This window comes from Xanthomonas sp. JL1, assembly GCF_038405005.1.
In genome coordinates, this window is sequence record NZ_JBBYGR010000074.1 from 1 (window position 1) to 43,016 (window position 43,016).

Genomic DNA, 43,016 nt, shown 5'->3' on the forward strand with positions numbered 1-43,016 from the left:
CCCCCCCCGATCTGCAGTCGGCTGAACCCTATCCGGTTGGGGTCCGGGCAGAAGCTCGCGGGCAGGACTTGGCGTGCGCGAACGAATGGGATCCATCAGGCATACCTCTTTACATGGTCGCCTCCAGACTAGCGGTCTGTGGTCCCTACATAGCTTCCGAGGCCGCATGGCAGTACACAACTTCGGGTGATCCTGGCAACCCTCGACGACCAGGGTGAGGCGCAGACCTAATGCACGCGCTGTTCAATCGGCATAACGTGGTAGCCATCTCACATTAGGCCCAGCCGCGCAGGAGCCGCCTGTGTCACCGCGCGCCACGCTCGGACTGCCGCGCACTGGACATCGATTCGGCCACCGAGATCTTGTCTGCCACCGCTTTCTGCATTGGCGAGCCGGTCTCCAGCAAGCCATGCAGATGGCGCCAATGTGCGGTGGCCGCGGCGAAGTCTTGCTGCTGAAAATCGCTGATGCCCAGTAACCACAAACCGCGCTGATTGTCCGGCTCGCGGGCGATCACGTGCTGCAATCTTGCGCGCGACGCGGCATCGATGGCGAAGTCGCTGTGCGTGGCCATATCTGCCGCCACCCAGCCGACAATGGCGGCGCTGATGTCGGGTGCGATCCTGAGCGCTTGCGCATAGGCCTCACGCGCGTCGGCGGGGCGATCGTTGTGCTCGTCCCTTTTGGCCTGCTGCATCCAGCGTTCCAGCGCTTGTTCCTGCGTGTCGTCAGCGGTGCTCGCAGCCTGTGCCTGCCCGGCAGCAGCCGCTGGTGGTGCCACTGCTTCGGCTTGCGGTGGCCGCGCTGCATACACGTGCGTGGCCATTGCCTCCGGCGCGCCCACCAGCCGGTATAAACCGGCCGTGGCCAGCGGCAGGCCGAGGAGCAGCAGGATCGGCAAGCTGTAGCGCGCGTTGCCAGTACCGGTGGGCCGGGGCAGCAGCGGCACCAACAACAGCAGCAACGCCAACGCCACCAACGCTGCGCTTGCGACATAAAAACCCATCATCACCACTCTTCCTCAGCCTGAGGCGCCACCGGTGTCCCGATGCGCGCACGTTTGCGCACGGTGTGGATCACCACGCCCGCACCACCAGCCAACATCAGCGCCGGCCCGAACCACAGCAACCAGGTGCCGCGCTTGACCGGTGGGTCGTACAGCACGAAATCCGAATAGCGCTCGACCATGTATTGCTTGATCTGCGCATCGCTCTTGCCGGCCTGCAGCTGCGCGAACACCTGATGCCGCAGGTCGCGCGCGAGGCTGGCGTTGGAATCGGCGAGGTTTTCGTTTTGGCACACCAGGCAGCGCAACTGTGCGGTCAAGCGCTGATAGCGCGCTTCGTCGCTGCGGTTTTTGAACGGTAGTGGGTCCACGGCCTGCGCCGCCAGCGAGGGGGCAAGTAGCACGCCGAGCAGCAACACCAGCAACAGACGCACACGGCGGCCTTGTGTGCGCCAGTGCCAATGCAACAGCAGTGCGTGACGCGCCGACGCCATCATGGCGTGCCCTTGGGCAGCGCGGCGATGGCCGGCAGCAACTCGTCGTCGATGGCATCCGGCGTCAGCACGCCGATGTGCTTGTAGCGGATCACGCCTTGCGCATCGATCAGGAATGTCTCTGGGGCGCCGTACACGCCGAAGTCGATGGCGGTCTGGCCGGCTTCATCGGCAATCACCACTGCATACGGGTTGCCGAGTCGCGCGAGCCAGGCGGTGGCATCGGCGGGCACGTCTTTGTAGTTGTAGCCGATCAATGGCACGCCGAGGCGGCTGGCCTGCGCCATCAACACCGGGTGCTCGTGCACGCATTCGGCGCACCAGCTGCCGAACACGTTGAGCACGTACGGCTTGCCCAGCAATTGATCGCGGCTCACGCGTTGTTCGTGCTGATCCAGCCGCGGCAACGAGAACGCCGGTGCGGGCTTGCCGATTAACGGCGAGGGCACATCGCGCGGATTGTGCTGCATCGTCCACAGGATGCCGAAGCCGAACAGCGCCGCCAGCAACAGGAAGCCCAGCAAGGGCAGCAGACGATTCACCGGAGCGATTCCTGTGCGATGACGACAGCCGGATGCGCCGCAGATGTGGCCGATGTAGTGACAGTCGCCGGTGCACGAAAGCGACGTGCGCAGGCACTGACGAGACCACCCAGCATCATCAGCAGGCCGCCGGCCCAGATCCAGCGAATGAAGGGTTTGTAGTACAGCCGCAGCGTCCAGTCGTTTTCGATGTGCTGGTCGTCCAAGGGCTCGCCGAGCGCGACATACAGGTCGCGGGTGATGCCGGGATCGATCGCCGATTCGGTCTGGATCCGCTCGCTGCTGTACAGACGTTTTTGCGGATGCAATTGCGCGACCACCTGGCCGTCGCGGCTGACCTGCACGCTGCCTTGTTCGGCCTTCCAGTTCGGCCCATCCATCAGCTGCACGCCATCGAAGCGGAAGTTGTAGCCGGCAATCTGCGCGCTCGCGCCGGGCGATAGCCGCACATCGCGTTCTACCGACAGGCTTTCGGACACCAGCACACCGGCTACGAACACCGCCACGCCCGCGTGCGCGATCAGCATGCCGGCCATTTCAGCGGGAAAGCGTCGCCCGTGCGGCATCTCGCGCCAGCGTTTGACCACGTACAACGCGGTGCCCGCGGCCACCCATGCGGCGACGCCCATGCCGGCGATCGCCTTGGCCTGACCATCGGCAAACACGCTGCCGACCAGCGCGCACGCAATCGCGGCGATGCCGGCGCGCGTGCCGAGTGTCTGCAACGGTGCGGCCTCGGCTTTGCCCCAGTGCAGGTACGGACCGAACGGCAGCAACAGCAGCACCGGCAACATCAACAGCGGAAACAGCAGGCCGAAGTAGGGCGGCCCTACCGACACCTTACCCAGGCCAAAGGCATCGGCGATCAGCGGGAACAAGGTGCCCAACAGCACCATGGCCGCGGCCACGGTAAGCAACAGGTTGCCGATGAGAATGCCGGTTTCGCGCGAGGCGGCGGCGAAGGGTTTGCCGCTGGCAATTTTGGGGGCGCGCAGTGCATACAACAGCAACGAACCACCGACCACCGCGACCAGAAAAATGAGGATGTACAAGCCGCGACGCGGATCGGCAGCGAAGGCATGCACCGAGGTCAGCACGCCCGAGCGCACCAGGAAGGTGCCCAGCAACGACAGCGAGAACGCCAGGATCGACAGCAGGATGGTCCATGCGCGCAGGCTGCCGCGTTTTTCGGTCACTGCCTGGGTGTGGATCAATGCGGTACCGACCAGCCATGGCATGAAACTGGCGTTTTCCACCGGGTCCCAGAACCACCAGCCGCCCCAGCCCAGTTCCGCATAGGCCCACCAGCTACCGGCGACGATGCCGGCGGTGAGACAGGCCCAGGCGACATTGGTCCACGGTCGCGCCCAGCGTACCCAGGCCTGTTCCAGTTCGCCGCCGAGCAATGCCGCGACCGCAAATGCGAACGCCACCGAGAAGCCGACATAGCCGGTGTACAGCACCGGCGGGTGGAAGGTCATGCCCGGATCCTGCAGCACCGGATTGAGTTCGTTGCCATCCAGCGGAATCGGCGACAGCCGCGCGAATGGATTGGAGGTCAGCAGGATGAAAGCCAGAAAGCCCACCGAGATCAGTCCCAGCACCGCCAGCACGCGGGCGGCGAAGTGCTGCGGCAGATGTCGGCTGAAGGCGGCCAACAGCACCGTCCAGGTGGCCAGGATGGCGATCCACAACAGCAACGAGCCTTCGTGCGCGCCCCACACCGCGGCGAAGCGGTAGTACCAGGGCAGGGCGATGTTGGCGTTGGCGGCGACGTAGCCCACCGAAAAATCCAGCGACAACAGCGACCAGGCAAGCAAGCCGAACGCGATCCACACGAACACCGCCTGGCCCACCGCCGCAGGCCGCGCGATGTCCATCAACGCGGTGTTGCCACGCCACGCACCGATCAACGGCAACACGCTCTGGGCAAGCGATAACAATAGCGCCAGGATCAAGGCGATCTGGCCGAGTTCAGGCGTCATGGGCGAATCGCAAGGTGAAACGGAACGGAGTCATCGATGGACGTGGCACCAACCACAAGCGCATCAACGCGGCGTGGTCAGCGGTGCGGCGGTGGCGGGGATCGGTTTTCCGAGGTGGCCCTCGGCCATCGCATCCTTCAACTCCTTCGGCATGTAGGTTTCGTCGTGCTTGGCCAGTACTTCGTTGGCGACAAAGCGCCCGCCCTGCATGCGCCCGTTGGCGATGACCGATTGGTTGTCGCGGAACAGGTCCGGAAGAATGCCGGTGTACTCCACCGGGGTGGCGGCGTTCTTATCGATGACGGTGAAGCTGACTTTCAGCGAATCGGCCGCGCGCTGGATCGAGCCGGCCTTGACCATGCCGCCGAGCCGGAACTGCTGATAGCCGGCCGCTGCGCCGGCGCGTACCTGGCTGGGGGTAAACAGATAGCTCATGTTCCGCTGCAGCGCGAACACGATGAGCGTCACGGCCAGCGCGGCGGCGGCAAGGACGCCGATCACCAAGCACAGACGTTGTTTGCGCGTGGCATTCATGGCGCCTCCCGCTCCAGCACTGGGGCGGGTTGATCGCGTGCAGGCCGCGGTGCCTGCCGCTGCAGCTTGCCGCGCAGTGCGCGCGGCAAGCGGCGACGTCGCAGCCAGGGCGCTGCAAGATCGGCCAGCAGCACAAGCACGAATAATGCATAAGCGGTCCACACGTAGTGGCCGTAGCCGCCCATCGCCAGGAAGGTGCTCATGCGGTGCGCTCCGCCAACACGATGCGGCGGACCCACTCCTTGCCACTTTCAAGAGCCAGCAATTCCACACGCACGCGGCCGAACAGGCTGGCGACGTAGTAGCACTTGGTGGCCAGCATCATGGTCAGCAGTGGCCACAGCATGTCTGCGCTCATCTTGGAGGGGCCGAGCAGGCGCACGGTGGACCCTTGGTGCAGTGTGTTCCACCACACCACCGAATAATGCACGATCGGCAGATTGGCCAGGCCCACCAGCGCCAGCAACCCGGCTGCGCGCATCGCCTGACGACGGTCTTCCACGGCGTGATACAGACCCAGCACGCCCAGATACAGAAACAGCAGCAGCAACTCCGAGGTGAGCCGCGCATCCCAGGTCCACCAGGTGCCCCACATCGGCTTGCCCCACAGTGCGCCGGTGCACAGGGTGATGAAGGTAAAGGCCGCGCCGATCGGCGCCGAGGCCATGGTCACCACTTCGGCCAGCTTGATCCGCCACACCAGCGCAATGAATGCCGAAACGCCCATCGCCGCGTAGATGAAAAGACTCATCCAGGCACTGGGCACGTGGATGAAAATGATGCGATAGGCATCGTGTTGCTGATAGTCCGGCGGCGCCAGCACCAGGCCGCCGTACGCGGCCACTGCGCCGAGCAGCAACGCTAGCCCCAGCGCCCACGGGCGCACGTTGCCGGCGAGGCGATAGAACGTGGGCGGCGAACTGAGTTGGTGCAGCCACAAGGGAATCCACTTGGCCATGCCGGTGCCGTCAGTTGGAGTGTCTGGCGTGAGGCGCCAACGCCTGCACTGCGGCGCCGGCGTTGACCTGCAACTGCCCGTCGGAGACCTTGCTGGTGCGCTGCATGAGCGCGCGCAAGGCCTTGGCATCCATCGACGGTTGCAGCGACAACAGCAGCGCGGCCATGCCGCTGACATGCGCGGTGGCCATCGACGAGCCGGAGGTAAAGTCGTAACGGCCGTTCGGCTGCGTGGTCAGGATGTCCGTGCCGGGCGCGCTGAGCACGCCCGGCATGGCCGGCGTTGCGCTGCTGCTGCGCACCACCAGTACGCCGGGTACGTCGTTGGGAAACCCGTCCAGACGCTCGTTCGGCGGCATTGCCGCCACCACGATGCGGCCCTGTTGCACCAGCTGCTCCAGCATCTTGCTCAACAGCGGATCGGCCGGGCCGCCCAGGCTCAGATTGATCACGCGCGCGGAGCTGTTGTTGATCGCCGCCAGCGCCTTGGCCAGGGTGAAGGTATTGCAGCGTGCAGTGGCGCCCACGGTGGGCGCGTACCAGCACGCCTTGTAGACGCTCAACATGGCCTTGGGGGCCATGCCGACGATGCCTTGGTGATTGTTGCTGCCGGCGGCAATGATGCCGGCCACTTCGGTGCCGTGCGAGTCGGTGCTGGTCATGACTGGTTTGTCATCGACCAGATCGTGCACGTCGCGGATGCGCGCTTTCAGATCCGGGTGGTTGGTATCTACGCCGGTATCGACGACCGCGATCACCACCCCGCGCCCCTGTGTCACGGTCTGCGCGCTGGCGGCATCGGTGTCGATGAAGCCGCGTTGCATGTCAACGTACGGGTCGTTGTAGCTGGACAGCGGGGTGGTCTTTTCCGACGCGTCGGCGGAGAACACCGAGAAATCCTGCACCGGTTGCACCAGCTCCACGCCTTCGTCGTCAGCGAGTGCACTGACCAGTTCATCGCGCGACACGCCCGGCGGCGGTTGCAGCACAGCGCAATACAGACCCAGCGAAGTGATTGGCCAGGCCGAGACTTCGCGCAATTTGTAGCGTTGCTTGATGCTGTCCATGTGCGCGGCCGCCTTCTGGCCGGCGCCGTAATAGCTGGACGCATAGCCGATCAGGCTGGAGCCGGCGCGGGCTGGCGGCGCGGCGAGCGGGTTGGCCACCGCCAGCAGGATGTCGCGGCTGCTGTCGGGCATCTGCGCATCGGCCGGCGGCATGGCGGGGCCGGCACCATCGGCGACCGGCTCCTGCAGCGCTGCGGCAGCGTGTGCGTTGGCGTGCGCGCCCAGGCCGGCGAGCGCGGCGATCAGACCGATGGCGAACAGACGATTCATGGGGCCGAGACGATTTCCGCCAGCCGGATGCCCGGGGTGGCGCGTAGTTGCTGCACGGTTTGCTGCGGCTGGGCCGGCGGTTGCAGTGCAGCAGGCACCACGGTGTAGGCGCCCAGGTCGTTCGGGCCGCCGACCACCTGCAACTGCTGCGTATGCAGCAGCCGGTCCCAGTCGGCCACGGTCATCTTCGCGTCGGGTAAGACACGGATGGCGCCTTCCGGCACCGGCAACGTCGTGGCGCTGCTGAGCGTGCGGTAATCGTGCGACGGCGCGGGCGAGGCCAGCTTGAAGCCCATCACGCCCAGCCCGATGGCTTGCACCAGCGCTGCTGCAGCCAGGGCGCGCACCGTCCAGCTGCCGGAGCGGTGCGCTGCCGGCGTGCGCGCAGGTGCGGTGTGGTGCTCCGGTGCATCCAGGCGGCCGAGCAGGCGCTGCAGCCCGGCGTTTGGGTCCAGCTTGACTGCCGATGGCAACGCCAATGCCTGACGCAGGCGGTTCTGCTGGGCGAATTCGGCGCCGCACGAGGCGCATTTGGCCACGTGCGCAATCAGCCAGGTGTTTTCTTCCTCGGTGGCACTGTCCAACAGGACCGCCGGCATCAATTCCCAGGCGTGCGAGCATTCCTTGCCAGGCGCGATGAAAAACGTCTTCATTGCATGGTCTCCGTGTAAGGGGCGCCGCCGGCCAGGCCGGGCAGCACATTGCGTAATTTGACCCGGGCGTGGAACAGCCGGGCTTTGATGGTGCCGACCGGGCACTGCATGATGTCGGCCACCTCTTCGAGCTTGTGGCCGACGCCGTAGACCAGCTCGATCACCAGGCGCTGCTCCGGCGACAATCGTTCCATGCCCTTGTCCAGCCAGTCGCGCAGTTCGCGGTCGTCGTTGTCGTCGGCGCTGGGGGCGTGGTCTTCCACCACAGCGGTGTCGTCGATGGCCTCGCCATCATGCTGGCGCAGGCACTTGAGCCCGCAGCGGTAGGCGATGCCCATGATCCAGGTGGACACCTGCGAATCGCCGCGGAAGTCGCCGGCTTTCTGCCAGGCGATCCAGAAGCAATCGTTGATGGCCTCTTCGATGATGTCCGGGCGGCGGGTCAGCCGCGACAGGAACCGGCACAGGCGGCTGTGGTAGTTTTGGTACATGCTCGCCAATGCGTCGCGATCGCCCGCAGCCATGCGGCGCAACAGCATGCGGTCGGTGGCATCGCCCAGGGTGTCGGTGTCATTCATCAAGGCAGGCATGGCAGGTAACGCACGTCAGTGCGCGTCGGTAGGCAAAAGGTTGCGTATGGATCAGAAGGTTCTGGAGACCGTGCCCAGCCACGGTGTTTCGCCGGGGCCGCCCTGCATGCGCGGGGTATTGCCGCTGGTCAGGATGCGCTCGGCTTTCAGCGTCCATCCGAGGCGGCTCCACTTCAGGCCCAGCTGACCGTACTGATAGCGGCCGGAGTGAGGCGCACCGTAGGCCATCGCCGGAAAGCGCGACGAGCCGGCACCGAGCGACAGGCTGACATCGTCGCTCAGCGGGACGTTGCCGGTGATGTCTAAGGCGACATTCCACGGCGACTGGTCGGCGCGCGGGAAGTTGAAGGTGGATATCGCAAACGTCACGACGTCGCGGTAAGACCAGGCCAGGCTGCCTTCCTGACGGTTGAAGGTGCGGGTGGAGCGGTCGGTCGGGTAGCCGTAGTAGAGCAGGCTCGCCTGCATCTGCCAGCGGTCGCCCAGCATCCAGGCGCGCCCGACCTGGGCGGTGACTGCCACCGGGTCGCTCCAGTCGGTCGACTGCAGCGCGACCGAGGTAGAGGCCGACCAGCCAGGGGAGGGCAGCCAGTAACCGGCCGCCTGTACGGTGACCTTGTTGGGTGCGATGGAGATGCCGCGGTCGATCAGGCTGGAGGTCACCGCCACCGCACCGCCGAAGTCATTGGCCAGGGTGCTGCCGCAGGAGCCAGATGCCAGCGTGAGGAGCAGCCATCCAAGCAGCCGGGGGTGCCTGCGTCGCGGATGCAGGCGCTCGTGCCGCTGAGCGGACGCGACTGGCGGTATCTCGGAATGTTCGTGCCGTACGTCAATACCCATTAGTGCGCCCACGGGAAACACCCACGGGCGCAATGGCGTCGCGGTTGCAGGGGGAGCGGCTTGGAAGCTGGAACGGTCTGCAAGGGCGTGCGAACTGGGCGTGAAACGGGGGGCGCGATGGTGACCTATGACGGTGGGCGAGACCGCCACGGCTGCGGCGATTCCGTGCGTATACGCGAAGGCACAACGTCCGGCAACGCACATCCACCCTGTCCGGCCTGTGCAGGATGTCCCCAGGTCCGGACCGGACAGGCGGCCAACGGACAGGCCACCGCAGCTGGAAAAGCGCACCCGCCACAGCCACGGTGCCAGCGAAGACCGCCTTGCCGGCGCCGTGGACGGAAGACCGAAGACTGCAGCCGCAGGCAGGCCGTGTGCGCAGCGGTTCCGTCCACCATCGTCCGCCCGGCGGATGCCGACGCGCCCCGCGCGCTGATCGCCCCTACTTCAAGGTGTTGAGGTAGGTGATCAACGCGTCGAGCTCCTTCGGATCGTCCAGGCCGTCGTACTTCATCTTGGTACCTGGCAGGGCCTTGGTCGAGGAGTGCGACAAGTAGGTCTTGAGCTGGGCCGGGGTCCAGGTCCACTTGCTGTTCTTGAGCGCGTCGGAGTAACCGCTGAAATCAGCCACGGTGCCGGCAGGGCGGCCGGCCACGCCGAACAGGGACGGGCCTTTCTTGTTTTTGCCCTGTTTGGCGCTATGGCATTCGCCGCATTCGGTGAGGAAGGTGCCGGCACCGTCGGCAGCGCGTGCCGATGGCACGGGCAGTGCGCCTGCCAGCAACAGACCAGCCAGCGGGACGCACAACACGGGGAGCTTGCGTGGTGAGTTCATGTAGATCCGTACAGGTGCGGGGGAATTAGAAGGCCAGGTTGACCGACAGGGTGAAGCTGTCGAGGTCGCGCGGATTGGTGATCGGTGGGCCGCGGAATACGTTGGACGTGCTGCCGTTGAACTTGTCGAAACGGAACCAGCCAGCCGATACGCGCAGGTTGGCGATCGAGGTGTAGGTGCCTTCCTTGCCGAACGGGGTCCAGTACAGCAGGATCAAATTGCTGGTGGTGTCGGGGATGCCCACCGGCGAATAGCGCGCCGCATCGAACGAGCCGGTGTTGATCATGTGCGCGGCCAGCACGCCGTAGCTCTGCTTGAAGGCGTAGTTCATGCTGATGGTCTGATCGCGCACGCTGCCGCGGTCCAGCGCCGGCATGGTCGGGTCGGTGGGCATCAGCGGGCTGCCGTATTTGCGGCGCTCGTAGATATTGACGTAGGCCAGCGACAGCACGTGCTCACGAGTGCCGAGGAATTGGTAGGTCAGGTCGTAGCCGAAATCGGTGAGGTCGTCGCTGGGCCCGACACGCAGCGGCTGGCGGCGCGTATTGAGCGCGGTCAGGCCGACCGAGAAGAACTGGCGCTTCATGTCCTTCATATACGCAAGACGCGCATAGCCGGTGTCGCTGAGCTTGCCCGGGTCGCCGTTGACCGGCCAGCCGAGACGATCCTGCGCAGACGGCGACAGCGCGCTGTAGCTGCCCACTTCGCCATACCAATTGCGCTCGTACAAACCGTACACGCTGGCGCCGATGACGCGGTTGGACAGTGCCGAGGAGCTGAGCATGGTGGACGCCCCGCCATTGGAGGCCGGCGTCAGCGTGGAGGCGTTCGGCAACACGTGCACTGGGTCGGAAATGCCCGGGTTGTTGTTGACGCTGACGCCGATCATGGTGTCCTTGCCGGCCATCTGGAACGGCTTGCTGACGAAGCGCAGATCGACATCGTCCAGGCGCGTATCGAAGGTCGCATTGCCGCTGTTGTTGGAGCGGATCTTCGAATAGCCGCCGATGTTGTCGCTGAGGCGGCCGCCCAGATACAGATCCGCTTCGCGCAGACGCGAGGTGCTGTCGCCGCGGTTAGGGTTGTTGCGCGACCAGGTGAGCTGACCGGACACCGGAATCTTGGTGCCGTCGCCATCGGTATCGGTAAAACCGCCGAGCTTGAAGCGCATGCCGTAGGGCGTGAGCGAGGGGCCGTAGGAGCCGACGTGGCAATCCGCGCAGGACGAGCCGGTCTGGCGTGCGAACGAGGGAATCGCCTGCGCCTGCGTACTGGCCAGCAGCAATGGGCCGGACACGCACAACAAGGAGGTCAGGGAGGCGGTACGCGCGGCAGTGCGACGCGCAGTGGGCTGGGACATGGGCATGGAAAGTCCTTGTTCGACGGTGCGGGAGGCAGCGGTGCGGGAACGGGCGAGGAAACCAATGACAGACGGCGGGGGGCGGCGGTTCATGCGCGTTTGCCCGGCAACACGCGGCGCAGTAGGCCGTCGCGCAACACCAGGTGATGCCAGAGCGCGGCGCCGATGTGCAGCAGCACCAGCGCCAGCAACGCCCATGCGGCATTCAAGTGCCATGTGCCCAGGGTGTCGCCGAGGTCGCCGTCCGGCGCGACCAGCCCGGGCAAGGGGATGCCGAAGAAATACACCTGCTTGCCGTAGGCGCTGCTCAGCGACCAGCCCAGCAGCGGCAGCGCAAGCATCAATCCGTACATCGCCACATGCGTGGCGCCAGCGGCCAGACGCATCGGCAGCGACGCGGGAGGGCCTGGCGGCAGCGTGCGCAGACGCAGGCGCAACCCGATGCGCAGTGCGAACAGCAGCAGCACCAGCAGGCCGAAGTGGCGGTGGCCTTCCAGCAGCCACTGACGCAATGCGCGGCCATCCAGTTCGGCGCGCAGCAGGATCAGCGTGGCCGCCATGATCAGGCACAGCACGGTGAGCCAGTGCAGCACGCGCATCGCTTTGGGTAAGGGCAGCACACGCGCGGCTGCGGGCGCCTGTTCCACCAGTGGCACCGTGTCTTTGCCGTGGACGGGAGCGCTGGCGGGCGCCTGGGGGGATGAACGCATCTGATCTGTCTTCCGGTGGTGGTCGTTGGTTCCGGCAGCGCGCTGTGCTGCCAGGCCTGGCTCCCCACGCCGGCCGAACGGCGGCCAGGTGAACGTGCACCGATGGGTGCGGCGATGTCGGAAAAAGGTTGCGTCGCCTCTGCACATCGCTCGCACGTTTTGCATCTCGGGGCGATACGACACGTTCGATTGCGCTTGCGCGGACACCGCCTCGCAAGGGCCGCGACCGCGCGCAACCTTTCGCGCAACCCGACGCACTCAGGCATGTCGCACTACGTGCAGTCAGCGGTACGCCTCTCCGATCATGGCCATCGAATGCATCCAGTTGCACACCCACGGTGACGATCGCGGGCTGCTCATTTCGTTGGAGCAGCAGCGCAATATCCCGTTCGAGATCCGCCGCGTGTATTACCTGTTCGGCACGCGCGACGGCGTGCATCGCGGCCAGCACGCGCACCGCCAGCTCAATCAATTTGCAGTAGCCTTGCACGGCTCGGTGACGATTCTGCTCGACGAAGGCAACGGCCCCAGCGAAGTGGTGCTGGACGACCCCTCGCAAGGCCTGCTGCTCGGCCGCATGGTCTGGCGCGATCTGTACCGCTTCAGTGCCGATTGCGTGCTGATGGTGCTGGCCGACCAGTTCTACGATCCGGGCGATTACATCCTGGATTACGACCAATTCGTGAGCGAAGTGCGCAGTGGCACGCAGCCGCAAGCTTGCAGGCTGGAAGCATGAGCGCGCCCAAACAATTGGTGATCATCGGCGCTGGCGAGTTCGCACAGATCGCCTGCGAATACTTCCAGCATGACAGCCACTACACGGTGGTGGCCTTCAGCGTGGAGCGCGACTTTCTGTTGCAGCACACGCTAGCCGAGCTGCCAGTGGTGGCCTACGAAGAACTGGAGCAACGCTACCCGCCGGAGCAATACGAAGTCTTCGTTGCGATTCCGGCGACCCGACTCAATCGCCTGCGCACACGCTTTTTCCAGGATGTGGTGCAACGGGGCTATCGCTGCGCCACTTATGTGAGCTCGCGCGCGTTCGTCTGGCATAACGCGCAGATCGGTGCCAACTGTTTCATCTTCGAAGGCAATGTCATCCAGCCATTTACCCGTATTGGCGACAACTGCGTCTTGTGGAGCGGCAACCATATCGGTCACCGCACGGCGGTGCGGGACCATGTGTTCATCGCCTCGCATGCGGTGATTTCCGGCTATTGCGAGATCGGGCAGGGCAGCTTTATCGGCGTCAACGCCACGCTCAGCGACAAGGTGCACATTGCCGCAAACAATATCATCGGTGCTGGCGCGCTGGTGACCCGACATACCGAAGCCGAGCGCGTCTACGTTGGCTCGCCGGCGCGCGCGGTGGCGGGTAGATCCAGCTTCGACGTGGAGCTCTGACCCGTGTTTGCCTGGAACAAGCGCGGGCTGGTGTTCGACGTCGCACGTGATGGGGTTGGCGGCTGGATGCATCACGCCGCACTGACGCCCACCCCGCACCGGCTCTCTGCGCAGGTGCTGCGGGTGTATGCCGGCTTTCGCGATGCGCAGGGCGTGAGCCGGATTGGTTATGTGGATGTACGCGCCGATGCACCGACGCAGATCGTTGGCGTCAGCAGGCAGCCGGTGCTCGACATCGGCCGCGATGGATGCTTCGACGATAACGGCATGATTCTGGGCGACGTGGTGGCCGGGCCGGACGGGCTGTACATGTTCTATGTGGGTTTCCAGTGCGTGGCCAAGGCCAAGTTTCTCGCCTTCACTGGTCTGGCGGTGTCCAGCGACCGTGGAGAGAGCTTTCAGCGTCGGCAGGAAACGCCATTGCTGGATCGCGCGCCTGGGCGCAGCACGATTGCCGCGGTGCATTCGGCGCGCTACGAAGACGGCCACTGGCGGCTGTGGTACGCGGTGGGCGACGACTGGGAAACGATCGGTGGCCAGCCGTATCCGCGGTACCACATCCGCTACGCACAGACCGACGACCTGCGTTGCATCCCCATCCATGATGCGATGTGTCTGCGTCCGCAGGGCAACGAGTACCGCATTGGGCGTCCGCGTGTGTACCGGCTCGGTAAGTGCTATTTGATGTATTTCACCCGTGGCGACATTCATGGCGGCTACGTCCCCGGCATCGCCTTCAGCGACGATGGCGTGCGTTGGGAGCGCGACGATAGCCAGTTAGGGCTTGCGCTATCCGATGACGGCTGGGATGCGCAGACACTGTGCTACCCGGCCCTGATTCAACACGGCGAGCGCGTATTGATGTTTTACAACGGCAATGCGATGGGGCATGCCGGCTTTGGCTTGGCCGACGCGGCGTTGCCGGTGGAGTTGCAGGGCTGCCATGCTTTCGGTTAGGCCATACGCGCCAGGCGATGCGCCCGCGTGGGACGCGCTGGTGGCGTCCTCGCGCAATGGCAATTTGCTGCATCGGCGCGGCTACATGGACTATCACGCAGCGCGTTTTGTGGATGCGTCCTTGCTCGTCGAACGTGGGGGCGAGGTGGTGGCGGTGTTCCCGGCCAATCTCCAGGGCGATTGCGTCAGCAGCCATGCCGGGCTGACGTATGCCGGGCTGTTGTCGTCGATGGCGCTGCGTGCCGGTGCGACTTTGCAGGTGTTCGAACAGATTGCCACGCACTACCGTGCGCTTGGCGTGCGCGAGCTTGTTTATAAGCCGGTGCCGCATATCTTTCATGCGTATCCGGCCGAAGAAGAGTTATACGCGCTGCATCGGGTGGGCGCGCCGCTTTATCGGCGCGATCTGTCGTCGGCGATTGCGTTACGCGGGCCGCTTGCCTTCAGTGCCGAGCGGCGGCGTTCCATCGCCAGGGCGCGCAAGGCCGGGATACAGATCCAGCGCGGAACCCAGCTCGACGGGTTTCATGCCCTGCTGACCCAGGTGTTGCAGCGGCATGGTGTAGCGCCGACGCATCGGCTGGATGAGCTGCAACTGCTGCAAGGCCGTTTTGCGCAGCAGATTGTGTTGCATGAAGCGCGCGCTGATGGGCAATTGGTGGCAGCGGCGTTGGTGTTCGATTTCGGGCGCAGCGTGCACACCCAATATCTGGCGGTGTCCGAGCAAGGTCGCCAGCTGGATGCGCTGAGTCTGCTGCTGGCCGACCTGATTACCGATGTGTATGCGCAGCGCGACTACTTCAGCTTCGGCATCTCGACCGAGCAGGGCGGACAGGTGCTGAACGAAGGTCTGGTGGAACAAAAGGAACGCTTCGGTGCGCGCGCCGTGGTGCAGGATTTCTATCGATGGATGTTGTAATGGATGTGCCTTTCCTGGATGTGCGCGCCGTCAATGCGCGCTATGCGGATGAACTCAAAGCCGCTGCGGCGCGGGTGATCGATTCCGGCTGGTATGTGCTCGGCCAAGAGCTCGCCGCGTTCGAAGACGAATTCGCCGGTTATTGTGGTACCACGCATGCAGTGGGCGTGGGCAATGGACTGGATGCGTTGGCGTTGATTCTGCGCGGCTACCGCGAGTTGGGCGTCTTGCGCGAAGGCGACGAGATCATCGTGCCGGCCAATACCTTCATCGCGACGTTTCTGGCGATCAGCCAGAACCATCTGGTGCTGGTGCCGGTGGAGCCGGACCCGCTCACCTTCAACCTGGACCCGGTCAGGGTGGAGAAGGCCATCGGGCCACGCACGCGCGCCATCATGGCGGTGCACCTGTATGGGCAGCTGGCCGATATGCAGGCCCTGCAGACACTGGCCCACCGCTACGGCCTGCTGCTGATCGAAGATGCCGCGCAAGCGCACGGCGCCAGTGCGCAGGGGCGACGCGCCGGCGCTTTCGGCGATGCAGCGGCATTTAGTTTTTTCCCGACCAAGAACCTCGGCGCGCTGGGCGATGGTGGCGCGGTCACGACCTCGGATGCCGGCCTGGCCGAGCGGATTCGCGCGCTGCGTAACTATGGCTCGGAAGTGAAGTATCACCACCTCTGCAAGGGCGTGAATTCGCGTCTGGATGAAATGCAGGCTGCATTTCTGCGCGTCAAGCTGGGCTATCTCGAAGAAGAGATCGCGTTGCGGCGAGCGGTGGCGCAGCGCTATCTGCAAGCCATCGACCACCCATTGATCGTGCTGCCCACGTTGGTGGCCGAGCAGCAACACGTCTGGCATCTGTTCGTGGTGCGCAGCCCACAACGTGATGCATTGCAGCAACATCTGTTGCAACAGGGCATCCATACGCAGATTCATTACCCTGTGCCACCGCACCGACAGCCGGCGTACGCCACCTTGGGCCAGGCGTGCCTGCCGCTGAGCGATCGCTTGCATCAGGAGGTACTGAGCCTGCCGATGGGGCCGGCGCTCGATGATGCAGCGGTTGCGCAGGTGATCGCCGCCTGCCAGTCGTTCGGCAGCGGCGCATGAATGTCGTGCGCAGCAGCGCCTACACCGGCGTTGCAACGCTGGCGAAGCTGCTGGCGGCATTGGTCGTGGTCAAGCTGGTCGCCGTCTATGCCGGGCCGCAAGGCGTGGGCCGGCTTGGCCAGTTTCTCAACCTGATGTCGGTGTTGGCGGTACTGGCCGGTGGTGGCATCAGTGCCGGCATCGTCAAGTATGTGGCGCAGTACCGCGACGACGCACCCGCGTTGGCGCGCTTGCTGAGTGCGGCGCTCTGGTATGCGTTCTGCGCAGCCTGCGCGATGGCACTGCTGGCGATGGCGTTCAGTGGAGCCATTGCTGAGCGCCTGCTGGGCGATGCGAGCTACCGCCCGCTGATGTGTGTACTGGCGATCGCGCAGCTGGGTATCGCGTTGCTCAACTACATGCTGGCGGTGATCAACGGCTTCATGGATGTGCGGCGGCTCGCCTTCGTGCAAGTGTCTGGCGCCGTGCTGAGCGTTGCACTGGTGGCGTGGCTCTCCGGCCGGGCGCAGTTGCATGGGGCCTTGCTGGCGCTGGTCCTGAGCCAGGTGCTGTGGCTGCTGGCGGCCGTCCCGGCGCTGCGGCGTAGCTCCTATTTTCAGCCGGCGATGTGGCGGATGCGCTTCGATGCGGAGATGACCCGTCAGCTGGCTGCTTTTTCGGTGATGACGCTCACCTCCACGCTGGTGCCGCAGCTGGTGGCCATCCTGGTGCGTGATCATCTGGCGCTGCAATTCGGCTGGGAGCAAGTCGGTTACTGGCAGGCGGTGAGCCGGGTCTCGGATGCCTATCTGCTGTTCTTCACCACCGCCATCAATGTGTATTACTTACCCAAGTTGGCCTCGCTGCGCGGCGCTGTCGCCTTGGGCCAGGAACTGCGTGGCGCATATCGCTATGTCATGCCGGCGGTGATCGTGATGGCGCTGGGCGTCTATGTCTGCCGCGATTGGGTGACCTTGCTGCTGTTCGATGCGCAATTTGCAGCGGCAGCGCCGCTGTACGGCCCGCAGCTGCTGGGCGACGTGGTCAAAATCGCCGCGTTCGTGCTGTCGTACGTGATGCTGGCCAAGGCGATGACGCGGCTATTGGTGATCTCCGAATGCATCTTCGCGGCGAGCTATCTGGCGCTGGTGTACCTGTTCACTGCGCAGTTCGGCTTGATCGGTGCGATGTACGCCTTCGCAGCCAACTACGTGCTGTATCTGCTGTTCAACATCGTTGTGGTGCGGCGCTATCTGAGGCGCACGGCATGAACGATCAAACGCCCGCATCGGCACGTGCACGCTGGCCGCGGGTGTCGGTGCTGATTCCTGCGTTCAACCATGAGCGTTTCGTGCAGCGTTGCCTGGACAGCGTCCTGGAGGATCCGTATCCATGCAAGGAGATCGTCATCATCGACGACGGCTCCAGCGATGCCACCGGCGAAAGGATCAGCCAGTGGATCAGCGACCATGGGCATCGGCTACCGGTGCACTTCGTGCAACGCGAAAATCGTGGTGTGGCCGCCACGCTCAACGAACTGGCCTTACGTGCGCGGGGAGAGTACCTGCGGCTTGGCGCAAGCGACGATTACCTGCTGCCAGGCGGGCTGGATGCGCAGGTGCGTTACCTAGGTGCGCATCCGCAAAAACTCGCGGTGATTGGCGATGCATGGGTGGTCGATGCGCATGGGCAACTGCTGCATGGCAGCGCCATGCGCGATCTGCACGGGGTGGATACGGATCTGTATGGCGCCGAGTCCGGCATCCGCCGCGCGGTGATAAGGCACTGGGCGGTCAGCGGTGCAGTGGCGCTGCTACGGCGTAGCGCATTCGATGCATGCACCGGCTGGGACGAGTCGCTGCGCATCGAAGACTGGGATTTCTTTCTGCGCCTGGCCGCACGCGATGCGCTGGGCTTTGTCGATCTGCCGGTGTGCGCGTATCGCCTGCATGGCAAGAACCTCAGCAAGACCGTGCATGTGCCGGCACGCATCGCCAACTTGCGCGAGTCGCGGCAGGTGGCGCTGCGTTGCGCGCCATTGTTCGACGAACCTGATCGCACGCTGCTGCGTGCGCAGGCGCACTACATCGCAGCCAAGGTGGCGTTTCTACGGCGCCGGCCGCATCAGGTAGCCGCGCATTTGCTTGCCTATGCGTGGTTATCGCTGCCTGCGCGATGGCGGCCAAGGCGCGCCGCGTGCGCGGCGGAGCCTGCATGAGCGCGCTGTTGCGTCGTCCGGCGACCTATCTGGCATTGCCGATGCTGCTCAGCTGTGCGGTGACGTGGCTGACCTATGCGCTACCCGACGGCTACCTGGAAGGCATCGTGCTGCTGGCGCTTGCGGCAGCGGCCACCTGCGCGCTCGATGCGGTAGTGCGTACATGGGTGCCGTCGGTCGAGCGCTTTCGCCACTACCGTTACGCCGGTACCCGCGATGCATTTCTGGCGATGGCACTGGCCGCGGCGGTGACGATGTTCTGCATCGCCGATGTGGTGCTGTTTCCGATTCCCTTGTTCAGCGATCCAGCGTCGTACGCCACCTTGAGCCCCTTGCGTGCGCATGTGCGGCATATCTCCAATATGTGCTGGATCCTGCCACCGATCGCCCTGCTGTGCGTGCGCCATCGCGGGCTGCGTGCGGCGATGGTGACATTGGGCTTTGTGTTCCCCATCGTGGTGATCGACCGTAACCGCATCTTCGCCGGCCTGTTTTCGTTCGTGCTGGTGACGTTGTTGCGCCGCGACCCGGCGCGCCGCTTGCCGTGGAAGACCCTCGGTCTGTTGGTGTGTGCCGGTGCCGGGGTGTTCTCCATCCTTGGCGCGTTGCGATCCGGTTCCCTGGCGACGGTGGCATTGCCGTTCAGTGCGTTCTATCGCGCCATGCCGCAGGGCGTGCAATGGCTGCTGCTCTACATCAGCGCCGGGCCGTACAACTTCGGCGCGATATTGGCCAAGGGTTACGTCAATGCCAGTTTCCTGGTTAATCAGTTGGTGCCGTTCAGCGGCTCGATTGCGACAGCCGGCACCGGGATTCCGCTGGATGCGCCCAACATCAATGTGGGTACCGAATTCTTTCCGTTTTTGATGGCGTGGGGCGCTCCCGGAGCGTTGCTGGCGTTGCTGGCCTTGTATGCCGGGCTGGTGTGGAGCGTGCGCCGGCTCAATGGCTCGCTGTCGATCTTCCATGTGCTGATCTTTCTGCGTATCGCCTACGCCTGCCTGATGTCGCCATTCGCGCCACAGGCGTTCACCTGGACCAACGTCGGCTTTATCGCGCTGTGCCTGGTGCTGCATGCCTGCACGGTGCTGCTGCCCAACCGCCTGTCCGCACATCCGTCCGCCGCGTAAGCGTGCAGCACTCCATTCACCGCCCCCTTTGCAGAGCCGCACCCTATGAATCAACACGACGAAATCTATCTGATCGACCTGTGGCGGATCCTGCGCCGGGAATGGCGCTGGGCAGTGGCTGCGCTGGTGCTGGTGCTGGGCCTGACGTTCGCATTCACCGAGCTGGCCAAGCCCCAATGGGAAGCGACCGCGTGGATTCAGGTTGGCGAGATCGGCCCCACACCTGCTGGCCGCGACCCCAAGGTTGAGCCGTTCCAGCGCGTGATCGACCGGATGAAAACGCGGCTGTTCCAGGATGCGGTGTTGCGCCAGGCGCGGGTGCCGCTCAATAGCCGGGCTGCGCAGTTGTATCGCGGCAGCCTGAAGCCGGACCCGGACCCATACGCCAACCTGATCGGTGTCACCATCCGCGCCGAGTCGGCACGGCGGGCGCGCGCCTTGGCCATGGCCACGGTCACCCAACTGCGGATGCTGCATGGCGACACAAATACGGTTGCGCTCGATCTCGCGCGTGCCCGCCTGCAAGGTTTGAGCGACGATCTGCGCGCGGCCACCGCCACCCGCGCGCAGTTGCAGAAGCAGTTGCAAGCCGGGCAGGGTCGTTCCGCTGCCACGCCTGCGCAGGTGCTGGCCGGTGTGCTGTTGACCGACAGCAACACCACCATCCGCGCGTTGAAAAGTGAGCGCGATGATCTGGTCGCACGCCTGACCGTGCGTTATACCTACCAGACATCGCTGGCGTGGCCGTTGTACGTGCCGGACCGCCAGGCGTATCCGAATGCGATCACCGCCTGGGCCGCCGGCCTGCTGGCGGGGGCAGGCTTGGGCGTGCTGGCCGCGGTGTTGCGCAATGCGGTGCGTCGTCGTACGCAAGCTGCTGTACGCGCTGGTGCGTGACGGCAGTGGTGGGCAGCGGGGGATTGCAGGGGAATGAGATGCGCAAGCAGCAGGCCCCAGCGATACGAGAGCGAACGCCAGGCCGTACGTTGCATGCTGCACGTTGAGCCAATGTAGGCGTGTCGGGTGTGATCGCCTGAGCCAGCTCGGCCACCATCCAGTGCGCTGCAACCAAACCGGCGACATCGCGCACTCACGGGTCTATCAAACGATGCCGCGTTGGTGGCGTTGCGACCGGAGAGCGTGGTGAAAACAACAGGACAAGTCTGGGAGGCTGCGCATGTCGTCACTCAATGAGCATGCGGCGCGGGGCGGCACGGTGGCGCCCGAGCAACTGTTGGAAACGCAACGCGCGTTCGACAGCGTGGCTCCCGACTACGATGGCCCGCGTGGCAACAACGCGCTGATCCAGCGCATGCGCACCACATTGTGGGACACGGTGGCTGCCGCGCTGCCGGTGGGGTCGCGGCTGATCGATCTGGGCTGCGGTACCGGTCTGGACGCTGGCGAATTCGCACGTCGCGGGTATTCCGTACTGGCCACCGACTGGTCGCCGGCCATGGTCGAGCGCACCCGCCACCGCGCGGCGACTCAGGGTCTGGAAGAGCGCCTCACCGCCGCGCATGTCGGCATCCAGCAGCTCGATCGGCTGGAAGGCAGCTTCGATGGCATGTATTCCAACTTCGGCCCGCTCAATTGCGCGCCGGATCTGCCGGCCGTCGCCGCCGAATGCGCACGACTGCTGCGTGCCGATGGCTGCCTGGTGTTTTCCGTGATCGGGCGGATCTGCCCGTGGGAGATCGGCCATTACGCCTTGCGTGGGCGCTTCAAACGCGCGGCGGTGCGAGCCGCCAAGGGGGCAATTGCGGTGGGCATGAACGGCCACACCATCTGGACCTGGTACCACCTGCCGCGCGAGTTCTACCGCGCGTTCGAAAAGCATTTCGTGCTGGAAGATTACCGCGCATTGAGCCTGTTCCTGCCGCCGCCGTATCTGGTGGATTTCTGCGAGCGCAATCCGCGCCTGTCCGAGCGCCTGGGGCGCTGCGACGATCGGCTGGGTGGGTTGCCGCTGCTACGCGACATGGGCGATCACTTTCTGATCGTGATGCGCAAGCGCTGAGTGGAGGCGCCGATGGCCATGGCCGATGTCTGCCTGCAGGGCGCGCGCGCGATGACAGCAGCGGGTGCGTCGCGCACCGCAGTGACCATCCGCGCGGGGCGCTTCGGTGGCACGCCCGGCACCGGCACCTTGCGCCTGGATCTGCAGGGGCATGTGCTGGCACCGGGCTTGATCAATGCGCACGAGCACCTGCAGGTCAACTGCGTGCCGCCGCTGCCGCAGGCCGCGCCGTTCGCCAACAGCTATGCGTGGATCGAGGCATTTCATGCGCATTTTCAGCACCCGGATGTTGCCGCCGCACTGCGCGTGCCCAAGGCGGTACGGCTGCGCCATGGGGGCTTGAAGAACCTGTTGGCCGGCGTCACCTGCGTGGCGCAGCACGACCCATGGCACGCCACGCTGGATGAAGCGCATTTCCCGGTGAGCGTGCTGCGCGCGTTCGGCTGGAGCTACGCGCTGGGCTGGACAGGCTATGGCCCGCCGGTGCAAGGCAGTTTCGCCGCAACCCCGGCTACGCATCCGTGGATGATTCATCTGGCCGAAGGCACCGACGCCGTAGCGCGTGCTGAGCTCGAGGAACTCGACCGGCTCGGTTGCCTGGCCGCCAACACGGTGTTGATCCACGGCGTGGGCATGAGCGAGCCGGATATCGAGCGGGTGATTGCGCGTGGTGCCGCCGTCGTGTGGTGCCCGTCCAGCAATCAGGCACTGCTTGGCCGCACGCTGGACCCGTGGCGCTTGTGCATGGCCGGCCGGCTGGCGCTGGGCAGCGATTCACGCATCAGCGGCGCACGCGACCTGCTGGAAGAACTGCGCATCGCCAGCGCGAGCGGGCTGGCGCGAGATCTGTTGCTTGGCCTGGCCACCAGTGAGTCTGCGCGCATTTTGCGCATGACCACGCGTGGACGTATTGCACCCGACGCCACCGCGGATTTGCTGATCGTGCGCGACCGTGGAGGCGAGCCCGCCAGCAGCATCATCGGTTGCGAGCGCAGCGACTTGCGTGCGGTCATCCGCGATGGCAAACCGCGCATCGCCGATCCGGATTTTGCGCCGTGGTTCGAGGCGGCCGGCATCTCGACGGTGCAAGTATTGCTGGATGGGCGGCCCAAACTCCTTGATGCCACGCTCGCAGACCCGGCGGTACTCGCGCTCGAACCCGGCCTGCAGTGCGTATCGCTGGAGCAACCGGCGCAGACCATCGCGCAGGTTGCGCGTGCGCTGGCTGCCGATGGAGCATTTTCGTGAGCGCAGTGCCGGTCCTCGAACCCGCCGCGGCATATGCGCTGTGGGCGCAGGCGTATCCGCCGCACGCGCACAACCCGGTGATGCTGGCCGAAGAACGCGCCATGCTCGACTTGATGCCGGCCAGCCTGCAGGGCCAGCACGTGCTGGACGCCGGTTGCGGCAGCGGCCGCTACATGCTGCACGCATTGCGCCGCGGCGCAAGGCATGTCACCGGTGTCGATCTGTCGCCGCAGATGCTGCAACGTGCCGGCGCCGAGCTGGCGCAGGAGTGGCAGGCCGCGCGGATTGGCTTGCAACAAGGCAGGCTGGATCAGTTGCCGATGCCCGATGCGGTAGCCGACCTCAGCGTGTGCGGTCTGGTGGTGGGGCATCTGCAACGGCTGTGGCCCGCCCTGGAAGAACTGCATCGCGTCACCCGCGTCGGCGGCATCGTGCTGTGCAGCGACGTGCATCCGATCGGCCACGCGCTGGGCTGGCGACGCGATTTCAAAGCGGACCGGCAGCACTACGCTGTGCGGCATACGCAACATCTCTACAGCCACTGGCATTCGGCGTGCACCGCACTCGGCTTCGCAATCGAAGCCGTTGCCGAGCCGATGCTGGACCCTGCGGATATTCCGGCCGGTGCGCGTTTCGACCAGACGGCGTTGCAGGTGCCGGTTGCGCTGGTGCTGCGGCTGCGACGCGTCGCGTGAGCAAGATGTTGCACGCGGCATCGGCTGTCTGTGACGTAGACGCTGCCCGTCAGTGGCACGCTACGAGCGCAGCGCATTGCGGCGAGGTTGCGTTAGTCGACGTGCAAGCGCTGTCGACGACATGAGCCTGCACGTCGCACAGCTGAATCTGGTTCCCACACCCGATGGTCTGAGTGCGGAGCAGGTGTTCGCGCACTGGCCAACGCTGGCCGACATTGCCGAGGCCGTCGCCAGCGCGGGGGTGCGTGTGTCGGTCATCCAGGAATCTGCCTTGAACACCCAGCTGCGCCGGCAGGGCGTGCACTACCGCTTTGCCGATCTGCAACAGCGTGGCAGCGCACCTCGTGCGCGCACGCTTGCCGCGTTGGTGCGCGAGATCGAGGCGGATGTCCTGCATGTGCACGGCCTGGAGTTCGCTGGTGATGCGCGGCGTCTGGAACGCCTGCTGCCGCATGTGCCGATCCTGCTGCAGGATCACGCCAACCGACCGCCGCGCTGTTGGAGCAGAAGCCGATGGCGCGCCCGCTATGCTGCCGCGGCCGGCATTGCGTTCACCTCGCTGGAGCTGGCGCAGCCGTTCACGCGCGCACGGCTGTTTCGCAGCAGCACGCAGTTGTTTGCGATCCCCGAATCGAGCAGCCGCTTTACGCCGGGCGATCGGTTGCAGGCACGCGAGCAGACGCGCTTGCACGGCGATCCGTGTGTGTTGTGGATCGGGCATTTAAGCCCAGCCAAGGACCCGCTTTGCGTGCTCGACGCGGTAGCCATGGCTGCGCGCATGGTGCCCGGCTTGCGGTTGTGGTGCGTGTTCGACCAGGCACCGCTGATGGAGCAGGTGCAGCAGCGCCTGCGCGAAAACCCGCAGCTGGCGAAGTGCGTGCATTTGCTGGGCAAGGTCGAGCATGCGCGCGTGCAGGAACTGTTGCGCGCGGCCGACATCTTCGTTTCTGCCAGCCACGCAGAAAGCTGCGGGTATGCCGCATTGGAAGCCTACGCCTGCGGTTGCCTGCCGCTACTTAGTGCAATTCCGTCGTTCCGTGCGCTTAGCGATGACGGCGCAGTGGGCGAGTTGTGGTCGGTAGGCGATGCATCGGCACTGTCGGAACTGTTGCTACGCGTCTCGCGGCAGCGTCCCTCACGCACTCAGGTGCGCGCGCACTTCGACGCGCGCCTGTCGTTTGCCGCAGTGGGCCAGCGCTGGGTGCAGGCCTACATGCAATTGCGCGCTGCCGCGCCGGGGCCCAGCGCATGAAACTGGCACTGGTGGTCCCGGGTGGTGTGGATCGCAGCGGGGAAGTCCGCGTGATACCGGTATTTCTGACCTTGATCGAGTGGCTGGCACGCAGTCACGAGGTGCACGTCTTCGTGCTGCACCAAGAGCCGCTGCCCGCCACCTGGAGCCTGCGCGGCGCAAAGGTGCATAACATCGGCGCTCACCGTACAAGGCTACGTGCGATCGCTGCCATCGGCGATGAACACCGGCGTGCGTCGTTCGATGTGATCCAGGCCATTTTTTCGGGCTATTGCAGCTTGATCGCGGTGACCGCTGCCCAGTTGTTGCGCTGTCCCAGCGTGGTGCATATCGCTGGCGGCGAGCTGGTCGCGTTGCATCGCATCGGCTACGGCGGCCGCCGGCGTTGGCGCGGGCGTCTGCGCGAGGCAGTGATCCTGCGGCTTGCCGATCAGGTGACGGCTGCAAGCGCGCCCATTATCGAGTCGTTGCAAGCGCTCGGCATCGCGGCGCAACGCGTGCCGCTGGGCGTGGATCTGCGCGCCTGGCCACCGGTGGCGCCGCGGGCACGCACTGCATCCGTTGCGCGCTTGCTGCATGTCGCAAGCCTCAACCCGGTCAAGGATCAGACCACCTTGTTGCAGGCGATGGCCGCACTCACGCGCGCCGGTGTCGCCTTCACCCTGGACATGGTGGGCGTCGACACATTAGATGGCGCCATGCAATGTCTGGTGCGGCAACTCGGCTTGCAGCAACAGGTGCGTTTTCTCGGCTTCAAGACCCAGCGCGAGTTGCGCCCGATCATGCTGTCGGCCGACCTGCTGGTGATGTCTTCGCTGCACGAGGCCGGGCCGTTGGTGCTGTTGGAAGCTGCCGTTGCCGGTGTTCCGACGGTGGGCACTGCCGTCGGGCATTTGGTCGAATGGGCACCGATCTCGGCACTGGCAGTGCCACCGGGCGATTGGGCCGGGATGGCTGAGGCCATCCGTCAGGTGCTCGGCGACGACGAACTGCGTTTGCGTCTGGCCTGGGCGGCGCAGTGCCGCGCCGTCCGTGAAGACGCTGCATCGACGACGCGGTTGTTCGAGCAGGTGTATCGTCAGTTGTGTGAGCCGCAACAGCTGCGTTGAGTGCGCTGATGTGCGTGGTAACGCAGGGTGCGCTGTTGTCGGAGACCTTGCACTCGCTCTTTGAAGGCACAGTGTGGCGCGTGCCGCATCGTGAAATGTAATCTCACGCCGGCTGCAGATAGCCATCCAGCGCCGCACGCACCACGTACAACATGTCGGTGCGCGGCACTGGCCGAGTCAGGCGCGTTATTAGACGTCGCGCCTGGGTCTGCCGCAGCCACGGCTGATCCTGCAGCCATAACTGGGTCTGCAGCATGTCTGCGCGTTCCTTGCGGCTTTCTGCCGAAGGCACCACGCGGTTGTGCAGATACTGCCGCGCCTCGCCAAACGAACGCGACCATTCAATCCCAGGCAACGCCGACAGCCACAGGTGGGAGCACGATGCGGCGGTGAGCGTTTGCCGTGCCGCGCTCAGGCGCAGCAGCGCAGGACAGACCCCATGCAGGCGTGCCATCAGCGCAGCCGGGACCACTGCGCGGTAATAACGCTGCAGCAACAGCAATGGCGGCAGCGCCCACCACGGTGGCATGGAGGCGTCTTCCCACAATTCTTCCCAATCGCGCGGACCCATGCGCGTGGCCAGCAAGGCAAGATCATGCAAATGCATCAGGCGAATACTGCGGTGACAGATACCGCCGGCCGCGTGCAGCAGCAAGTGACACATCAATGCACCGATGGACGGATAGGGGTTCAAACCCGGTTGCGGGCGCTCCGGCCGGATCCGGGCAGTGATCTCCACACTGCGCACCGGCAAACGTTCCTGGATGCGCGTATGCAACTCGATATTGATCGGCGCATCGCGGTGTTCGCCCAACCCGGCAACAGCCTCGCCCTGCATCGGCTTGAACACCTGATGCTTCCATTGTTCGAAAGAAGCGACATAACCGAGTTCGCACAACAGCGTGGCCGCCGCAGGCGCGTCTTCCGGCTCCACCAGCAGATCGATATCGGCCATTGGGCGGTCGCCGGGCAGATACACGCCCAGTCGATGCAGCGCAGTGCCTTTCAGGCCCACCAGTGCGATGCCGGCACCGCGCGCAGCGGCATCGATACGGGTCAGCAACAGCGCGATGCGCCGATGGCGGTCTTCGACATGGCCACGCTGCTCGCTCAGGAAGGTGTTCCATTCGGCGTTCTGCCACAACGAGCGGCGCTGCAGCAGCGGCGACACGCCATGTGCCGCCGCTGCCGCCGCCGCCAGCTGCCATTGCAGCCGGTCCCATTGCGGCAATGCATCGCCCGGCTGGGCCAGCTCCTGCGCCAGCCGCTCAGTCGCGGTGTACAGGCAGTGCTTGATAATGCGAAGGGAGGGCTGCATGCGTGTGGTCCGGTCAGGCGAAACGATGGAGGAAACAACGTGAGAGCAGGCGAGGGCTAGCGCACCAGTACGGTGGCCAATTGCCGTGGCTAACGCGCAGCACAGTGGATCAGCGGCTCGGTGCGGTGCTGACCTTCGCTGGCGATCAAGGCGGACCAGCGTGCTTCCAGCTGTTCCGATGCCTGCGCAAATGCACTGGCCGTCATCGTGGCGCGTGCGTGTTGTAGATCGACCTGCGTGTGCAACAGATCGCGCACGCTGCGGTAGAACTCGGAATCGTAAGCGCCACGGAACATCATCGCCAGGTCGTCGCTATCCTGCCAATGGGTTTTGCTGCCGAGCTGATTTTTCACTTCTTCGTAGAATTTTGTGCCTGGCAGGGGATACGACACACTGACGCCGATGATGTCCGGATTGGCCTGCGTTACCAGTGCTCGCGTGGCCAGAATGTCGTCGAGCTCTTCGCCCAGATAGCCGAGCTGGATAAAGAAACCTACGCGGATGCCCTGCGCACCCAGGCGCTCACGCGCAGCGATCACTTCACCAACCTGCGTTCCCTTGGTCATCTTGTCGAGAATGCGTTGGCTGCCGCTTTCGGCACCGATCCAGGCTTCCATGCAACCAGCGCGAGCCAGCGCTGCGGCCATGCGTTCGCTGGCAAGGTCGGCGCGGGTCTGGATGGTGAAGGGAATCGCGCCATCGGCATCGCTCAACCGCTGCGCAAACGTCTCCACCCAATCGATGTGGAAGCCGAAGATGTCATCGGCCATCCAGATATGGTCGGGCTGAAAACGGCGTTTGAGGTGAATCATTTCCGTGGCCACCTCTTCGGCGCCGCGGCGCTTGTAGTGATTGCCCCAGATCGGCTTGGCGCACCAGTTGCAACGGAACGGACAGCCGCGCGAGGCCGCCATGTTCAGGCTGGAGTAGCCATGCCGTTGCTGCCAGAAGCGCTGGTAACGCGGCATGTCGACCAGATCCCATGCCGGCAGGCCGCTCAGGCGTGCGTCCGGCGGTTGCGCGCCGGGATGCACACGCGCAACCGCAGGTTGGCTGGTGGCAATCTGCGCCACGCCTGCCAGCCATTGATCGGTGGCGATGTCCGGCTGCGCTTCGACGCGCGCAAGCAAGGTGATCAACGGGGCGATGCCTTCACCGATCAACACCGCATGCGCGCCTGCAGCCAGGAAGACATCCGGGTTGTCGGAGGCATCCGAGCCTGCCACCAACACGCGGCAACCGGCCGCGCGGGCTTGCCCGATCATGCGGCATGCAGCGTCCCGCATGCGGCTCAGGCACATCTTGGTGAGGAAGTTGAAGTTGTCTTCGTAGAACACCACCAGATCCGGCTGCGCCGCACGCAGGGCAGGGGTGTAGTCCTCCACATCGTCGGCCAGCATCGCATCGAACAGACTCAACGCATGCCCGCGTTCGCGCAGCAGCGCAGCGATCTGCAGCGTGGCCAATGGGGGATAGGGCTTGCCGCGCTCCCATTGCTTGGGGTCGTAACGCAGGAAATACGAATGACTGACCTGGATATTTAGCATCTGCACAAGGCTCTCGTTCTGTCGCCAGGTGAGCGCAGCGGCGGCGTGCGCGGACACCGGCATTCGGCTCGGCAGTAGGTGCGCACGCGGGCGCCTTTGGTTGCGTAGCGTTGTGCGCAGGCACGGCAACAGGTGATGCAACCTTTCGCTAGAGAAGCGACACACACCGGCTGATTCAGTGCATTGGATACAGGCATGCCGCAGTCGGCCACATGGGCGCAACACACGCCGTTGAGCGGTGGCACAACGGCTATCGCAACTGGGGCTGCAGTGGCGGAAGATCCGTTCGGCGAACAGCGTCCACGGCGCTTGACCGTGCGTCGGCAGATTCTTGGCGCGCTGTTCCACTTTCAAAGCGATAGCGAAGCGCTACTGGCACTGGTCGATGCTGCCTATGCCGGCTTGCCCGCGCATCGCTTGCCGGGCGCGCCGGAATTTCATGTCACGCTGGACCTGCTGCCGCGTGCGCCCGGCAGCATCGATGCAGAACCGCCGGCGGTACGCACGCACGCCAGTGGTGGCCTGTTGTGCGGCGTCATTGATGCCTGCAATTACCTGATGCTGTCGGTGCCGCAGCGCCACGCAATGCTGGTGGTGTCCGAAGACATGCTCGCCCACGCGTATCACCTGCGTTACGAGTTGATCGAATTTGCCGTGTTCCTGCTGGCCGCACGTGGCATCGGGCTGGTGCCGCTGCATGGCGCCTGCGTCGGTCAACGCGGCCGTAGCGTGTTGCTGCTTGGCGCCAGCGGTGCGGGCAAATCGACGCTGGCCTTGCACAGCCTGCTGCATGGCCTGGAGGTCCTCTCCGAAGACGGCGTGTTCGTGGCACCGGACAGCCTGCTTACCACCGGCGTCGCCAATTTCCTCCATTTGCGTGCCGCAGCGCTGGGCTTGGTCGACGCGCAGACGCGCGCCTGGATCAGCGCATCGCCGGTGATCCGGCGCCGCAGCAGCGTTGAGAAATTCGAGGTCGATATCCGCCATGGCCATGCGCATCTCGCGCCCAGGCCCATGCAGTTGCAGGCGGTGGTGATGTTGTCCAGGGTGCCGGCCAGCGTCTCGACGCAACGCCTGGTCGCGGTGCCGAACGAGCAGGTCGCAGCCTGCCTGGCCCACGATCAACCCTATGCCACCGGTCAGCCCGGCTGGCAGCGGTTTGTGGAACAAGTGCAGCGCATCGGCATGTTCACGCTGCACCGTGGCACGCATCCGCAAGCGTCGGTGGATGCGTTGCTGCAGCTATTGCAATGAGCCGTTTCATGCAAGCGCACTACAGAGGCAATGGCCCGAAGGCTTTGGCAGCGTGGCGGAGACTGCATGTTACGCGCGGCTGAGCGGTGGGCGATGACTGCGCAGCAGCGCATGCGCACCGTGCTGCATCACTTCGTGAGCACCCTGGTGCCGGCAGACATGCCGACGATTGCACTTTACGTCGCGTTATCGTTGGCCGCCGCATTGGTCGGCAGCATCGTGGCGGTGTGCCTGCTGCCGCTGGTGCAGCCCGGCCATGGCGTGCAACTGGCTGGCTATCGCTTGGCATTACCGGGCGGACTAGCCATGCAGGCAGGCATGTTTGTGGGGGTGAGCCTGCTGTTTGCCGCATTGCGCTGGCAGAGCGCACGGCTGGCCGCACGCTTGACCAGCCGCTATGCCATCGGCCTGCGCGGACGCGTGCATGCGGCACTGATCGACGCGCCATTGCCTGCCTTGTCCGGTGCCAGCTCGGCAGAAATCGCCAATGTGCTCACCTACAACATCGAGATCGCCACGCAAGGCTTTAGCGCGGTGCTGCAGCTGTTGGTCGCGGCGATCACTGCGCTGGTGAGCGTGTGCATCGCGGTGCTGATCGCCCCTGCGCTGTTGATCGCCACACCGCTGCTGGCGGTTCTGGCGTGCTTGGGCGTGCGTATGTCCAGCAGCGATGCACAGGCGCGCATCAGCCGTGCCTATGTGGCGGACATGACGCAGCTGTTCTGGCTGAGCGAAGATTTTCCGCGTCGTTTGCGCCACGTGCGTTCGTTTCAGCGCGAAAACGTCGAGAGCACGCATTACGAACGCATTTCGGCGCGATTGGGGCACGGGTATGCGCAACAGCAGGAACTGGTTGCCGGCAGTCGACTGCTGCTCGAGCTCACTGCGGTGGTCGCCATCGCCGGCATTCTGGTGTTGGCCAATCGCTGGCAGGGTGCCGATCGCGCCGCGCTGATCACCGTCAGTCTGTTGCTGGGCCGTTTGCTGCCGTACCTGGTCACCACGCGGCAAAGCGTGCAGCAATTGCGTTCGGCATGGCCGGCGCTGCAGCTGTGGCGCCGCTATGTGGACCTTGGCGTTGCGCGTGCACATGCGCCGGAACAAACGGCCGAGCCACTGCCGGCCACACTGCATATCGAACACATCGGGCTGGCGTCGCCGTTACCCCAGCTCGCGCTCGAGTCGATGTGGCTGGTGCCAGGTCAGATGATGCTAGTGGTCGGCGCCTCCGGCGTGGGGAAGAGCAGTCTGATGGATGTGCTTTCCGGTCAGACACCGCCGGCGCAGTTCGTTGCGCACATGTGCGGGCGCCGGCTGACGTTTTCCGCGTATCGACATCTGGTGCGACACAGCGCCTACATCGGCCAAGGCGTACGGCCGTGGCAGCGCACGGTGCGCGATTGCCTGCAGTGGGTGCTGCCCGGAGCTTCCGATGCACGCATGTGGGAGGTGCTGGCCGACGTTGGCCTGTGTTCGCGGCTGCAGCGCGATGCGCAAGGCCTGGACACGCCGATCGACGCGCAGGACGGGCGCCTGTCCGGCGGCGAATCGCAACGCCTGTTGCTGGCGCAGGTGCTGCTGCGTCGGCCGACCCTGGCGGTGTTGGACGAAGCCACTAGCGCGCTGGACGCCGATGCGGAACATCAGGTGCTAAGCACCTTGCGCGCGCGTCTGCCGACTACCGTGCTGTTGGTGGTTTCGCATCGCACCAGCTTGGCCGCCGTGGCGGATCGCACGGTGAACCTGAATGGTACGCCTGTTCGGCGGATGCATATGAGTTCGTCGGAAATGGCCACACCGTACGACGTGCGCTAGGCGCGTGACACGCTGGCGGGTCGGTCGCTCCGCAAGTCGCTGACAACACTTGGAGCGACTAACAACACGACTGCGCTCACCGCCAGGCGGGCGCGGACGGTGCTCGGGATCGGCATGGACCACGCGTGCACTGCGGTTCTGAGCGCGCCGTCCGCGCCCACCTGACAGCGGCTCGCTACGTGTTGTTAGCCGCTCTTTGCGCGCAATCATCAGGCTTGAGTCGAAGACACGCAGGCACCGGATGGGCCGGGTACGCGGCGCACCGGCTGCGCACGCCAGGCGCGCGCCTGGCACTGGGTTAGCCGTTTTAGCCCGCAATCTCTTCCAACGCCCGATTGCGCGTGCGTGGCCCGAACACGGCAATCACGCTCGCCACGATCGACATGCTGAGTGCGATGAAGGCCAGGACACCCTGGCTGCCGACTTGCGCAAGCAGCCAACCGATCAGCACGCTGCTGACTGCCGTGGACAGGCGGCTGAAGGAATAGCAGAAGCCCACCGCGCGCGCGCGCAAGCCGGTCGGGAACAGCTCGGCCTGATAGCCGTGATAGGCAAAGCTCATCCAGGCGTTGCAGAACGCAACCATCGCTCCGCACAGCACCATGCCGACAGCCTGATGCTGTAACGCGAACAGCCCACCGAATAGCACCGCGCCCAACGCCGATGCAGTGATCTGCCATTTGTTTTCCCAGCGCTGCGCAAACCGCAGCAACAGCAAGGGCGCCAGCGGGTAGGCCAGCGAGATCGCAAACGAATACGCCAGGCTTTTGGTCACCCCTGCCCCAGCACCCTGTGCCGAGATCAGCGCCGGCAGCCAGTTGCCGAAACCGAAGAAGCCGATGGCCTGAAACACATGGAAGACCACCAACATCCCGATGCGCGCGCGATACGGCGCGCGCCATAGCAGCGCTGTCGGCACGACGCCAGCAGGCAACGATGTGGCCGTCTGCGGCTCGGGCAATGGCGCACCCGCATCGCGCATGCAGCGCGCCTCCAGCTCGGTCACCACTGCATCCGCTTCCGCATGCCGGCCGTGTGCGGCCAGCCAGCGCGCCGATTCCTGTAAGCGGCTACGCAGCCACCAGATCGCCAGCGCAAACGCGCCGCTCAGCAACACCACACAGCGCCAGCCGCTCACACCCAATGGCGCATGTGGCACCAACAGCCAAGCGGTGAGCGCAACAGTGGGCACCGCCAAAAATTGCACGAAAAATGCAAACGCGAACGCCGCACTGCGCATGTGCCGCGGCACCAGTTCAGACAGATAGGTGTCGATGGTGACCAGCTCGATTCCCAGCCCGATACCGACCACAAAGCGCAGCACGATGACCCCGGCGGCGGTGCTCTGCAAGCCCATCGCCACGGTCGCGGCGGTGTACCAGATTAAGGCGAAGGTAAACACCGGACGACGCCCGAACCGGTCGGCGAACGGACTCAATAATGCGGCACCGACGAACAGCCCAAGGAAGGTGGCCGCCGCAAATGCGGCCTGATCGGACATGCCGAACACCCCGTCCGCACCGCTGGAAAAAATCCCATCGCGAATCAGCCCGGGGCTGATGTAGGCGGTCTGGAACAGGTCGTACAACTCGAAAAACCCGCCTAGTGCGAGCAACCCCACCAACCGCCAAAGCGTCGCGCTGGCCGGCAACCGATCGATCCGTGCCGCGATCTGTGCGGAAGGCGAGAGCTGTGCAAGGGCAGGCGGGGCATTCGGAGACATGGGCGAACAACCGCAGCAAGGGCATGGTCATCATAGCCAGCGTCCAGCTCCCACAGCGTCCGAGCTTCGTCGCGCAGTCAATGCGTTCGTCTCCGGGGCCGGGGGCGCCGAGTATCGCGCACGGAGCAGGTGCAATTCGCAATCTTCACCCGCAACATCAGCAGCCAGAAGGCGATCCGCCTGCACTGACCACCAACGTGCCCAGCGAAGAGCTCCTCTCCCCTCGGGGCGAGAAGGCACGGCCTTGCGCGCGATGAGCGCGCGTGCCTTGGAGCGTCCGTGCTGCAAGCGCGGGCCGGGGCGCGCAGCGGAGGTTGGGGTGAGGATGCCAGGGCACATGGTCCAGCAGGCCGCGGCTCACTCCGCTCTGCTGGCTGCCGCTCCAGTGCTCGCATGCGCAGACACTTAGAGCGGCTAACAACACGTCGCGAGCCGCTGTCAGGTGGGCGCACACGGCGCGCTCAGAACCGCAGTGGACGCGTGGTACATCCCGCACCGAGCACCGGCCGCGCCCGCCTGGCAGCTGCGCAGTCGTTTTGTTAGCCGCTCTTATATCGAAATGAGGCACTCGCAGAGACTGAGCGAACGCGACCACATCGTTACCGAAGCATCACCCAACCCGCAGACGCAATGCGCTCGCCCATCAGCAAGCTCAACAACGCAGCTACGGCTGGTCGTAGCCCACCAACCCAGCCGTTGTCCGACTGCTGGAATGCTGTAATCCCCCTCGCCACCAACCAAGCCGCTGGCAAACCTGCCAGACCAGCCCCATCTGTGGCCCATCAGTTTCTCCGGAGTCATCCGATGCCCCCCATTTCCGTGCTCGATCTGGCGCCAGTCTGCGAAGGCAGCGACACCACCCAGGCCTTCGCCAACATGCTCGATCTGGCCCAGCACGCCGAGCGCTGGGGCTATCAACGCTACTGGCTGGCCGAGCACCACAACATGCCGGGCATCGCCAGCGCCGCCACCGCCGTACTGATCGGCCATGTCGCCGGCGGCACCAAGACCATCCGTGTGGGCGCCGGCGGCATCATGTTGCCCAACCACACCCCGCTGCATGTGGCCGAACAATTCGGCACGCTGGCTTCGCTGTATCCGCAGCGCATCGACCTGGGCTTGGGCCGTGCACCCGGCACCGACCAGCCCACCGCACGCGCCTTGCGCCGCGATTTCGACAGCGCCGACCACTTCCCGCAGGACGTGGCCGACTTGATGCGCTATTTCGCGCCAGCGGTGCCAGGGCAGCTGGTGCAGGCCGTGCCCGGCGCCGGGCTGGAGGTGCCGGTGTGGTTGCTGGGGTCGAGCCTGTTCAGTGCACGCGTGGCGGCAGCGATGGGTTTGTCGTTTGCGTTTGCCTCGCATTTTGCGCCCGACGCGATGGACGAAGCGGTGGCAATCTATCGCCGCGAATTCCGCCCATCCACACAGCTTGCCACGCCGCACGTGATGCTGGCTTTGAACGTAGTGGCGGCCGACACCGAAGCGCAGGCACGCCGTTTGTTCACTAGCCAGCAGCAGAGCTTCGTCGATCTGCGTCGCGGCAAGCCGGGCAAGATTCCCGCGCCCATCGATGATATCGACAGCTTCTGGCAGCCGCATGAGCGCGCGGGTGTAGAGCGTGCACTGGCCTGCACGGTGCTTGGCGATGCTGAGCAGATCACCCAAGGCGTGGCTGATTTCATCGAGCGCCACACGCCGGACGAACTGTTGTTCACCGCCAACATCTACGACCACGCCGCGCGTTTGCGCTCCTTCGAAATCGCCGCTGCGGCATGCCGCGAGCTGGATGTGACTTTGGCGTGATTCACGTCGCTTTGCGCAACGATCCGCTGTGATGCATGCCCATCCATTGGGAAGATCAGCATGCAATTTCAGGCACGCAGCGAGAGCATCAAGCAGCTGGCCGAATTGATCCGCGGCGTGGACATCGCGATGTTCACGACCGTCTCGGCCGACGGCAAACTGGTGAGCCGCCCGCTGGGCACGCAGCAAGTCGAGTTCGATGGCGACCTGTGGTTCGCCACTGCTGCCGACAGCCCGAAAGTGACGGAAATCGCCGCCGATCCGCGCGTCAACGTGGCCTATGCCTTGGCATCGAAGAACACCTATGTCTCGGTGGCCGGCACTGCGCGCGTGGTTCACGACCGCGCCAAGATCGACGCACTGTGGTCGCCTGCCATGAAAATATTCTTCCCGGGCGGCAAGGACGACCCGAACCTGCGTTTGATCCACGTGCGCGCCGAATCGGCCGAATATTGGGATGGCCCCAGCGGGCTGCTCGGCAAGGCGCTGTACTTCGTGATGACGGCAGTGACTGACGATACCGCCAGCCTGTCGGATAACCGCGTGGTCGATCTGAAGTAACGGCGTCAGACACGCGCCGCACGCTTCGCGCTCAGCGCCAGGCGTCCGGCCACCAGTCGCGAATCAGGTCTACCAGCTGGTCGGAAGTGACGCCGAAGACGGCCACCGAGATCAGCGCGGCGGCCCAGCCCGCCAGCATCAGCGCGCCATCGCGCTCGAGCAGGGCCAGGGCAAATAGCAGCAGGATCAATCCGAAAAGATAGTTGGTGAACGGGATCGGCAGCGTCAGCAAACTGCCGATCAGTACCAGCAGCAGGCCGGTGAATACTTGCGCCGGCATCCTGTCCAGCATGCCGTGCAGACGCGGTTTGAGCAGGCGATCCAGGCGCTGCATTGTCGGCCCGAATGTGGAGACGAAACGCTGGCTGGTGCGACGGCGCGGCCCACGCTCGCCGATGAAGCGCGTTACCCACGGCTTGCGCAGGCAGCACATCATCTGCAGCCCGATCAGTATCGTCAGTGGTCCGCTGATGCCACCGGCAACGCCGGGAATCGGGATGAACGAGGGCAGGATCGCCAGAAACAAAAATACGCCGAAGGCGCTTTGTTGCAGATCGGCCAGGATCTGGCGGACACGTAACACCTGGTCCGGGTCTCTCTCGCTGAAGGCCGCCAGCAAGCTGCGAATGCGTTCGTTGCGGTAACGCATCTGCTCGCTGCTGTCGTGGCGCGGCGCGCTGCCGTCATCCGACGATGTCATCGCTGTCCTCGTCGCCCACTCGGCTCAACAGCAACTTATCCACGCGCGCACCATCCAGGTCGACGATTTCGATGCGCCAACCGGCCCAATCGAAGAATTCACCGGCCTGCGGAATGCGCCCGAAGTAATAAATGCACAGGCCCGCAAGCGTGTGGTAATCGCCTTCGTCGGCGTCCGGCAAATCGGCGCCCAGCACTTCGCGGAGTTCTTCCACCGGCAGCGAGCCGTCGATCAGCAGCGAGCCGTCGGCGCGCGTGATCACCAGCGCATCTTCGTCGGTGTTTTCCACCGCCTGCAAACGGCCGACCACCGCGCCCATCAGGTCGCTGATGGTCACCAATCCGCGGATCTCGCCATATTCGTCGACCACCAGTGCCATCGACTGCTGTTCTTCGCGAAAGATTTCCAGCAGCTTCATCGCATGCGTGGATTCGGACACGAATAACGTGTCGCGCAGCGCCTGGAAGAGATTCTCGCCGTGCCCGCCCATGCGCGTGACCAGCGATTTGACTTCCAGCACGCCTGCAATGTCCTGGTCGCTGCCGCGGTAGACCGGGTAGCGCGAAAATTCGTGCTCGCGCATCACCTGCAGATTGCGTTCCGGCTCGGCGTTGGCGTCCAGCCAGGCGATGCGGTTGCGCGGGGTCATCAGGCTGTCGGCGGTGCGGTCGCCCAGCCGCATCACGCGATTCATCATGTCGCGCTCGTGGGCGTCGATCACCCCGGCCTCGTGGCTTTCGGCCACCAGCATGCGGATCTCTTCTTCGGTGATCGATGCCGACTCGTTCTTGCCCATGCCCAACATGCGCAACACCAGCCGGGTGGAGCGCGCCAGCACCCACACGCCGGGCGCGGCAATCTTGGCCAGCCAGCCCATCGGTACTGCGACCACCCCTGCGACGTCTTCGGAATTGCGCAGCGCCAGCCGCTTGGGCACCAGCTCGCCGAAGATCAGCGTCAGGAAGGTGATCAGCGCCACTGCCAGGGTGCTGCCGATGACGACCGAATACGGACGCGGCTTGCCGACCAGTTCGAACGAGGCCGCCAGGGCCGGGAACACGCCCTGCAGCCAGCTGGCGATGGCCTCACCGATCGCTTCGCCCCCGAACACGCCGGTCAGGATGCCGATCAGGGTGATACCGATCTGCACCGTGGACAAAAAGTTTTCCGGGCTTTCGGCCAATGCCAGGGCCCGCGCAGCGCGTTTGCTCGAGCCGGCCATCTGCTTCAGGCGGCTCTTGCGCGAGGTCATCAACGACATCTCCGACATGGCGAAGAAGCCGTTCAACACAATCAGGGCGATGACGATCAGAAACTCAACCACGGGCGTCTTCCCCGGTCAGTGAAGGGGAGGGCTGGGGAGCACTGGGTGTGCCGGCGGGCGAACAGGCCGGGCGGCAACACGGGGGGATAGGGTCGTCTTCCATAGGGGGCGCCCAAAGGCGCGGGTCATGGTACCAAACCACAGGGTGGTTCGAGCCGGGAAATGCCGATGTGAAGGGCGGTTCCCGGCGTGAGATACCCAGAGAGGTCATGGAACGGTCATAATTCGCGCCCGGCGCCGTCTCTCCCTTGACGGCAGGAAGTTGTCCACCCATGTTCTCGTTGCAGACCATCTTCGGTTCCGGCAAGCAGTTCTATTGGCTTCTGAACGAAGCGGCGCAGGCTGCCTACGACAGCACCAATGCGTTGCACGCCATGATGCGCGAGTCCGACCGCCAACCCGCGCTGGATGCCTTCAAGCTGGCCCGCCTGCGCGAACGCGCCGCCTCCGACAAGATCGGCCAGGCGCTGGTGGACAGCTTCATGACCCCCATCGAGCGCGAAGACATCGAAGCGCTGGGCTCGGCGCTGTACAAGATTCCCAAGCAGGTCGAGAAATTCGCCGACCGCTATTCGCTGGCCACCAAGCACCTGGAACATATCGACTTCGCTCCGCGCGCCGCGATGCTGGAGCAGGCCGCCAGTGTGGTCGTGGAGATGGTGACATACCTGCCGCAGATGAACATCGATCGCGTGAGCGCGCTCAACGACAAGCTGCGCATGCTCGAAAACGAAGCCGACCGGCTGATGCTGGAGCTGTACCGCGACATCTATTCCGGCCGCCTGGACACGTTGCAGATGTTCCTGCTCAAGGAGTTCTTCGAGATTCTGGAAAAGGCCATCGACCGTTGCCGCGAGGCCGGTGTGGTGGTCTACCAGATCGTGCTGAAGAACAGCTGAGGTCGCCGCGTGCTTACCTTCGTTCTGGTTGTGATCCTGGCTGCGTTGGTGTTCGAGTTCATCAACGGCTTCCACGACACTGCCAACTCCATCGCCACTGTGGTCGCCACCAAGGTGCTCTCGCCAGGTTGGGCGGTGATGCTGGCCGCCGGAATGAACCTGATCGGCGCGCTGACCGGCACCGCGGTCGCGCTGACGATCGCCTCGGGCTTGCTCAACACCAATGTGGTCGACGTCACCCCCCAGGTGATTCTGTGCGCGTTGCTGGGCGGGATCATCTGGAACCTGGTCACCTGGTGGCAGGGCCTGCCGTCGTCGTCCTCGCACGCCTTGATCGGCGCCCTGTGCGGCGCTGGCCTGGCCGCGGCGCACAACAACTGGGACGCGCTGATCTGGTCGGAAAACATCGGCAACTGGGCCAAGAACAAGGGCCTGTTGTGGAAGGTGTTCGTGCCGATGATCACCTCGCCGATCGCCGGCTTCCTGCTCGGCATCGTGGTGATGCTGCTGCTGTGGGCGATCATCGCCGGCATGTCCAGGCTCGGTGGGCCGATCGGGCGGCTGGCGCGGCCGCGCTGGGTCAATGCGTTCTTCGGCAAGGCGCAGATTGCCTCGGCCGCCTACATGGGCTACGCCCACGGCCATAACGACGCGCAGAAGACCATGGGCATCATCGCGATGACCTTGATCGGCGCGCAGTCGGCCGGTGGGTTGGACGATCTGCCGAGCTGGCTGTCGTTCCTGCATCCGGGTACCGGCCTGGCGGCTGGCGCCGGCATCCCGATGTGGATCGTGCTGACCTGCGCGGTGGTGATGGCCGCCGGTACCGCCTCGGGCGGCTGGAAGATCATCAAGACGCTCGGCCACAAGATGGTCAAGCTGCATCCCATCCACGGTTTTGCCGCAGAAACCAGCTCGGCAACGGTGCTGACCGTGGCGGCGCATTTCGGTATGCCGGTTTCCACGACGCACAGCATTTCCACCGCCATCATGGGCGTGGGTTTTGCCAAGAACCCGCGGTCGCTGCGCCTGGGCGTGATCGAGCGCATCGTCTGGGCGTGGATTTTGACCATCCCGGCCGCTGGCGGCGTGGCGTACCTGATCCTGATGCTGTTCGAACTGTTCGGCTGGACCTGAGCTGTGTCGCGGTACGGTCACGCACCGTGGGCGCGCTGCGATTCTAACCGCCCGTTATGAATGAGATCCTTCCGCGATGATGCTGGCCCTGGTGTGCGTATTGTTCGGGTTCGCCTGGTTGATCGACCGCCTCGGATTGCGGCGCTTTTCCCGCGTGCTGGGTCTTACCAGTGTGTTGCTGGTGTTTGCGGTCGGTTGCGGCCCATTGCCTTCCTGGATGCTGCACCACCTGCAGCACACCGGGGTCAACGATTTCAACGCATGGGGTGCGCGCAACGTCATCGTGTTGCTCGGCGCCGGCACCGTGCGTCCGGAAGGGCGTGACGCGGTAGCCGAAGCCAACATGTTCGCCTATGGCCGCATCGTCGAGTCGGCGCGGCTGTATCAGCAATGTCGGCACAGCGGTGGCGATTGCAAGATCGAAATCAGCGGCGGCGATCCACGCGGGCTGGGGTTGTCTGAGGCGGTGGTGTATCGGCGTGTGTTGGTTGACCTGGCGATTCCGCAGGCGGACGTGATCATGGAGCCCTCAAGCATGAACACCTTGCAGAACGCGCAGTTCAGCCAGCCCCTGCTGCGCGCATACCGGCCCGATCGCATCGTGCTGGTGTCATCGGCCACGCATCTGTGCCGCGCCGAATTGTATTTCCGCCATTTCGGCATCGATGCCACGCCGGTGCGCGCGGATTGGCTGACTGCCACTTGGTCGATCCTGCCGCAGAGCTACAACTTCACCCTGGCCGATGTGGCGCTGCACGAATACCTGGGCATGGCGCGCTATCGGCTCTACCAATGGATGGGTTCGAACGTAAAAGCAACCGCGCCTGGCGCAGTGTAGGCGCCACGCTATTTCGCATCCATCGCCGGACGTTGAGACGTCCGGCGATGGATGCATTCAGCGCGTTTCGTACATCGCCTTGACGTCGTTGCGGAACGCACTCTGGCTGTCGGCGCGGTTGTAGAACATGTGGCCGCCCGGATATTCGCGTACCTGCACGCGTTTCGGGTCGCTGCCCATCGCCGGCATCTGATCCACCGTCAAGACCGAACCCATGAACGGGCAGGAGAGGTCGTTCCAGCCGTGCGCGATCAATACGCGCAACTTCGGATCGATCGCCACCGACTGACGCAGTTGGGTCACCGCACCCTTGCGCAGTTCGTCGTTCCAGTCCCAGAGTTTGTTGACGTCGTAGTTGAGCGCGCGATATTGCGCATCGATTTTCCAGCCGACCACGCGGGTGACGAAATCCACCATCGCGGTGGTGGTGGGCGCAATGATGCTGTCCAGCAGCGGGTCGTTGGCGCGTTGTTCGGCATCGTTGGGAAACGGGTCGAAGGCGGTCACGTTGGAGTCGTAACGGCTACCCAATTCGCCCTTGTCGCGAAACACCTCGCGCAGATACGCCTGGGTTTCCAGGCGCCCGCCGGAGCGCCGCACGTACGCCGGGTCCAGCCCGGTCATGCGGGTGACCTGCTGCAACATCGCTTCGGTCGCCTGCGGGTCGGTGCGTCCTTTCATCAGCGCCACCGCGTAGTCGCCGCGGGTGTAGTCGATCACCTGGCGCATCGCGCTGTCGCTGAGCTGGCCCTGGCGCTCCAGGTGCGCAGCAGTGATCGACGGCAATGTCAGCATCCATGCCAGGGGCGACACGTCGCTGTTGTCGTCCAGGGTCGGGTTGAGGTATGGCGACACCAGCACCACGCCGTTCATCGCCACGCCCAGCTGTGTCTGCAGGTAATGGGTAATGCGTGGGCCGCGGAAGCCGCCATAGCTTTCGCCGACCAGATACTTGCGTGCCTGCAGGCGGCGGTTCTTGAGCAGCCAGTCGTAGATTATCCGCGAGAGATATTCCACATCCGCCTGCGGGTTGTAGAACTGCTTCTTGGCATCGTCGTCGCCAATCAATGCGCGACTGAAGCCGGTGCCCACCGGGTCGATGAAGACCAGGTCGGTGAAGTCCAGCCACGTGCCCGGGTTGTCGCGCAGCGCGGCCGGTGCCGACGCGCTGTCGCCTTCGGTGCCGAAATCGACGATCTTCGGCCCGATCGCGCCCATGTTGAGATACACCGATGCGGCGCCCGGCCCACCGTTCAATGCGAACGTCACTGGACGGTCTTTGCCATCGACGGTGTAGGCGGTAAACACCACCTCGCCGGTGGTCTTGCCCTGTGCATCGCGCACCGGCAACGTGCCGACCGTGGCGGTGTAGCTCAGGCTACGGCCGGCCACGCGCGTGCTCTGACGCACGCTGGCATCGGCCGGCAGGGGCGCCTGTTTGGCGGCGGCATCGGATTTGGCGTCGCTTTTCGCATCGCTTTTATCGGCTGTATCTGGCGCATCGGCCAGCGCCGTTCCGCTGAGTAACACACAGGTCAGCAGGCAGGCACGGAGAAAGGAGGGCATGGGCATCGACGTCGGAGCAGGGGAGTGCCGATGCTAGGCCGCTGCAGAGTCCGGTGGATGTGCAGGAAGGCATGGATGGCGCGTTGACCGATGCGGCTTGCCTGGCCTGGAGCAGTGTGTGCCGCAGCAGGCAGCCGTCTGACTCAAGGGGGGGGGGGGGCGCAGTCCGCTGCAATCAGCATCGACGTCAAAGAAAATCGATAACACGCCCTTCTCAGATCGGGACATCGTCCTCCTTCACCGGGGAGGAAGGTGCTTCGCAGGGGCGGATGAGGGTACGGGCGAAGCTCTCGCAATGTTCAATTGCACAAGGCTTTGCCCGTACCCTCACGCCACCCCCTCTCCCGAGGGGAGGGGGGCTTTCAACGCCTAGAACCTGTTCACGATCTTATTCAAGCCGTGCAAACTCCACGAATGCGCGAGAAGAACGATCCAAGTGACGTGAGCCGTGAGCGGTTCGAGCAAATCCGCCCGATTCTGGAGCAAGCCCGCAAGCGCACCAAGCCTGTGACAGTGGATATGTATGAGGTGTGGTGCGCAGTGCTGTATCTGCTACGGACAGGTTGCCCGTGGCGTGCGTTGCCCAGTGACTTTCCGAAGTGGCGCACGGTGCATTCCTACTTTGCCAAGTGGAGCGAAGTG

General features: G+C 64.6%; 42 protein-coding genes and 2 other RNA genes. 23 read left to right on the forward strand and 21 right to left on the reverse strand.

Annotated elements, in window-relative coordinates; genetic code table 11:
- Positions 1 to 304: 304 nt before the first annotated feature.
- The 14 genes from WJW29_RS16600 to WJW29_RS16665 all read right to left on the reverse strand — a co-directional run bounded on the left by WJW29_RS16600 (position 305) and on the right by WJW29_RS16665 (position 11,843).
- On the reverse strand, positions 305 to 1,015 hold the full coding sequence (locus WJW29_RS16600; RefSeq protein WP_011259573.1) for a hypothetical protein: 711 nt from the start codon (positions 1,013 to 1,015) through the stop codon (positions 305 to 307).
- Entirely contained in the window at positions 1,009 to 1,500 is a 492-nt protein-coding gene (locus WJW29_RS16605; protein ID WP_011259572.1) for a cytochrome c-type biogenesis protein, read from the reverse strand. Before WJW29_RS16605 ends, WJW29_RS16600 begins: the two co-directional genes overlap by 7 nt.
- Positions 1,500 to 2,042 (reverse strand): DsbE family thiol:disulfide interchange protein, encoded by a 543-nt coding sequence (locus WJW29_RS16610; protein ID WP_011259571.1) that lies wholly within the window; start codon positions 2,040 to 2,042, stop codon positions 1,500 to 1,502. The genes WJW29_RS16605 and WJW29_RS16610 overlap by 1 nt, the downstream gene beginning before the upstream one ends.
- Entirely contained in the window at positions 2,039 to 4,027 is a 1,989-nt protein-coding gene (locus WJW29_RS16615) for a heme lyase CcmF/NrfE family subunit (RefSeq protein ID WP_011259570.1), read from the reverse strand. The genes WJW29_RS16610 and WJW29_RS16615 overlap by 4 nt, the downstream gene beginning before the upstream one ends.
- A 63-nt stretch (positions 4,028 to 4,090) precedes the next feature.
- The gene (gene ccmE, locus WJW29_RS16620; protein WP_011259569.1) at positions 4,091 to 4,561 is read right to left on the reverse strand and encodes a cytochrome c maturation protein CcmE; all 471 of its coding nucleotides are present in this window, start codon (positions 4,559 to 4,561) and stop codon (positions 4,091 to 4,093) included.
- Positions 4,558 to 4,764: a heme exporter protein CcmD gene (ccmD, locus tag WJW29_RS16625; RefSeq protein ID WP_041182182.1), complete on the reverse strand. Its 207-nt coding sequence runs from the start codon at positions 4,762 to 4,764 to the stop codon at positions 4,558 to 4,560. The genes ccmE and ccmD overlap by 4 nt, the downstream gene beginning before the upstream one ends.
- Positions 4,761 to 5,519: a heme ABC transporter permease CcmC gene (gene ccmC, locus WJW29_RS16630; protein WP_011259568.1), complete on the reverse strand. Its 759-nt coding sequence runs from the start codon at positions 5,517 to 5,519 to the stop codon at positions 4,761 to 4,763. Before ccmC ends, ccmD begins: the two co-directional genes overlap by 4 nt.
- Before the next feature lie 10 nt (positions 5,520 to 5,529).
- Positions 5,530 to 6,855 carry a S8 family serine peptidase gene (locus WJW29_RS16635; RefSeq protein ID WP_011259567.1) on the reverse strand — a complete coding sequence of 442 codons (1,326 nt, stop codon included), beginning with the start codon at positions 6,853 to 6,855 and terminating at the stop codon, positions 5,530 to 5,532.
- The gene (locus WJW29_RS16640) at positions 6,852 to 7,508 is read right to left on the reverse strand and encodes a zf-HC2 domain-containing protein (RefSeq protein WP_012444524.1); all 657 of its coding nucleotides are present in this window, start codon (positions 7,506 to 7,508) and stop codon (positions 6,852 to 6,854) included. The genes WJW29_RS16635 and WJW29_RS16640 overlap by 4 nt, the downstream gene beginning before the upstream one ends.
- Positions 7,505 to 8,098: a sigma-70 family RNA polymerase sigma factor gene (locus WJW29_RS16645; protein ID WP_011259566.1), complete on the reverse strand. Its 594-nt coding sequence runs from the start codon at positions 8,096 to 8,098 to the stop codon at positions 7,505 to 7,507. Before WJW29_RS16645 ends, WJW29_RS16640 begins: the two co-directional genes overlap by 4 nt.
- A gap of 51 nt (positions 8,099 to 8,149) precedes the next feature.
- Positions 8,150 to 8,938: a hypothetical protein gene (locus WJW29_RS16650; RefSeq protein ID WP_041182181.1), complete on the reverse strand. Its 789-nt coding sequence runs from the start codon at positions 8,936 to 8,938 to the stop codon at positions 8,150 to 8,152.
- 442 nt (positions 8,939 to 9,380) lie between these two features.
- Entirely contained in the window at positions 9,381 to 9,773 is a 393-nt protein-coding gene (locus tag WJW29_RS16655; protein WP_011408918.1) for a c-type cytochrome, read from the reverse strand.
- Between the two features lie 25 nt (positions 9,774 to 9,798).
- A complete protein-coding gene (locus WJW29_RS16660; protein WP_012444527.1) occupies positions 9,799 to 11,139 on the reverse strand; it encodes a hypothetical protein in 1,341 nt (446 codons plus the stop codon).
- Positions 11,140 to 11,222: 83 nt separating this feature from the next.
- Entirely contained in the window at positions 11,223 to 11,843 is a 621-nt protein-coding gene (locus WJW29_RS16665) for a cytochrome b/b6 domain-containing protein (RefSeq protein WP_011408916.1), read from the reverse strand.
- A 304-nt stretch (positions 11,844 to 12,147) separates the two neighbouring features.
- Here WJW29_RS16665 and WJW29_RS16670 point away from each other — a divergent pair, with 304 nt between their 5' ends.
- From WJW29_RS16670 to WJW29_RS16735, 14 genes are all read left to right on the forward strand, one after another.
- Positions 12,148 to 12,579: an FdtA/QdtA family cupin domain-containing protein gene (locus WJW29_RS16670; protein ID WP_011259561.1), complete on the forward strand. Its 432-nt coding sequence runs from the start codon at positions 12,148 to 12,150 to the stop codon at positions 12,577 to 12,579.
- On the forward strand, positions 12,576 to 13,247 hold the full coding sequence (locus WJW29_RS16675) for an acetyltransferase (RefSeq protein WP_011408914.1): 672 nt from the start codon (positions 12,576 to 12,578) through the stop codon (positions 13,245 to 13,247). The genes WJW29_RS16670 and WJW29_RS16675 overlap by 4 nt, the downstream gene beginning before the upstream one ends.
- 3 nt (positions 13,248 to 13,250) lie before the next feature.
- On the forward strand, positions 13,251 to 14,204 hold the full coding sequence (locus tag WJW29_RS16680; RefSeq protein WP_011408913.1) for a hypothetical protein: 954 nt from the start codon (positions 13,251 to 13,253) through the stop codon (positions 14,202 to 14,204).
- Positions 14,191 to 15,123: a GNAT family N-acetyltransferase gene (locus WJW29_RS16685; RefSeq protein WP_011408912.1), complete on the forward strand. Its 933-nt coding sequence runs from the start codon at positions 14,191 to 14,193 to the stop codon at positions 15,121 to 15,123. The genes WJW29_RS16680 and WJW29_RS16685 overlap by 14 nt, the downstream gene beginning before the upstream one ends.
- A complete protein-coding gene (locus WJW29_RS16690; protein ID WP_011259557.1) occupies positions 15,111 to 16,235 on the forward strand; it encodes a DegT/DnrJ/EryC1/StrS family aminotransferase in 1,125 nt (374 codons plus the stop codon). The genes WJW29_RS16685 and WJW29_RS16690 overlap by 13 nt, the downstream gene beginning before the upstream one ends.
- The gene (locus WJW29_RS16695) at positions 16,232 to 17,485 is read left to right on the forward strand and encodes an O-antigen translocase (RefSeq protein WP_011259556.1); all 1,254 of its coding nucleotides are present in this window, start codon (positions 16,232 to 16,234) and stop codon (positions 17,483 to 17,485) included. Before WJW29_RS16690 ends, WJW29_RS16695 begins: the two co-directional genes overlap by 4 nt.
- On the forward strand, positions 17,482 to 18,432 hold the full coding sequence (locus tag WJW29_RS16700; RefSeq protein ID WP_011259555.1) for a glycosyltransferase: 951 nt from the start codon (positions 17,482 to 17,484) through the stop codon (positions 18,430 to 18,432). Before WJW29_RS16695 ends, WJW29_RS16700 begins: the two co-directional genes overlap by 4 nt.
- A complete protein-coding gene (locus WJW29_RS16705) occupies positions 18,429 to 19,562 on the forward strand; it encodes a hypothetical protein (protein ID WP_041182463.1) in 1,134 nt (377 codons plus the stop codon). Before WJW29_RS16700 ends, WJW29_RS16705 begins: the two co-directional genes overlap by 4 nt.
- A gap of 45 nt (positions 19,563 to 19,607) precedes the next feature.
- Positions 19,608 to 20,459, forward strand: a complete 852-nt coding sequence (locus tag WJW29_RS16710) for a Wzz/FepE/Etk N-terminal domain-containing protein (RefSeq protein WP_011259554.1) — start codon at positions 19,608 to 19,610, stop codon at positions 20,457 to 20,459.
- Positions 20,460 to 20,739: 280 nt separating this feature from the next.
- A complete protein-coding gene (locus WJW29_RS16715; protein WP_011259553.1) occupies positions 20,740 to 21,582 on the forward strand; it encodes a class I SAM-dependent methyltransferase in 843 nt (280 codons plus the stop codon).
- 12 nt (positions 21,583 to 21,594) lie between these two features.
- Positions 21,595 to 22,830 carry an amidohydrolase family protein gene (locus WJW29_RS16720; RefSeq protein ID WP_027703449.1) on the forward strand — a complete coding sequence of 412 codons (1,236 nt, stop codon included), beginning with the start codon at positions 21,595 to 21,597 and terminating at the stop codon, positions 22,828 to 22,830.
- Positions 22,827 to 23,525, forward strand: coding sequence for a class I SAM-dependent methyltransferase (locus tag WJW29_RS16725; RefSeq protein WP_011408908.1), 699 nt, complete (start codon positions 22,827 to 22,829; stop codon positions 23,523 to 23,525). Before WJW29_RS16720 ends, WJW29_RS16725 begins: the two co-directional genes overlap by 4 nt.
- Before the next feature lie 121 nt (positions 23,526 to 23,646).
- Complete coding sequence (locus WJW29_RS16730; RefSeq protein WP_041182180.1) at positions 23,647 to 24,777, forward strand: glycosyltransferase family 4 protein; 1,131 nt, start codon at positions 23,647 to 23,649, stop codon at positions 24,775 to 24,777.
- Entirely contained in the window at positions 24,774 to 25,886 is a 1,113-nt protein-coding gene (locus WJW29_RS16735) for a glycosyltransferase family 4 protein (RefSeq protein ID WP_011259549.1), read from the forward strand. Before WJW29_RS16730 ends, WJW29_RS16735 begins: the two co-directional genes overlap by 4 nt.
- Positions 25,887 to 25,989: 103 nt before the next feature.
- Here WJW29_RS16735 and WJW29_RS16740 read toward each other — a convergent pair whose 3' ends face one another.
- Positions 25,990 to 27,204, reverse strand: a complete 1,215-nt coding sequence (locus WJW29_RS16740) for a nucleotidyltransferase family protein (protein ID WP_011259548.1) — start codon at positions 27,202 to 27,204, stop codon at positions 25,990 to 25,992.
- Between the two features lie 89 nt (positions 27,205 to 27,293).
- Complete coding sequence (locus tag WJW29_RS16745; protein WP_012444533.1) at positions 27,294 to 28,814, reverse strand: radical SAM protein; 1,521 nt, start codon at positions 28,812 to 28,814, stop codon at positions 27,294 to 27,296.
- Positions 28,815 to 28,946: 132 nt separating this feature from the next.
- Here WJW29_RS16745 and WJW29_RS16750 point away from each other — a divergent pair, with 132 nt between their 5' ends.
- From WJW29_RS16750 to WJW29_RS16760, 3 genes are all read left to right on the forward strand, one after another.
- Entirely contained in the window at positions 28,947 to 30,005 is a 1,059-nt protein-coding gene (locus WJW29_RS16750; protein WP_011408904.1) for a hypothetical protein, read from the forward strand.
- 93 nt (positions 30,006 to 30,098) lie between these two features.
- Positions 30,099 to 31,820 carry an ABC transporter ATP-binding protein gene (locus WJW29_RS16755; protein WP_012444535.1) on the forward strand — a complete coding sequence of 574 codons (1,722 nt, stop codon included), beginning with the start codon at positions 30,099 to 30,101 and terminating at the stop codon, positions 31,818 to 31,820.
- Between the two features lie 114 nt (positions 31,821 to 31,934).
- A non-coding RNA gene (locus tag WJW29_RS16760) (sX9 sRNA) lies at positions 31,935 to 32,011 on the forward strand.
- 116 nt (positions 32,012 to 32,127) lie between these two features.
- On the opposite strand, the gene WJW29_RS16765 is transcribed toward WJW29_RS16760, so the two are convergent.
- Together WJW29_RS16765 and WJW29_RS16770 are read right to left on the reverse strand one after the other, a co-directional pair.
- Positions 32,128 to 33,543, reverse strand: a complete 1,416-nt coding sequence (locus tag WJW29_RS16765; RefSeq protein WP_011259544.1) for an MFS transporter — start codon at positions 33,541 to 33,543, stop codon at positions 32,128 to 32,130.
- 412 nt (positions 33,544 to 33,955) lie between these two features.
- Positions 33,956 to 34,032, reverse strand: a non-coding RNA gene (locus WJW29_RS16770) — sX9 sRNA.
- Between the two features lie 315 nt (positions 34,033 to 34,347).
- Here WJW29_RS16770 and WJW29_RS16775 point away from each other — a divergent pair.
- Together WJW29_RS16775 and WJW29_RS16780 are read left to right on the forward strand one after the other, a co-directional pair.
- Positions 34,348 to 35,349, forward strand: coding sequence for an LLM class flavin-dependent oxidoreductase (locus WJW29_RS16775; RefSeq protein ID WP_011259543.1), 1,002 nt, complete (start codon positions 34,348 to 34,350; stop codon positions 35,347 to 35,349).
- 60 nt (positions 35,350 to 35,409) lie between these two features.
- Positions 35,410 to 35,910, forward strand: a complete 501-nt coding sequence (locus WJW29_RS16780; protein WP_011259542.1) for a pyridoxamine 5'-phosphate oxidase family protein — start codon at positions 35,410 to 35,412, stop codon at positions 35,908 to 35,910.
- Between the two features lie 31 nt (positions 35,911 to 35,941).
- Here WJW29_RS16780 and WJW29_RS16785 read toward each other — a convergent pair whose 3' ends face one another.
- Positions 35,942 to 36,610, reverse strand: coding sequence for an exopolysaccharide biosynthesis protein (locus WJW29_RS16785; protein WP_011259541.1), 669 nt, complete (start codon positions 36,608 to 36,610; stop codon positions 35,942 to 35,944).
- Complete coding sequence (locus WJW29_RS16790) at positions 36,594 to 37,934, reverse strand: hemolysin family protein (RefSeq protein ID WP_011259540.1); 1,341 nt, start codon at positions 37,932 to 37,934, stop codon at positions 36,594 to 36,596. The genes WJW29_RS16785 and WJW29_RS16790 overlap by 17 nt, the downstream gene beginning before the upstream one ends.
- Before the next feature lie 272 nt (positions 37,935 to 38,206).
- Between WJW29_RS16790 and WJW29_RS16795 the strand changes: the two genes are divergently transcribed.
- The 3 genes from WJW29_RS16795 (at position 38,207) to WJW29_RS16805 (ending at position 40,808) form a co-directional block, all read left to right on the forward strand.
- Positions 38,207 to 38,833 carry a DUF47 family protein gene (locus tag WJW29_RS16795; RefSeq protein ID WP_012444540.1) on the forward strand — a complete coding sequence of 209 codons (627 nt, stop codon included), beginning with the start codon at positions 38,207 to 38,209 and terminating at the stop codon, positions 38,831 to 38,833.
- A 9-nt stretch (positions 38,834 to 38,842) separates the two neighbouring features.
- The gene (locus WJW29_RS16800; protein ID WP_011259538.1) at positions 38,843 to 39,970 is read left to right on the forward strand and encodes an inorganic phosphate transporter; all 1,128 of its coding nucleotides are present in this window, start codon (positions 38,843 to 38,845) and stop codon (positions 39,968 to 39,970) included.
- A 76-nt stretch (positions 39,971 to 40,046) separates the two neighbouring features.
- Positions 40,047 to 40,808 carry a YdcF family protein gene (locus WJW29_RS16805; protein WP_012444542.1) on the forward strand — a complete coding sequence of 254 codons (762 nt, stop codon included), beginning with the start codon at positions 40,047 to 40,049 and terminating at the stop codon, positions 40,806 to 40,808.
- A 57-nt stretch (positions 40,809 to 40,865) separates the two neighbouring features.
- On the opposite strand, the gene WJW29_RS16810 is transcribed toward WJW29_RS16805, so the two are convergent.
- Positions 40,866 to 42,374 carry a S10 family peptidase gene (locus tag WJW29_RS16810; protein ID WP_011259536.1) on the reverse strand — a complete coding sequence of 503 codons (1,509 nt, stop codon included), beginning with the start codon at positions 42,372 to 42,374 and terminating at the stop codon, positions 40,866 to 40,868.
- Positions 42,375 to 42,788: 414 nt separating this feature from the next.
- On the opposite strand from WJW29_RS16810, the gene WJW29_RS16815 reads away from it, so the two are divergent.
- The coding region (locus WJW29_RS16815; RefSeq protein ID WP_146763672.1) for a transposase at positions 42,789 to 43,016 on the forward strand (228 nt) is incomplete at its 3' end.

Coding starts and splice junctions, on each gene's coding strand:
- WJW29_RS16605 (WP_011259572.1), bottom strand. CDS start 1,500: ATGGCGTCGGCGCGTCACGCACTGCTGTTGCATTGGCACTGGCGCACA.
- WJW29_RS16615 (WP_011259570.1), bottom strand. CDS start 4,027: ATGACGCCTGAACTCGGCCAGATCGCCTTGATCCTGGCGCTATTGTTA.
- ccmE (WP_011259569.1), bottom strand. CDS start 4,561: ATGAATGCCACGCGCAAACAACGTCTGTGCTTGGTGATCGGCGTCCTT.
- ccmD (WP_041182182.1), bottom strand. CDS start 4,764: ATGAGCACCTTCCTGGCGATGGGCGGCTACGGCCACTACGTGTGGACC.
- ccmC (WP_011259568.1), bottom strand. CDS start 5,519: ATGGCCAAGTGGATTCCCTTGTGGCTGCACCAACTCAGTTCGCCGCCC.
- WJW29_RS16635 (WP_011259567.1), bottom strand. CDS start 6,855: ATGAATCGTCTGTTCGCCATCGGTCTGATCGCCGCGCTCGCCGGCCTG.
- WJW29_RS16640 (WP_012444524.1), bottom strand. CDS start 7,508: ATGAAGACGTTTTTCATCGCGCCTGGCAAGGAATGCTCGCACGCCTGG.
- WJW29_RS16645 (WP_011259566.1), bottom strand. CDS start 8,098: ATGCCTGCCTTGATGAATGACACCGACACCCTGGGCGATGCCACCGAC.
- WJW29_RS16650 (WP_041182181.1), bottom strand. CDS start 8,938: ATGGGTATTGACGTACGGCACGAACATTCCGAGATACCGCCAGTCGCG.
- WJW29_RS16655 (WP_011408918.1), bottom strand. CDS start 9,773: ATGAACTCACCACGCAAGCTCCCCGTGTTGTGCGTCCCGCTGGCTGGT.
- WJW29_RS16660 (WP_012444527.1), bottom strand. CDS start 11,139: ATGCCCATGTCCCAGCCCACTGCGCGTCGCACTGCCGCGCGTACCGCC.
- WJW29_RS16665 (WP_011408916.1), bottom strand. CDS start 11,843: ATGCGTTCATCCCCCCAGGCGCCCGCCAGCGCTCCCGTCCACGGCAAA.
- WJW29_RS16670 (WP_011259561.1), top strand. CDS start 12,148: ATGGCCATCGAATGCATCCAGTTGCACACCCACGGTGACGATCGCGGG.
- WJW29_RS16675 (WP_011408914.1), top strand. CDS start 12,576: ATGAGCGCGCCCAAACAATTGGTGATCATCGGCGCTGGCGAGTTCGCA.
- WJW29_RS16685 (WP_011408912.1), top strand. CDS start 14,191: ATGCTTTCGGTTAGGCCATACGCGCCAGGCGATGCGCCCGCGTGGGAC.
- WJW29_RS16690 (WP_011259557.1), top strand. CDS start 15,111: ATGGATGTTGTAATGGATGTGCCTTTCCTGGATGTGCGCGCCGTCAAT.
- WJW29_RS16695 (WP_011259556.1), top strand. CDS start 16,232: ATGAATGTCGTGCGCAGCAGCGCCTACACCGGCGTTGCAACGCTGGCG.
- WJW29_RS16700 (WP_011259555.1), top strand. CDS start 17,482: ATGAACGATCAAACGCCCGCATCGGCACGTGCACGCTGGCCGCGGGTG.
- WJW29_RS16705 (WP_041182463.1), top strand. CDS start 18,429: ATGAGCGCGCTGTTGCGTCGTCCGGCGACCTATCTGGCATTGCCGATG.
- WJW29_RS16710 (WP_011259554.1), top strand. CDS start 19,608: ATGAATCAACACGACGAAATCTATCTGATCGACCTGTGGCGGATCCTG.
- WJW29_RS16715 (WP_011259553.1), top strand. CDS start 20,740: ATGTCGTCACTCAATGAGCATGCGGCGCGGGGCGGCACGGTGGCGCCC.
- WJW29_RS16720 (WP_027703449.1), top strand. CDS start 21,595: ATGGCCATGGCCGATGTCTGCCTGCAGGGCGCGCGCGCGATGACAGCA.
- WJW29_RS16730 (WP_041182180.1), top strand. CDS start 23,647: ATGAGCCTGCACGTCGCACAGCTGAATCTGGTTCCCACACCCGATGGT.
- WJW29_RS16735 (WP_011259549.1), top strand. CDS start 24,774: ATGAAACTGGCACTGGTGGTCCCGGGTGGTGTGGATCGCAGCGGGGAA.
- WJW29_RS16740 (WP_011259548.1), bottom strand. CDS start 27,204: ATGCAGCCCTCCCTTCGCATTATCAAGCACTGCCTGTACACCGCGACT.
- WJW29_RS16745 (WP_012444533.1), bottom strand. CDS start 28,814: ATGCCGGTGTCCGCGCACGCCGCCGCTGCGCTCACCTGGCGACAGAAC.
- WJW29_RS16750 (WP_011408904.1), top strand. CDS start 28,947: ATGCCGCAGTCGGCCACATGGGCGCAACACACGCCGTTGAGCGGTGGC.
- WJW29_RS16755 (WP_012444535.1), top strand. CDS start 30,099: ATGACTGCGCAGCAGCGCATGCGCACCGTGCTGCATCACTTCGTGAGC.
- WJW29_RS16765 (WP_011259544.1), bottom strand. CDS start 33,543: ATGTCTCCGAATGCCCCGCCTGCCCTTGCACAGCTCTCGCCTTCCGCA.
- WJW29_RS16775 (WP_011259543.1), top strand. CDS start 34,348: ATGCCCCCCATTTCCGTGCTCGATCTGGCGCCAGTCTGCGAAGGCAGC.
- WJW29_RS16780 (WP_011259542.1), top strand. CDS start 35,410: ATGCAATTTCAGGCACGCAGCGAGAGCATCAAGCAGCTGGCCGAATTG.
- WJW29_RS16785 (WP_011259541.1), bottom strand. CDS start 36,610: ATGACATCGTCGGATGACGGCAGCGCGCCGCGCCACGACAGCAGCGAG.
- WJW29_RS16795 (WP_012444540.1), top strand. CDS start 38,207: ATGTTCTCGTTGCAGACCATCTTCGGTTCCGGCAAGCAGTTCTATTGG.
- WJW29_RS16805 (WP_012444542.1), top strand. CDS start 40,047: ATGATGCTGGCCCTGGTGTGCGTATTGTTCGGGTTCGCCTGGTTGATC.
- WJW29_RS16810 (WP_011259536.1), bottom strand. CDS start 42,374: ATGCCCTCCTTTCTCCGTGCCTGCCTGCTGACCTGTGTGTTACTCAGC.